This is a genomic window from Streptomyces similanensis, from assembly GCF_039543625.1.
GTDB classification, from domain to species: Bacteria; Actinomycetota; Actinomycetes; order Streptomycetales; family Streptomycetaceae; genus Streptomyces; species Streptomyces similanensis.
On the sequence record NZ_BAABKC010000013.1, the window covers coordinates 108,571 to 149,212 of the forward strand.

39 protein-coding genes and 1 riboswitch (1 of these 40 cut by a window edge) are annotated in these 40,642 nt (G+C 73.8%); of the genes, 22 read left to right on the forward strand and 17 right to left on the reverse strand.

The window, feature by feature from the left end; translation table 11 throughout:
- The 3 genes from ABEB07_RS05625 to ABEB07_RS05635 all read left to right on the forward strand — a co-directional run.
- Positions 1 to 374, forward strand: partial view of a rhomboid-like protein gene (locus ABEB07_RS05625; protein WP_345667273.1) — the 3' portion only. 265 nt of this gene lie to the left of the window's left edge; the window shows 374 of its 639 coding nt (coding positions 266–639); the start codon falls outside the window, past its left edge; the stop codon is at positions 372 to 374.
- Between the two features lie 37 nt (positions 375 to 411).
- Positions 412 to 1,833 carry an NAD(P)/FAD-dependent oxidoreductase gene (locus ABEB07_RS05630; protein ID WP_345667274.1) on the forward strand — a complete coding sequence of 474 codons (1,422 nt, stop codon included), beginning with the start codon at positions 412 to 414 and terminating at the stop codon, positions 1,831 to 1,833.
- A gap of 186 nt (positions 1,834 to 2,019) precedes the next feature.
- Positions 2,020 to 2,724, forward strand: coding sequence for a pentapeptide repeat-containing protein (locus tag ABEB07_RS05635; protein WP_345667275.1), 705 nt, complete (start codon positions 2,020 to 2,022; stop codon positions 2,722 to 2,724).
- 77 nt (positions 2,725 to 2,801) lie between these two features.
- On the opposite strand, the gene ABEB07_RS05640 is transcribed toward ABEB07_RS05635, so the two are convergent.
- Complete coding sequence (locus ABEB07_RS05640) at positions 2,802 to 3,302, reverse strand: hypothetical protein (protein WP_164585460.1); 501 nt, start codon at positions 3,300 to 3,302, stop codon at positions 2,802 to 2,804.
- A gap of 39 nt (positions 3,303 to 3,341) precedes the next feature.
- Between ABEB07_RS05640 and ABEB07_RS05645 the strand changes: the two genes are divergently transcribed.
- Complete coding sequence (locus ABEB07_RS05645) at positions 3,342 to 4,742, forward strand: M1 family metallopeptidase (protein WP_345667276.1); 1,401 nt, start codon at positions 3,342 to 3,344, stop codon at positions 4,740 to 4,742.
- A gap of 126 nt (positions 4,743 to 4,868) precedes the next feature.
- Here ABEB07_RS05645 and ABEB07_RS05650 read toward each other — a convergent pair whose 3' ends face one another.
- Positions 4,869 to 5,444 carry a TerD family protein gene (locus tag ABEB07_RS05650; RefSeq protein ID WP_176149486.1) on the reverse strand — a complete coding sequence of 192 codons (576 nt, stop codon included), beginning with the start codon at positions 5,442 to 5,444 and terminating at the stop codon, positions 4,869 to 4,871.
- A 224-nt stretch (positions 5,445 to 5,668) separates the two neighbouring features.
- On the opposite strand from ABEB07_RS05650, the gene arfB reads away from it, so the two are divergent.
- Positions 5,669 to 6,106 (forward strand): alternative ribosome rescue aminoacyl-tRNA hydrolase ArfB, encoded by a 438-nt coding sequence (gene arfB / locus ABEB07_RS05655; protein WP_164585457.1) that lies wholly within the window; start codon positions 5,669 to 5,671, stop codon positions 6,104 to 6,106.
- Here the strand turns inward: arfB and ABEB07_RS05660 are convergent.
- Positions 6,103 to 6,636, reverse strand: coding sequence for a GNAT family N-acetyltransferase (locus ABEB07_RS05660; protein WP_345667277.1), 534 nt, complete (start codon positions 6,634 to 6,636; stop codon positions 6,103 to 6,105). The two genes, arfB and ABEB07_RS05660, sit on opposite strands and share 4 nt — an antisense overlap.
- 68 nt (positions 6,637 to 6,704) lie before the next feature.
- On the reverse strand, positions 6,705 to 7,292 hold the full coding sequence (locus tag ABEB07_RS05665) for a flavin reductase family protein (protein WP_176149484.1): 588 nt from the start codon (positions 7,290 to 7,292) through the stop codon (positions 6,705 to 6,707).
- 451 nt (positions 7,293 to 7,743) lie between these two features.
- Here ABEB07_RS05665 and cdgB point away from each other — a divergent pair, with 451 nt between their 5' ends.
- Both cdgB and ABEB07_RS05675 read left to right on the forward strand, forming a co-directional pair.
- Entirely contained in the window at positions 7,744 to 9,399 is a 1,656-nt protein-coding gene (gene cdgB, locus ABEB07_RS05670; protein WP_345667278.1) for a diguanylate cyclase CdgB, read from the forward strand.
- 119 nt (positions 9,400 to 9,518) lie between these two features.
- Positions 9,519 to 10,487: a carbohydrate-binding protein gene (locus ABEB07_RS05675; protein ID WP_345667279.1), complete on the forward strand. Its 969-nt coding sequence runs from the start codon at positions 9,519 to 9,521 to the stop codon at positions 10,485 to 10,487.
- Positions 10,488 to 10,490: 3 nt separating this feature from the next.
- Here ABEB07_RS05675 and ABEB07_RS05680 read toward each other — a convergent pair whose 3' ends face one another.
- The 3 genes from ABEB07_RS05680 to ABEB07_RS05690 all read right to left on the reverse strand — a co-directional run bounded on the left by ABEB07_RS05680 (position 10,491) and on the right by ABEB07_RS05690 (position 13,698).
- Positions 10,491 to 11,420 carry a 1-phosphofructokinase family hexose kinase gene (locus ABEB07_RS05680; RefSeq protein WP_345667280.1) on the reverse strand — a complete coding sequence of 310 codons (930 nt, stop codon included), beginning with the start codon at positions 11,418 to 11,420 and terminating at the stop codon, positions 10,491 to 10,493.
- A 165-nt stretch (positions 11,421 to 11,585) separates the two neighbouring features.
- Positions 11,586 to 12,752 (reverse strand): N-acetylglucosamine-6-phosphate deacetylase, encoded by a 1,167-nt coding sequence (nagA, locus tag ABEB07_RS05685; RefSeq protein WP_345667281.1) that lies wholly within the window; start codon positions 12,750 to 12,752, stop codon positions 11,586 to 11,588.
- A gap of 7 nt (positions 12,753 to 12,759) precedes the next feature.
- Positions 12,760 to 13,698 (reverse strand): ROK family protein, encoded by a 939-nt coding sequence (locus ABEB07_RS05690; RefSeq protein WP_345667282.1) that lies wholly within the window; start codon positions 13,696 to 13,698, stop codon positions 12,760 to 12,762.
- Between the two features lie 107 nt (positions 13,699 to 13,805).
- On the opposite strand from ABEB07_RS05690, the gene ABEB07_RS05695 reads away from it, so the two are divergent.
- The 3 genes from ABEB07_RS05695 to otsB all read left to right on the forward strand — a co-directional run bounded on the left by ABEB07_RS05695 (position 13,806) and on the right by otsB (position 16,432).
- A complete protein-coding gene (locus ABEB07_RS05695; RefSeq protein ID WP_176152000.1) occupies positions 13,806 to 15,080 on the forward strand; it encodes an ABC transporter substrate-binding protein in 1,275 nt (424 codons plus the stop codon).
- 209 nt (positions 15,081 to 15,289) lie between these two features.
- Entirely contained in the window at positions 15,290 to 15,487 is a 198-nt protein-coding gene (locus ABEB07_RS39155; protein ID WP_425588957.1) for a DUF3263 domain-containing protein, read from the forward strand.
- A 75-nt stretch (positions 15,488 to 15,562) separates the two neighbouring features.
- On the forward strand, positions 15,563 to 16,432 hold the full coding sequence (gene otsB / locus ABEB07_RS05705; RefSeq protein WP_345667284.1) for a trehalose-phosphatase: 870 nt from the start codon (positions 15,563 to 15,565) through the stop codon (positions 16,430 to 16,432).
- A gap of 55 nt (positions 16,433 to 16,487) precedes the next feature.
- Here the strand turns inward: otsB and ABEB07_RS05710 are convergent, their stop codons facing one another.
- Both ABEB07_RS05710 and ABEB07_RS05715 read right to left on the reverse strand, forming a co-directional pair.
- On the reverse strand, positions 16,488 to 17,921 hold the full coding sequence (locus ABEB07_RS05710) for an alpha,alpha-trehalose-phosphate synthase (UDP-forming) (protein WP_345667285.1): 1,434 nt from the start codon (positions 17,919 to 17,921) through the stop codon (positions 16,488 to 16,490).
- 77 nt (positions 17,922 to 17,998) lie between these two features.
- Positions 17,999 to 18,970, reverse strand: coding sequence for a glucosyl-3-phosphoglycerate synthase (locus tag ABEB07_RS05715; protein WP_164588411.1), 972 nt, complete (start codon positions 18,968 to 18,970; stop codon positions 17,999 to 18,001).
- Between the two features lie 183 nt (positions 18,971 to 19,153).
- Positions 19,154 to 19,312: riboswitch (SAM riboswitch) on the forward strand.
- A 17-nt stretch (positions 19,313 to 19,329) separates the two neighbouring features.
- Between ABEB07_RS05715 and thrC the strand changes: the two genes are divergently transcribed.
- From thrC to ABEB07_RS05745, 6 genes are all read left to right on the forward strand, one after another.
- The gene (thrC, locus tag ABEB07_RS05720; protein ID WP_345667287.1) at positions 19,330 to 20,619 is read left to right on the forward strand and encodes a threonine synthase; all 1,290 of its coding nucleotides are present in this window, start codon (positions 19,330 to 19,332) and stop codon (positions 20,617 to 20,619) included.
- A complete protein-coding gene (locus tag ABEB07_RS05725; protein WP_164588413.1) occupies positions 20,616 to 20,891 on the forward strand; it encodes a MoaD/ThiS family protein in 276 nt (91 codons plus the stop codon). Before thrC ends, ABEB07_RS05725 begins: the two co-directional genes overlap by 4 nt.
- 438 nt (positions 20,892 to 21,329) lie before the next feature.
- Positions 21,330 to 21,533 carry a cold-shock protein gene (locus ABEB07_RS05730; protein ID WP_009189266.1) on the forward strand — a complete coding sequence of 68 codons (204 nt, stop codon included), beginning with the start codon at positions 21,330 to 21,332 and terminating at the stop codon, positions 21,531 to 21,533.
- Positions 21,534 to 21,903: 370 nt separating this feature from the next.
- Positions 21,904 to 23,526 carry a chaperonin GroEL gene (gene groL, locus ABEB07_RS05735; protein ID WP_164588414.1) on the forward strand — a complete coding sequence of 541 codons (1,623 nt, stop codon included), beginning with the start codon at positions 21,904 to 21,906 and terminating at the stop codon, positions 23,524 to 23,526.
- Positions 23,527 to 23,720: 194 nt separating this feature from the next.
- On the forward strand, positions 23,721 to 24,872 hold the full coding sequence (locus ABEB07_RS05740) for an NADH:flavin oxidoreductase (RefSeq protein ID WP_345667289.1): 1,152 nt from the start codon (positions 23,721 to 23,723) through the stop codon (positions 24,870 to 24,872).
- Between the two features lie 611 nt (positions 24,873 to 25,483).
- Positions 25,484 to 26,956, forward strand: a complete 1,473-nt coding sequence (locus tag ABEB07_RS05745) for an MFS transporter (RefSeq protein WP_345667290.1) — start codon at positions 25,484 to 25,486, stop codon at positions 26,954 to 26,956.
- Positions 26,957 to 27,015: 59 nt separating this feature from the next.
- Here the strand turns inward: ABEB07_RS05745 and ABEB07_RS05750 are convergent, their stop codons facing one another.
- The 3 genes from ABEB07_RS05750 to ABEB07_RS05760 form a co-directional block, all read right to left on the reverse strand.
- Entirely contained in the window at positions 27,016 to 27,591 is a 576-nt protein-coding gene (locus tag ABEB07_RS05750) for a hypothetical protein (RefSeq protein ID WP_176149470.1), read from the reverse strand.
- Positions 27,592 to 27,664: 73 nt separating this feature from the next.
- The gene (gene murQ, locus ABEB07_RS05755; RefSeq protein ID WP_164583514.1) at positions 27,665 to 28,600 is read right to left on the reverse strand and encodes an N-acetylmuramic acid 6-phosphate etherase; all 936 of its coding nucleotides are present in this window, start codon (positions 28,598 to 28,600) and stop codon (positions 27,665 to 27,667) included.
- A gap of 298 nt (positions 28,601 to 28,898) precedes the next feature.
- The gene (locus ABEB07_RS05760; protein ID WP_345667291.1) at positions 28,899 to 29,852 is read right to left on the reverse strand and encodes a MurR/RpiR family transcriptional regulator; all 954 of its coding nucleotides are present in this window, start codon (positions 29,850 to 29,852) and stop codon (positions 28,899 to 28,901) included.
- Positions 29,853 to 29,909: 57 nt separating this feature from the next.
- On the opposite strand from ABEB07_RS05760, the gene ABEB07_RS05765 reads away from it, so the two are divergent.
- Both ABEB07_RS05765 and ABEB07_RS05770 read left to right on the forward strand, forming a co-directional pair.
- On the forward strand, positions 29,910 to 30,296 hold the full coding sequence (locus ABEB07_RS05765) for a hypothetical protein (RefSeq protein ID WP_164583512.1): 387 nt from the start codon (positions 29,910 to 29,912) through the stop codon (positions 30,294 to 30,296).
- Entirely contained in the window at positions 30,293 to 30,592 is a 300-nt protein-coding gene (locus ABEB07_RS05770; RefSeq protein ID WP_345667292.1) for a DUF4031 domain-containing protein, read from the forward strand. Before ABEB07_RS05765 ends, ABEB07_RS05770 begins: the two co-directional genes overlap by 4 nt.
- Positions 30,593 to 30,610: 18 nt before the next feature.
- Here ABEB07_RS05770 and ABEB07_RS05775 read toward each other — a convergent pair whose 3' ends face one another.
- On the reverse strand, positions 30,611 to 31,654 hold the full coding sequence (locus ABEB07_RS05775; RefSeq protein WP_345667305.1) for a GNAT family N-acetyltransferase: 1,044 nt from the start codon (positions 31,652 to 31,654) through the stop codon (positions 30,611 to 30,613).
- A gap of 52 nt (positions 31,655 to 31,706) precedes the next feature.
- Complete coding sequence (locus ABEB07_RS05780; protein WP_176149468.1) at positions 31,707 to 32,360, reverse strand: HD domain-containing protein; 654 nt, start codon at positions 32,358 to 32,360, stop codon at positions 31,707 to 31,709.
- Between the two features lie 102 nt (positions 32,361 to 32,462).
- On the opposite strand from ABEB07_RS05780, the gene ABEB07_RS05785 reads away from it, so the two are divergent.
- Positions 32,463 to 33,137 carry a maleylpyruvate isomerase family mycothiol-dependent enzyme gene (locus ABEB07_RS05785; protein WP_345667294.1) on the forward strand — a complete coding sequence of 225 codons (675 nt, stop codon included), beginning with the start codon at positions 32,463 to 32,465 and terminating at the stop codon, positions 33,135 to 33,137.
- Positions 33,138 to 33,225: 88 nt separating this feature from the next.
- Positions 33,226 to 33,948 carry a copper homeostasis protein CutC gene (locus tag ABEB07_RS05790; RefSeq protein ID WP_345667295.1) on the forward strand — a complete coding sequence of 241 codons (723 nt, stop codon included), beginning with the start codon at positions 33,226 to 33,228 and terminating at the stop codon, positions 33,946 to 33,948.
- 68 nt (positions 33,949 to 34,016) lie between these two features.
- Here ABEB07_RS05790 and ABEB07_RS05795 read toward each other — a convergent pair whose 3' ends face one another.
- The gene (locus ABEB07_RS05795; RefSeq protein ID WP_425588956.1) at positions 34,017 to 36,128 is read right to left on the reverse strand and encodes a HelD family protein; all 2,112 of its coding nucleotides are present in this window, start codon (positions 36,126 to 36,128) and stop codon (positions 34,017 to 34,019) included.
- Positions 36,129 to 36,477: 349 nt separating this feature from the next.
- Here ABEB07_RS05795 and ABEB07_RS05800 point away from each other — a divergent pair, with 349 nt between their 5' ends.
- Positions 36,478 to 36,660 (forward strand): hypothetical protein, encoded by a 183-nt coding sequence (locus ABEB07_RS05800; protein ID WP_164588243.1) that lies wholly within the window; start codon positions 36,478 to 36,480, stop codon positions 36,658 to 36,660.
- 17 nt (positions 36,661 to 36,677) lie between these two features.
- Positions 36,678 to 37,859, forward strand: coding sequence for a glycosyltransferase 87 family protein (locus ABEB07_RS05805; RefSeq protein WP_345667296.1), 1,182 nt, complete (start codon positions 36,678 to 36,680; stop codon positions 37,857 to 37,859).
- On the opposite strand, the gene ABEB07_RS05810 is transcribed toward ABEB07_RS05805, so the two are convergent.
- Positions 37,822 to 39,468 (reverse strand): DNA repair helicase XPB, encoded by a 1,647-nt coding sequence (locus ABEB07_RS05810; protein ID WP_164583201.1) that lies wholly within the window; start codon positions 39,466 to 39,468, stop codon positions 37,822 to 37,824. The genes ABEB07_RS05805 and ABEB07_RS05810 overlap by 38 nt on opposite strands.
- Positions 39,469 to 39,535: 67 nt before the next feature.
- Positions 39,536 to 40,642 (reverse strand): helicase-associated domain-containing protein (locus tag ABEB07_RS05815; RefSeq protein ID WP_345667297.1); only part of this gene is annotated, 1,107 nt, incomplete at its 5' end.

The following is a 40,642-nucleotide window of genomic DNA, read 5'->3' on the forward strand; positions in this document are numbered from 1 at the left end:
TCTTCCACGCGCAGGCCGAACGCCGGCTGGGCACACCGCGCTGGCTCGCGGTGTGCGCGGCCGCGCACGTGCTGGCCACGCTGATCAGCGAGGGCGCGCTGCTGTGGGGCATCCGGCGCGGAGTGGTCCCCGAGTCGGCCGTCAACACCCTCGACGTGGGCGTCAGTTACGCCCTGGCCGGCGTGGTCGGCGTGCTGACCTGGTGCCTGCGCGGACCCTGGCGCTACGGCTACGCCGCCGCCGTGCTCGGCTTCTTCGCGGTGCCCCTGGCCGCCGGCCGCACCTTCACCGACCTCGGCCACTTCACCGCCGCCCTGATCGGCCTCGCCTGCCGTCCGCTGGCCGCCGGTGCGGGAAAAACACGGATTCCGTAGGAGACACCGGCGGTACCGAGGCGTTAGCGTCCCGGCCATGAGCAGCTCGGCAGACAGGGCCGTGAACAGCGGCATCGTGAACGGCGGCATCTCCTACTGGTTCGCGGACGACGGACTCCCGCCGGTGCGCGAGCCGCTCACCGGGGACGCGCACGCCGACGTGGTGATCGTCGGCGGCGGCTACACGGGCCTGTGGACGGCGTACTACCTGAAGAAGACCGCGCCCTTCCTGCGGATCACCGTGCTGGAGCAGAAGTTCTGCGGCTACGGCGCCTCCGGCCGCAACGGCGGCTGGCTCTACAACGGCGTCGCCGGCCGCGACCGCTACGCCAAGCTGCACGGCCACGAGGCCGCCGTACGGCTCCAGCAGGCGATGAACGACACCGTGGACGAGGTGATCCGGGCCGCCGCCGAGGAGGGGATCGAGGCGGACGTCCACAAGGGCGGCGTGCTCGAAGTGGCCCGCACCCCCGCCCAGCTGGCCCGGCTGCGCGCCTTCCACGAGCAGGAGCTGGCCTTCGGCGAGAAGGACCGCGAGCTGTACGGGGCGCGGGCGACCGCCGAGCGGGTCCGGGTCGCGGACGCCGTCGGCTCGGCCTGGACCCCGCACGGGGCCCGGCTCAACCCGGCCAAGCTGGTCAAGGGCCTGGCGGCGGCCGTCGAGGCGCTCGGCGTGACGATCCACGAGGCGACCCCGGTCACCGAGATCCGCCCCCAACACGCCGTCACCCCCTACGGCACCGTCCGCGCCCCCTACGTGCTGCGCTGCACCGAGGGCTTCACCGCCTCGCTGAAGGGGCAGAAGCGCACCTGGCTGCCGATGAACTCCTCGATGATCGCGACCGAGCCGCTGACCGACGAGCAGTGGGCGGCGATCGGCTGGAACGGCCGCGAGACCCTGGGCGACATGGCGCACGCCTACATGTACGCCCAGCGCACCGCCGACGGCCGGATCGCGCTCGGCGGGCGCGGTGTGCCGTACCGGTTCGGCTCGCGCACCGACAACGACGGCCGCACCCAGCCCGAGACCGTGGCGGCGCTGCGCGACCTGCTGGTCGCCTTCTTCCCGGCGCTGGCCGGGGTGCGGGTCGAGCACGCCTGGTCGGGGGTGCTCGGCGTGCCGCGCGACTGGTGCGCGACGGTCACCCTGGACCGCTCGACCGGCCTCGGCTGGGCCGGCGGCTACGTCGGCTCGGGCGTCGCCACCGCCAACCTCGCCGCCCGCACCCTCACCGACCTGGTGCAGGTGGACTCCGGCCAGGGCGGTCCGACGCCGCTGACCGCCCTGCCGTGGGCCGGCCACAAGGTGCGCAGGTGGGAGCCGGAGCCGCTGCGCTGGCTCGGCGTGCAGGGCATGTACGCCACCTACCGCACCGCCGACCGGCGCGAGACGCTCACCCACAGCGCCCGCTCCTCCCGGCTGGCGCGGGTCGCCGACCGGGTGGCGGGACGCGGCTGAGGACCGGGCCGCACCGGCGCACGGCGCCCGCCGCACGGGAGGGCCCCGGTGCGCACCGGAGCCCTCCCCGCCCCTCGCGGGACTTCCGGGTTCCTCCGTCCCGGGCGTCTCACACCGCCGACTCCGCACTCCGCCCTCGGCCACGCGGTCGGCCGCGTTGTCAGTGGCGGGGTGCAGCATGGGCGCATGGTGCGGAAAGCGAACGGCCGGGCGGCCGGTGGCGGCGGTGGCGGTCGTGGCGCGGTGAAGCGGGCGCGGCGGCCCGAGGTGCGGCTGCCGGCGCTGGAGCCGTACGAGGGCGCAGGGCTGGCCCCGGACGGGGACTACGACGGGCTGGAGTTCCGGGAGACGGACCTCGCCGGGCAGGACGGGGCGGGCGCCCGCTTCCTGGACTGCGCCCTGCGGGGCTGCGCGCTGGACGACGCCTCGCTGCGCCACGCCCGCTTCCTCGACTCGGCGCTCACCGGGGTGCGCGGGGTCGGCACCGACCTCGCGGAGGCGACGCTGCGCGACGTGGAGCTGACCGACGCCCGGCTCGGCGGCACTCAGCTGCACGGCGCGGTGCTGGAACGGGTGCGGATCGGCGGCGGCAAGCTCGACTACCTGAACCTGCGCAAGGCGCGGCTGCGGGACGTCGTCTTCGAGGGGTGCGTGCTGATCGAGCCGGACTTCGCGGGCGCCCGTCTGGAGCGGGTGGAGTTCGTGGACTGCGCGCTGACCGGCGTGGAGTTCACCGGGGCCGCGCTCACGGACGTGGACCTGCGCGGGGCGGCCCCACTGGAGATCGCGGGCGGGGTGGAGCGGCTGGCGGGCGCGGTGATCAGCACGGGCCAGCTGCTGGACCTGGCCCCGGTACTGGCGGCGCGGCTGGGGATCAGGGTGGAGGACTGAGGCGGGCGGAGGGCCGAGAGCCGCGGGCCGAGGCGGTTCGGGCGCGGTCGTCGGGGGCGCCGTCGCTCCCGTGTCGGTCAGGGCAGGCGGGGGAAGCGGGCCTGGAGGGTCCAGATCGCCGGGTTCTCCGCCAGGTCCTCGTGCAGGTCGCACAGGTCGGCGATCAGATCGTGCAGGAAGTCGCGGGCCTCGCGGCGCAGCGCGGCGTGCGAGAAGCTCAGCGGCGGCTCCTCGGCCGGCATCCAGTCGGCCTCGACGTCCACCCAGCCGAAGCGGCGCTCGAAGAGCATGCGGTCGGTGGACTCGGTGAAGTCCAGCTCGGCCCGCTGCGGCCGGGCGGCGCGGGAGCCGGCCGGGTCCCGGTCCACCCGTTCCACGATGTCGCACAGCGCCCAGGCGAAGTCCAGCACCGGCACCCAGCCCCAGGCCGTGGCCAGCTCGCGGTCCGCCTTCGTGTCGGCGAGGTACACGTCGCCGCAGAACAGGTCGTGGCGCAGCGCGTGGACGTCCGCCCGGCGGTAGTCCGTCTGCGGCGGGTCGGGGAAGCGGTTGGAGAGGGCGTAGCCGATGTCGAGCACGTACGCGATGGTGTCATGGCCGCCGCATAGGATCGCACCGTGTACACACGCGCACGTGCCGCCCGGTCCGCAGCCGCCCTGGCCCTGCTCGCCGTCGCGCTGAGCGGGTGCGACGCGGGGGTGCGGGGCACGCCGGGCGGCGCGGGGCTGCGCGACCCGTACTTCCCGAAGGCCGGCAACGGCGGCTACGACGTCGCCCACTACGACCTCACCCTCGGCTACGAGCCGGCCGGCCGCCGGCTGACCGGCACCGCGGTGATCACCGCGCGCGCCACCCAGGACCTGTCCGCCTTCGACCTCGACCTCCAGGGCCTGGACGTGCGGGAGGTGACCGTCGAGGGGAAGGCCGCCCGCTACCACCGGGCCGGCCAGGAGCTGACCGTGCGGCCGCGCGACGAGCTGAGCGAGGGCGAGACGTTCACCACGACCGTCCGCTACTCGGGCACGCCCCAGGCCGTCACCGATCCCGGCGGTTCGAAGGAGGGCTGGCTGCGCACCGGCGACGGCGCGGTGGCCCTCGGCCAGCCGGTCGGCTCCATGGCCTGGTTCCCGGGCAACGACCACCCCCTGGACAAGGCGACCTACGACGTCTCCGTCACCGTGCCCGAGAAGCTGACGGCGGTCTCCAACGGCGTGCTGAGGAGCGAGACGAGGGCCGGGGGCCGCCGGACGTTCCACTGGCACACCGCCGAGCCGATGGCGACCTACCTGGCCACGGTCGCCGTCGGCGCGTTCGAGGTGCGGCGCTCCCGCCTCAAGGACGGCCTGCCGGTGTACGTCGCCGTCGATCCGGCCCTCGCCGAGGAGAGCGAGCCGGTGCTCGCGAAGCTCCCCGAGATCATGGAGTGGGCGAAGACCAACTTCGGGCCGTACCCCTTCTCCTCCACCGGCGCGATCGTCGCCCGCGTCCCCGGCGTCGACTACGCGCTGGAGACCCAGGACCGGCCGACCTTCCCCGGCGAGCCCGACACCACCACCCTCGTGCACGAGATCGCCCACCAGTGGTACGGCGACTCCGTCACCCCGAAGAGCTGGCGGGACATGTGGCTCAACGAGTCCTTCGCGACGTACGCGGAGTGGCTGTGGGCGGAGGACTACGGCGGCCGGAGCGCCGAGGAGACGTTCAAGAACGTCTACGCGGGCAAGGGCGACAACGGCACGGACGTCTGGGCCTTCCCGCCGGGCCGGCCGACCAGCGCCGCCGTGATCTCGGACGCGCCCGTGTACGACCGGGGCGCGATGGTGCTGCACCGGATCCGCCAGACGGTCGGCGACGACGCCTTCTACGACATCGTCCAGGGCTGGGCCGCCGCGCACCGGCACGGCAACGCCTCCACCGCCGACTTCACGGCCTACGTGGAGAAGAAGGCGCCCGACGAGGACTTCACCGAGATCTGGAAGGACTGGCTGTACGGCGAGGAGAAGCCGCCCCTCCCCTGAGGCCGCCCCTGCCGTGAGGCCACCCCTGCCGTGAGGCCGCCCCTTCCGTGAGCGCGGCCGGGCCCGCCTCCCGCGCGGAGTGCGACCGCGCGCGGGGGACGGGCCCGGTTCGCCGTGCGAGGACCGTCAGACGTTGACGCCGAAGTCCTGGGCGATGCCGACCAGGCCCGAGGCGTAGCCCTGGCCGACGGCGCGGAACTTCCACTCCGCGCCGTTGCGGTACAGCTCGCCGAAGACCATCGCCGTCTCGGTGGCCGCGTCCTCCGACAGGTCGTAGCGGGCGATCTCCGCGCCGCCGGCCTGGTTGACGATGCGGATGTAGGCGTTGCGGACCTGGCCGAAGTTCTGGCCGCGGTTCTCGGCGTCGTAGATGGAGACCGGGAAGACGACCTTGTCGACGTCGGCCGGGAGGCCGGCCAGGTTGACGTTGATCGCCTCGTCGTCGCCGGCGCCCTCGCCCGTGACGTTGTCACCGGTGTGGACGATGGTGTTGTCCGGCGTCTGCTTGTTGTTGAAGAAGACGAAGTGGGCGTCGGAGTACACCTTGCCCTGGGTGTTCACCGCGATCGCGGAGGCGTCCAGGTCGAAGTCCGTGCCAGTGGTGGTGCGGACGTCCCAGCCGAGGCCCACGGTGACGGCGGTCAGGCCCGGAGCTTCCTTGGTGAGCGAGACGTTGCCGCCCTTGGAGAGGCTTACAGCCATTGTTGGGAGTCCCTTCCCTCGTTGCTTGTGCGGACGAAGCTACCGCCACTCCCAAGAACGCCGAGAGGGGTCCCCATGGTTCCGGATCTCTTTACCTTTTTTACCAAGGCGGTCTCGAACACCGTTTTCCCCTGTGCGGCGGCGAACGCCGGGCGAACGGGAGCGGCGGGAGCGGCGGGGGCGGGGAAAAACCCGGGTGACGTGACCCGGACAGGGGCGGGAACATGGACCCCATGTCCGGTCCCCATGTCATCCGCGGCTCCGTCGCGCTCCCCGAGGCCGAGCTGGCCTGGCGCTTCTCGCGGTCCTCGGGGCCCGGCGGCCAGCACGTCAACACCAGCGACTCCAAGGTCGAGCTGAGCTTCGACCTGGCCCGCACCGAGGCCCTGCCCGAGGTGTGGAAGCGGCGCGCGCTGGAGCGGCTCGCCGGCCGCCTCGTGGACGGGGTGCTCACCGTCCGCGCCTCCGAGCACCGTTCCCAGTGGCGCAACCGCGAAGCCGCCGCGGTACGCCTCGCCGCCCTGCTCGCCGAGGCCACCGCACCGCCGCCCAAGCCCCGCCGGCCCACCCGCATCCCGCGCGGCATCAACGAACGGCGGCTGCGCGAGAAGAAGCAGCGCGCCCAGACCAAGCGCGGCCGCTCGGGCCAGGACTGGGGTTAGCGCCTCCGGTCCGGTCCCAGCGAGTGACCCTGGGCCCCGAGGTCGAGCACGCCCACCGTCTGGTCGCCGCTCCGCTCGCCGGTGGGACGGAAACCGAGCCCGAGGTAGAAGCCCTCCGGGCCGTCGGGGCCGGGATGCCAGGTGACGTACAGCCGGGCGCCGCCGCGGCGGCGGATCTCGGCGGCGACGGACTCGACCGCGAACCGGCCGTAGCCGCGGCCCTGCTCGCCGGCGGCGATGTTCAGCCGCCACAGACCGGAGCGCGGCGCGCTGCCGTCGCCGTACCAGTCGATGTCGAGGAACGCCATGAGGAAGCCGACGGGACGCCCGTCGTCGACGATCAGGCGCGGCCAGGCGACGCCCGGGTGGACGTACGCCTCGGCGAGGGACTTCACGACCGGCGCGACCGCCCGTTCCTGGTCCGGCCGGACCCGGATCCCGAGCGCGGCGTCCAGGTTGGCGCCGGTGATCTCCTCCAGGCGGGGCGCGGCGGCCCCGGCGGGGCGGTGGGCGGCGGCGATGGTCGTCATGCGCGCACGATAGACGGCGCCGGGCTCGGCACGCCCGCGGACATCCCGGCCCGTCCCGCGCGGCCGCCTCAGCCCAGGTGCCGGTAGCGCCCCTTGAAGTACGTGAGCGGGCCGCCCTCCGGGCCCGGCAGGCGGGCCGTCAGGACGCGGCCGATGACCAGGGTGTGGTCGCCGGCCGTCACCCGCTGCTCGGTGCGCAGCTCCAGGGTGGCCAGCGCGCCGTCCACCAGCGGGGCGCCGGAGACCTCGCCGCGGACGTGCGGGAGGTCGGCGAAGAGCAGGCGGTCGCTGATCCGGCCCTTCATGGCGAACCGGCCGGCGATGTGCCGCTGGCTCTCGCTCAGGACCGACACCGCCCACAGCGGCTGCTCGGCGAGCAGGTCGTCCATGCGCGAGCCCTCGCGCACGCTGACCAGCGCCAGCGGCGGGTCGAGCGACACCGACAGGAAGGCCGTGGCCGTCATGCCCACGTCCTCGCCGCCGGGCGCCGCGGGGTCGTCCGGGTCGAGCGGCGGCTCCTGCGCGGTCACCAGCACCACGCCCGCGGCCAGCCGGGACATCGCGGCGCGGAACTCGTCGTCAGTCACCCCCTCAGCATGCCCAAGGGCTGCCGCGGCGGCGGGTGAGGAGGACGGTACGGGTGAAGTGTTCAGCACAAACGCAACGCTAATGACCGGCCCGCGGTCCGCGCATCGGCCCCGGGCCCGAACCCGGACCTAGGACCAGCGGACCAGACGGGACCGAGCGGGACCGGGCGGGACCGGCCTGGACCGGGCGGAACCGGGCGGAACCAGACGGAACCGGGCGGGACCGGGCGGCGAACGGTGACGCCGCGGGGCGGAACCTGTGATTCCAGCCCGCCCGGAGGACCCCTCGTGCATCATGGGCACACACCCACAAAGATTGCGTTCAGTTGACGCACGGGGAAAATGCAGAAACTCTACTCAATTGTTCACGTTCAGCTGTGACTTGAGTCACAAGGGACCTGAATTGTTGACCCTGTGTACCGAGTGGGCTTCGCGCTGTGATTCAGTGGCGGAGACCGCACGGAACGATACGCCGAAGAGAACCCTTTGATGCGCTGCGAGTCTCGGGGGGAGGGCGAGCATGGAGACCGAGTCGGAGCCGTACGTCCGTCTTGCGACCCTGCGACAACTGCACCAGGTCATGGCGGACATGAACACCGCGCGCAGTCTGGCGGACACCCTGCAGACCGTCGCCGACGGCGTCGTGACCGGTCTCGGCTACGAGCTGGCCTGCGTCAACCTCGTCCGCGGCGACGGCGACCTCGTGGTCGCGGCCTTCTCCGGGAACCCCGCCGCCGAAGCCCTGATCACCGGCCGGGTCGGCTCCCGCGACTCCTGGGACCGCCGGCTGGCCATGGGCGAGAACTGGGGCGACCTGGTCTTCATACCCCACACCGAGGGCTGGGTCCTGGACGACGACGACGTCCCCCAGTGGTACACCGACGGGCCCGCCCCCCGCTTCGAGGACGAGTGGCACCCCTCCGACCGCCTCTTCGCCCCCATGTACGCGCCCGGCGGCTCCTCGGCCGAACTGCTCGGCGTCCTGTCCGTCGACCGCCCCCGCAACGGCCGCCGCCCCGGCGCCTGGGGCCGCGAAGCCCTCCAGGTCTACGCCTTCCAGGCGGCCATCGCGATCAGCAACGCCCGGCTGCGCGCCAACATGCAGCGCGCCCTGGTCCGCCTGGAGCGCGAGCAGCAGGCCCTGCGCGCCAGCGAGGAGAGCTTCCGCCAGGCCTTCGAGTACGCGCCCTCCGGCATGGCCATCGCCGAGATGGGCGGCGACCAGCACGGCCGCATCCTGCGCACCAACGACGCCCTGTGCCGCCTGCTGGGCCGCCCCGCCTCCGCGATGCGCCGCTACTCCTTCTCCGACCTCGTCCACCCCGAGGACATAGGCACCTTGCTGCGCACCTCCGCCGAGGGCGGCCGGGCCGAACTGCGCCTGGCCCGCCGCGACGGCGGCTACGTCTGGGTCTCGCTGCGCAACTCGGTCGTCGCCGACGCCGCCGACGGGCCCCGGTTCCTGCTCACCCACGTCGAGGACATCGAGGAGCGCAAGCGCCGCGAGCTGCACCTCGCCCACCGCGCCTCCCACGACTCCCTCACCGGCCTGCCGAACTCCGCCGAACTGCGCGCGCGCCTGGCCGCCCGCCTGTGCCGGCGCCCGCAGTCCGCCTATCCCGGCGAGCCGGACTCGCTGGACGCGGCCTACGGCCACCCCGCCTACGACGCCGCCGACGCCGCCCACGGCTTCGACTTCGCCTCCGTCCCGCAGTCCTACGACGCCTACGACCACCATGTGCACACCATCGCCCCCGAGGGCGACCGGGACGACGGCGCCAAGGGACTGGCCGTCCTCTTCTGCGACCTGGACGGCTTCAAGTCGATCAACGACCGGTTCGGGCACAACGCGGGTGACGCCGTCCTCATCGAGGTGGCCCGCCGGCTGAGCGACTGCGTGCGCGACGGCGACACCGTGGCCCGGCTCGGCGGCGACGAGTTCGTGATCCTCGCCGACGGCCTCGGCCGCGCCGACGCCCAGGACCTCGCCGTGCGCCTGCGCAACGAGATCATCCAGCCGATCCGCGCCGAGGGCCGCGCCGTCCGCGTCGGCGCCAGCTTCGGCATCGGCTGGGCGCATTGCGGGATGACGGCGGACGAAGTGCTGAAGTCCGCCGACGAACGGATGTACGTCGAGAAACGATCTCGTCCCAAACAACACCGCCGGGCCGGCTGAGCCGCAGGTCAGCGCGTTGGTGCGGTCCGAGTCACCCGCTCGGGTCCGGGAGAGCGGGTAGGCTCGTCCAATCTGACGACGTACTGCATCCGACCCGCACTGTTGAGGAGCACCAAGGGATGACGCCCGGCAACAACGGCGCGAGCACGCCCGAGGACGACGACCCGTTCGGCTACCTGTACGCCGACGGACAGGCCAACGGCGCCCAGCCGCCGTCCGGCGGCTACGGCTACCCGGGCTCGGTCAACCGGGTCCGCACGGTCGGCCAGCGGCAGTACGGCCAGCAGGGTCAGCAGGCCGCCACCGCGCCGTACGGACAGGTCCCGCAGCAGCCGCAGCAGCAGGGCGGGTACGGCCAGCCGAACGCCCACTACGCCGCCCCCGAGACCCTCCCGGGCGGCGCGCAGCCGCCCCGCCGGCAGCAGGGCCGGGGCAACGGCGGCGGCCAGGGCCGCCGGGGTCCCAACACCAAGGGCCTGTTGATCGGCGCGGTCGCGGTGGTCGCCGCGGTCGTCATCGGCATCGGCGTGACGATGATGGGCGACGACAAGAACGACGACAAGGCCGGCGACAAGGGCGGCGGCACCGCCCCCACCGCCAGCCAGAGCGCCAGCGCCAGTCCTTCGGCGAGCAGCAGCGTCGCCGCGGACGGCGAGCTCCCGAAGATCGACGCGAAGGCGTTGCTCCTGGGCGGCACCGCCGCCACTGCCTCGTCCGTCAAGGGTGCTCAGGCGGGCGGCGGCGTCTACGTCGGCAACTTCAACAGCGTCGGCGCCTCGGTCACCTGGACCGTCAACGGCATTCCGGAGGACGGCAAGTTCACCGTCTTCCTCGGCTACGGCGTCCCGGGCAAGGACGGCACGGCCACTCTCACGATCAACGGCACGCCGTCCAGCACGCCCGTCAAGCTGAAGAACTGGGCGAACGCCCCCGAGGGCGACTACGAGAAGGGCTGGACGAAGACCTACAACTGGGTCCAGCTCACCAAGGGCACGAATACCATCAAGATCTCGTGCGAGCAGGGCAACCAGTGCGACGCCAACCTGGACCAGCTGTGGCTGGCCAAGGGGTGGGTCAAGTCCAGCTGACCCTCACGCCGCGCTGACCTCCCCCGTCACCGCCACCCGGCCGAGGAGTCTCTCGTAGGCCGGGAGGTCGAACTCGCCCGCCGTCGGGGACAGGACCGTGGCCGTGGCGAGGGCGATCGCGCGGGCCAGGCGGTCGGGCCAGGGCAGGTTCTCCACCAGACCGGACAGCAGGCCCGCGACCATCGAGTCGCCGGCGCCGGTCGGATTGCCCTGGACGCGGGCCGGCGGGGCCGCCCGCCACAGGCCCTCCGGGGTGTGCGCCAGCAGACCTTCCGCGCCCAGCGAGGCCACCACCGTGCGCGCGCCGCGCCTGCGGGCGTCCTGGGTGGCGCGCAGCGGGTCGTGGAAACCGGTCAGCTCGGCGAGTTCGTCGGCGTTGGGCTTGACGACGTCGGGGCGGCCCGCGATCCCGCGGCGCAGCGCCTCGCCGCTGGTGTCCAGCAGCACCGGCACGTTCGCGGCGCGCGCGGTGCGCACCAGGCCGGCGTACGCGCCCACCGGCAGGCCGGGCGGCAGGCTGCCGCACAGGGCGACCGCCGACGCCGCGCCGAGCAGGTCCTCGTAGGCGTCCTGGAAGGCGGACCACTCGGCGGCGGTGACGAGCGGGCCGGGCTCGTTGAGCTGGGTGGTGTCGCCGGAGCGCTCGTCGACGATCGCGACGGTGCGGCGGGTCGGGCCGGCCACCGGGACCAGCGCGTCCGTGATCCGGGGCAGGGCGGCGAGCCGGTCGCGCAGCTCGCCTCCGGTGGCGCCGCCGGCGAAGCCGGTGACGGTGACCTCGTGGCCGAGGGCGGCGAGCACCCGGGCGACGTTGACGCCCTTGCCGCCGGGCCGCTCGGTCACCTCCCGCACCCGGTGCGAGGCGTGCGGCCGCAGTGACGGCACCCGATAGGTGATGTCGACGGCGGTGTTCAGCGTGACCGTGAGGATCACGTGGGCCGACCTCCCCCGAGTAATGCGCCCGGCGCGCCTGCTGTCCCGATGCCCCGGACGGGTCCGGGCGCGGCGCCCTGGACCTCTCCGGGCCTCGATCATGCCAAACGCGCGGGCCGCCGCCCACCCCTCGGGCCGGCCCCCGCGGCCGGCCGGCGGGACGGATCAGCCCAGGTGCGGACCGACCACCCATTCGCCGCGCCGCAGGACGCCCTTGAGGGTGAACTCCTCGTCCAGCAGCACCAGGTCGGCGTCCTTGCCCGCTTCCAGGGAGCCGATGCGGTCGTCCAGGCCGAGCAGCCGGGCCGGGTTGGCGGACAGGGCGGCGACCACGTCCTGGACGGGGAGCCCGTCGACGGTGACCGCGCGCTTGAAGGCGCGGTCCAGGGTGAGGGTCGAGCCGGCGATCGAGTCGCCTTCCACCAGTCGGGCGACGCCGTCGGTCACCTCGACCTCCAGCGGGCCGAGCAGGTAGCGGCCGTCGCCGGAGCCGGCGGCGTCCATGGCGTCGGTGATGAACGCGACCCGGGCGGCGCCCGCGTGGTGGAAGGCCAGTTCCAGGGCGGCCTGGTGCAGGTGCACGCCGTCGTTGATCAGCTCGACGGTGACCCGCTCGTCCTCCAGCAGGGCGGCGATCGGGCCGGGGGCGCGGTGGCCGAGGGCGGGCATCGCGTTGAACAGGTGGGTGGCGACGGTGGCGCCGGCGTCGATCGCCTCCACCGTCTGCTCGTAGGTGGCGTCGGTGTGCCCGACCGCCGCGATCACGCCGTGCTCGGCGAGCAGCCGTACCGAGTCGAGGCCGCCGGGCAGTTCGGTGGCGAGCGTGACCATCTTGGCGTGGCCGCGGGCCGCGTCGAGAAGTTTGCGCACCTCGGCCGGGTCCGGGTGGCGCAGCAGCGCCTCGGAGTGCGCGCCCTTGCGGCACGGCGAGATGAACGGGCCCTCGAAGTGGACGCCGGCGATCTCGCCCTGCTCGGCCAGCTCGGACAGCAGACCGGCCTGCCGGGTGAGGACGTCCATGTCGTCGGTGACGGTGGAGGCGACGAGGGTGGTGGTGCCGTGCGCGCGGTGGGTGCGGACGGCGGTCAGGACGTCGTCGGCCGAGCCGGAGAAGGACGCGCCGCCGCCGCCGTGGTTGTGCAGGTCGACGAAGCCGGGGACCAGCCAGTGGCCGGAGACGTCGTACGTCTCGGCGTCCGCCGGAGCCGTGCCGGTACCGGTGCCGGTGCCGGTGTCGGCGATCCGCGTGCCGTCGACGATCACGCGGCCGCCGTCGACGATCCCGGTGGGCAGGACCACCCGGGCTCCGGTGAGAACCTTGCTAGCGGCCATCAGGGGGCTACCTCCGGGCAGTCGTAGAAGTGTTGAGGAGGTCCCAGGCGAGGAGGCCCGCGCCCAGGCAGCCGGCGGTGTCCCCCAGGGCGGCGGGGACGACGGCCGGCAGCTTCTGGAAGGTGACCCGCCGCCGGACGGCCTCCCGAAGCGGTGCGAAGAGGGTTTCCCCCGCCTCGGCGAGTCCGCCGCCGATGATCAGCGTGCGCGGGTCCAGCAGGGTGAGCGCGGTGACCAGTCCGTCGGCGAGCGCGTCCACCGCCTCCTGCCAGACGGTCCGCGCGCGGGCGTCCCCGGACTCCACCGCCTTGGCGCAGTCCGCCGCGTCGGCCTGCGGGTCGCCGCATGCCTCGGCCCAGGCCTGGCTGACCGCCGAGGCGGACGCGAACCGCTCCAGGCAGCCGTTCTGCCCGCACGGGCAGGGGGTGCCGCCGGGCCGTACGACGATGTGGCCGATCTCGCCGGCGAAGCCGTGCGCGCCCGCCTCCACCCGGCCGTCGATGCCGATGGCGCCGGCGATGCCGGTGCCCAGCGGCACGAAGAAGAACCGGTCGGCACCCTTGCCCGCGCCGATGCGGCCCTCGGCGAGGCCGCCGGTGCGCACGTCGTGGCCGAGGGCGACGGGGATGCCGCCCAGCCGCTCGGTCAGCAGGTCGCGCAGCGGCACGTCGCGCCAGCCGAGGTTGGCCGCGTAGGCGGCGACGCCGCGTTCCTCGTCGACGATGCCGGGGACGGCGACGCCCGCGGCGGCGGCCGGCTCGCCGAAGCGTTCGGCGCCCAGCGCCCGCAGTTCGGCGGCGAAGCCGAGGATGTTCTCGACGACGGCATCGGGTCCGTGGTCGCGGCCGGTGGCGCGGCGCGCCTGGTGCAGCAGGGCGCCGTCGGCGGCGACCAGCGCGGCCTTCATCCCGGTGCCGCCCACATCGAGAGCGATGACGTGTCTCACGGGGGACAGTGTGGCCCTTTGACCCGCAAGAGGTCTAGTCCACTCACGTGGTGTAGACCTATCGTGTCCACATGTTGAACGGCGAGACGGTTGGGGCGGAAGAGGCAGTGCAGCGGCGCAGGACAGGAACGATCGCGGTGGTGTCCGCACTGGGCATGACGGCGTTTCTCGGCGGCTGCGGGAGCACCGGCTCCTCCGACGTGACCCTCCGGCTGGTCGCCGCCGACTACGGCGACTCCGCCGCCAACAGCTCGCAGAAGTACTGGGACGACCTGGCCCGCGCCTACGAGTCCGGCCACCCGGGCGTGAAGGTCAAGGTCAGCGTCTACTCCTGGACGGACGTGGACCGCAAGGTCAAGGAGATGGCCGACGCGGGCGACCCGCCGGACATGGCGCAGATCGGCGCCTACGCCGACTACGCCGACAAGGACATGCTCTACAAGGCCGACGACCTGCTCTCCATACCCGTGCAGGCCGACTTCCTCGGCCAGCTCTCCGAGGCCGGCCAGCTGCGGCACGTGCAGTACGGCATCCCGTTCGCCGCCTCCACCCGCGTGCTGTTCTACAACAAGACCCTCTTCGCCCGGGCCGGCATCACCAGCGCGCCCAAGACCTGGGACGACCTCGCCGCCGACGCCGAGGCGCTGAAGGCCAAGGGCGTGAAGTACCCCTACGCCCTGCCGCTCGGCCCCGAGGAGGCGCAGGCCGAGACGCTCCAGTGGCTGCTGAGCGGCGGCGCCGGCTACACCGACGACATCGGCACCTACACGATCAACTCGCCGCAGAACGCGGAAACGTTCACCTGGCTGAAGGACGAGCTGGTCGGCAAGGGACTGACCGGGCCCGTCGCCCCGGGCAAGCTGAACCGGGCGCAGGCCTTCTCGGCGTTCGCGGCCGGCGAGGTCGGCATGCTCAACGGCCACCCGACGCTGATGCAGCAGGCCGCCAAGCAGGGCGTCGACTTCGGCATGGTGCCGGTGCCGGGACGCAACGGCACGCCCAAGGCGACCATGGGCGTCAACGACTGGATGATGGCCTTCAAGGAGCCCGGCCACAAGGACCAGATCGGCGACTTCCTCGACTTCGTCTACAACGAGAAGAACGTGCTGGCCTTCTCCCGCGAGTACGACCTGCTGCCCGTCACCAGCTCCGCCTCCGACGTGATGACCGCGGCGGACGAGGACAAGAAGCTGTGGCCGTTCCTGGAGGAGCTGCCGCTGGCCCAGCTCTACCCGTTCGGCAAGACGTCCTGGGCGCGGGTCAGCGCGGACGTGAAGAAGGACATCGGCCGCGCGGTCGGCCCGACGGGCGACCCGACCGCGGTCCTCAACCAGCTCCAGACGACGGCGTCGGACGCGGAGAGCGCGCAGAGCGGGAGCTGACCCGCCCGCCTGGGGGAGTGCGCCCGGCCGTCCGTCCGGTCGCGCTGTCGGCGGCCGGGGTTACGGTGCGGGGTATGGACGGGCGAGACGTGCGGGACGAAGACGTACGGGACGGCGGCGCGCCGGACGAGGGCGGCGGCGCGGAACCGTCGCGGGAGCAGCGGGAACGGGAGCAGCGGGAGCAGGGGCTCGGGCGGCGGGAGCGGGACATCCTCGCGCTGGAGCGGCGCGGGTTCTCCGGCCCCGGCGCCAAGGAACGCGCGGTCCGCGAGGAACTGGGCCTGTCGCCGGTGCGCTACTACCAGCTGCTCAACGCCCTCCTGGACGACACCCGCGCCCTCGCCCACGACCCGGTCACGGTCAACCGCCTGCGCCGGATCCGCGAGAGCCGCCGATCCGAGCGCTGACGCCCGGCGGGCAGCGCGCCGGACCGCCGCCCGCGTCGAGGAGTGGGCCCGGGCGAGTGTGGATAGGTTCGGCTCATGGGCAGCCACGACGACACCGACTCCACCCACCCCGCCGCCTCCCTGCCGACCCCCGCCACGCAGGCCGGCCGGGACGGCCTCGCCGCCGTGCTCGCGCGGCCGGAGCGGGCGGTGATCGCACTCGACTTCGACGGGACGCTCGCCCCGATCGTGCCCGACCCGGACCAGGCCCGGGCGCACCCCGGGGCGCTGCCGGCGCTGGCCGCGCTGGCCCCGAAGGTGGCCGCCGTCGCGGTGGTCACCGGCCGCCCGGCCGGCGTCGCGGTGCGCAACGGCGGCTTCGCGGGCGTGCCGGGCCTGGAACACCTCGTCGTCCTCGGCCACTACGGCGCCGAACGCTGGGACGCCGCGACGGGCGACGTCACCGCGCCGGCCCCGCACCCCGGCGTCGCCGCCGTCCGCGCCGAACTGCCGGGCTTCCTGGACCGGATCGGCGCCTGGCGGGGCACCTGGATCGAGGAGAAGGGGCGCTCGCTGGCCGTGCACACCCGCCGCGCCGAGGACCCGCAGGCCGCCTTCGACCTGCTGCGCGAACCGCTCGCCGGACTGGCCGCCCGCAACGGCCTGATCGTGGAGCCGGGCCGGATGGTGCTGGAGCTGCGCCCGCCGGGCATGGACAAGGGCGTGGCCCTGGCGGAGTACGTCCGCGATCTGGGCGCCGCCTCGGTCCTCTACGCCGGTGACGACCTCGGCGACCTGCCCGCCTTCGCCGCGGTGGAGAAGCTGCGCGCCGGCGGCGTGCCGGGCGTCCTGGTGTGCAGCGGGAGCAGCGAGGTCACCGAGCTGTCCGAGCGGGCGGACCTGGTGGTCGCGGGCCCGGCGGGCGTGGTCGGGCTGCTGCGGAGCCTGGCGGACGAGCTGCCGTAGCCCGAAGGGCCGCGTCCCCGGCGCCCGCTCGGGGGCCGGGAGCCGCGGGCCGCCCTCAGAGTTCGTTCAGCTGGTCCAGGAACCACTGGGCCGGGGGCAGGGCCGTCGCGGCGGCGGCCAGGCGCTTGCTCCGTTCCGCCCGCTCCGGGCCCGCCATGGTCAGGGCCTCGTGCAGGGCGTCCGCGGTGCCGACCACGTCGTACGGGTTGACGACGATCGCGTCGTCGCCCAGCTCCGCGTACGCGCCCGCCTCCCGGGACAGCACCAGCGCGCAGCCGGCGTCGGAGACGACCGGGACCTCCTTGGCGACCAGGTTCATGCCGTCGCGGATCGGGTTGACCAGGGCCACGTCGGCGATCCGGTACGCCGCGAGCGAGCGCGCGAAGTCGTCCTCGACGTGCAGGACGACCGGGGTCCAGCCGGGCGTGCCGTAGCGCGCGTTGATCTCCTCGGCCAGGCGCCGCACCTCGGCCGTGTACTCCCGGTAGACGGCCAGGTCCTGCCGGGAGGGGTAGGCGAAGGCGACGTGGACCACCCGTTCGCGCCACTCGGGCCGGTCGTCGAGGAGCTGCCGGTAGGCCAGCAGCCCGCGCACGATGTTCTTCGACAGCTCGGTGCGGTCCACCCGGACGATCGTGCGGCGCGCGCCGCCGTCCGGCGCCATGCCGATCTCCTCGCGCAGCGCCGCCATCCGCTCCTTCACGTCGGCCCGGTGCGCGCGCTCGCGCAGGAACTCCGCGTCCGCGCCCAGCCCGTGCACCCCGATCCGGGTGCCGGCGAGCCCGCCGGTCAGCGCCTCGCAGCAGCTGGTGAAGGCGTCCGCCCAGCGCCGGGTGAGGAAGCCCAGCCGGTCCGCGCCCAGCATGCCGCGCAGCACCTGCTCGGCGATGTCGTCGGGCAGCATCCGGAAGTAGTCCACCGGCGCCCACGGGGTGTGCGAGAAGTGCCCGATCCGCACGTCCGGCCGGAAGTCGCGCAGCATGCCCGGCACCAGCGTGAGGTGGTAGTCCTGCACCACCACGGCCGCGCCCTCGGCCGCCTCCTCGGCGAGCGCCTCGGCGAAGGCCCGGTTGTAGGCCTCGTACGACGCCCACCGCCGCCGGAACTCGGCGTCGAACGCGGGTTCGAGCGGGGTCTGGTAGAGCATGTGGTGCACGAACCACAGCACCGAGTTGGCGATGCCGTTGTACGCGTCGGAGAAGACGTCCGGGGCGATGTCGAGCATCCGGACCTGCTGGCCGCCGGTGTCCTCGGCCGGCAGCCGGCGCCCGCCCTCGAAGCGGCGCACCGCCTCCCGGTCCGCGTCGCCCAGCGCGGCGCACACCCATACGGCGCCGGCGTCCGGGCCGATCGCGGAGAGCCCGGAGACCAGGCCGCCGCCCCCGCGTCTCGCGTGCAGCGTGCCCTCCCCGCCGTCCGGGCGCAGTTCGTAGGAGACCGGTCCGCGATTGGAGGCGACCAGCACCTCGGCACCGTGCGTTGAAGCCATGGTCCTCAACCTAGCCCGGCTCCCGAACACTCAAACGTGCCCGGGGACGGGCCGGCGGGGTTTCGTCCCCGGGCCGCTCACGCCACCCGGCGGGCCGCGTACTCCGCGATCTCCGCCATCGGGGGGCGCTCCTCGGTGTCGACCGAGTGGGTGCGCGGCTCGAAGCCGCTCGCGCCGCGTTCGAACTGGGTGAGGGCGGGGCGGATCAGATGGCCGCGGGCCAGGCGCAGCTGGGCGGTGCGGTAGATGGCGGCGGCCATCCGGCCGAGCGCCTGGCCGTCCTGGTGCCGGTGCAGCCGCACCCCGACGTCGACCTGGGCGAGCGCGTCCAGGCCGACCAGGTGCAGCGCGTCCACCAGCATCCCCAGCTCGACGCCGTAGCCGACCGGGAACGGCAGCCGCTCCAGCAGCGAGCGGCGCGCGGCGTACTCGCCGCCGAGTGGCTGCACGAAGCCGGCCAGCTGCGGCCAGTGCATGTTCAGCAGCGGGCGGGCCATCAGCTCGGTGACCCGGCCGCCCTGCCCGGCCGCCGCGGTCCCGGCGGCGCTGCCGTCGGCGACGGTCAGCGGACGGTCGTACATCGCCTTGACCAGCTGCACCTCGGGGTCGGTGAGCAGCGGGCCGACGATGCCGGTGACGAAGTCGGCGGAGAACTCGCGCAGATCGGCGTCCACGAAGCAGACCACGTCCCCGCCGGTGACCAGCAGCGAGCGCCACAGCACCTCGCCCTTGCCGGGCACCGCCGGGACGCGGGGGAGGATCGCGTCGCGGTGCACCACCCGCGCGCCGGCCGCCGCGGCCACCTCGGAGGTGCGGTCGGTGGAGCCGGAGTCGACGACCACGATCTCGTCCACCAGCGGCGCCCGCCGCATCAGCTCCTCGCGGATCACCGCGACGATCTGCCCGACCGTCGCCTCCTCGTTCAGCGCGGGCAGCACCACGCTGACGGTCGAGCCGCTCGCGCGCTTGGCGGCCAGCACCGTCCGCAACGGGCGGTCGGTCACGGACCAAGACCGCGTCCTCAGCCAGCGCTCGACTTCTTCCAGCACGGTCGACGGCTCCTCACTCCTGCTCGGACGACTTCGCCACGTCCTGCGGCACGGATCACATCATCCTGTGATCTGTCTCGCGGTTCGGACGACTCTCTCTCACTGTCCCGGCCTTCGGTTACAGTCTTGAACAACGCGGATGACCATCGCATGCCGGGGTCGCCGCGACTCACAATCGAATACCGCTCATCCAGAGGGGCAGAGGGACACGGCCCGATGAAGCCCCGGCAACCCTCCAGCCGGTCTCGTAGATCGCCCGGCGCGATCGTTTCCGCGAGGCTCCCGGCTAGGGAAGGTGCCAAATCCGTCTCACGGCGAGATGCGTCGTGAGGAAGATGAGGAGAAAGGGCCTCGCCTCCATGGCTGTGCAGACAGTTGCAAGCAGCACCGACTCCACCGTAGACCTCGGCCCCGCCGCGGCGCTGAGCTGCCGGGAGTGCGGTCACCGCGTGCCCCTCGGCCCGGTCTTCGCCTGCGAGGAGTGTTTCGGCCCGCTGGAGATCGCCTACGACTTCTCGGCCTACGACGCCGAGGAACTGCGCAAGAGGATCGAGGCGGGCCCCGCCAACATCTGGCGCTACGCCCCGCTGCTGCCCGTCCCCGCCGACGTGGCCGACAAGCCGAACATCAACCCGGGCTGGACCAAGCTCGTCCAGGCCGACCGCCTGGCCGCCGAACTCGGCGTCGACGCCGGCAAGCTGTTCGTCAAGGACGACTCCGGCAACCCGACCCACTCCTTCAAGGACCGGGTCGTCGCGCAGGCCCTGGAGGCCGCCCGCGCCTTCGGCTTCACCACCCTGTCCTGCTCCTCCACCGGCAACCTGGCCGGCGCCGTCGGCGCCGCCGCCGCCCGCGCCGGCTTCCGCTCCTGCGTGTTCATCCCGCACGACCTGGAACAGGGCAAGGTCGTCATGGCCGCCGTCTACGGCGGCGAACTCGTCGGCATCGAGGGCAACTACGACGACGTCAACCGCTTCTGCTCCGAACTGATCGGCGACCCGGCCGGCGAGGGCTGGGGCTTCGTCAACGTCAACCTGCGGCCGTACTACGCCGAGGGCTCCAAGACGCTGGCGTACGAGATCTGCGAGCAGCTCGGCTGGGAGCTGCCGGACCAGATCGTCGTCCCGATCGCCTCCGGCTCGCAGCTCACCAAGATCGACAAGGGCCTCCAGGAGCTGATCAAGCTCGGTCTGGTCGCGGACAAGCCGTACAAGATCTTCGGCGCCCAGGCCGAGGGCTGCTCGCCGGTGTCCACCGCCTACAAGGCCGGGCACGACGTGGTGCGGCCGCAGAAGCCGAACACCATCGCCAAGTCCCTGGCCATCGGCAACCCGGCCGACGGCCCCTACGTCCTGGACATCGCCCGGCGCACCGGCGGCGCGGTGGAGGACGTGACGGACGCGCAGGTGGTGGACGCGATCAAGCTGCTCGCCCGCACCGAGGGCATCTTCGCCGAGACGGCGGGCGGGGTGACGGTCGGCGTGACGAGGAAGCTGGTCGAGGCCGGCCTCCTCGACCCGGCGAAGACCACCGTCGTCCTCAACACCGGCGACGGCCTGAAGACCCTGGACGCGGTGGCGGGCACCGGCCTGACCGCGACCATCCGCCCGACCCTGGACTCCTTCCGAGAGGCTGGCCTCGCATCATGAGCGTGACCGTTCGCATCCCCACCATCCTGCGCACCTACACCGGCGGTCAGGCCGAGGTGAGCGCCGAGGGCGCGACCCTCGCCGACGTCATCGCCGACCTGGAGAAGCACCACACGGGCATCTCCGCGCGGGTCCTGGACGACCAGGGCAAGCTGCGCCGCTTCGTCAACGTCTACGTCAACGACGACGACGTCCGCTTCGAGCAGGGCCTTGAGACCGCCACCCCGGACGGCGCCGGCGTGTCGATCATCCCGGCGGTCGCCGGCGGCTGATCCGCGCCGGGATCCGCCCGGGCGATCCCGATTACCCGGTGTTCGCCGGACTGCCCCCTCCGTGAGAGAAACGGAGGGGGCAATTCTGTGTGATTGAGCGCGGTAGAGTTGGGGAACGCGCTCCTGATCCGTGGATCAGGAAGCCCCGTTTTCCTGCCGCACGACGATGAGAAGTAGCCAAAGTGTGCTCGCTTTTCGCGGCATTTGTCTTTTTTGTGTAGCCCGAGTTGACCTGAATCGGGCCGAATTCTCACCACATTCCGGACCGCTCCCGTCCAGAATTCTCGTCCGATTGACCTGTTGCGGACGGCAGTTGGACAGATACATTCAGCCGCGGTCGACGCGTTCCGGCGCACGCCCCCGTCCACGGGGAGTGAGGTCTGACCCGGATCCGCGAAGTGCGGATCTGTGCAAGGGCCAGTAATAGGGGAGTTAGGCATGGCTCAGGGCACCGTCAAGTGGTTCAACGCGGAGAAGGGGTACGGCTTCATCGCGGTCGACGGTGGTGCGGACGTCTTCGTCCACTACAGCGCGATCCAGATGGACGGCTACCGCTCGCTGGAAGAGGGTCAGCGGGTCGAGTTCGAGATCTCGCAGGGCCAGAAGGGTCCGCAGGCCGACATGGTCCGCGTGACGGCCTGAATCGCGCGGCCACCGCAAGCGTTCTTCGAGGGGCCCGCACCGCCATCGGCGGTGCGGGCCCCTCGGCGTGTGCGGGCGGGGGTGCGCCGGCGGCCGGGGCCGTGCGCCGGCGGCGTGGACGGCGGTGTGGACGGCGGTGTGTTCGCGGGGGGCGGAGCGGGGTGGCGGCGTCGTCGAAGGCGCTTGCACTCTCGGGGGTCGAGTGCTAATCATTGCGTTAGCACTCTGAAGGTGAGAGTGACAACGAGGACCGGGTCGGTGAGGCCCGCGGACCGGGTGGGGCAAGGAACCACGAGGTGCGCGAGCCGTCCGTCGCGGGCGCGGGCGCGGTCCGAAGGAATCACCCCCAGTCCTGGAGGGACCACTTCACATGGCCAAGATCATCGCGTTCGACGAGGAGGCGCGGCGAGGCCTCGAGCGCGGCATGAACCAGCTCGCGGACGCCGTCAAGGTGACCCTCGGCCCCAAGGGCCGCAACGTCGTCCTCGAGAAGAAGTGGGGCGCTCCCACGATCACCAACGACGGTGTCTCCATCGCCAAGGAGATCGAGCTCGAGGACCCGTACGAGAAGATCGGCGCCGAGCTGGTCAAGGAAGTCGCCAAGAAGACGGACGACGTCGCCGGCGACGGTACGACCACCGCCACCGTCCTCGCCCAGGCGCTGGTCCGCGAGGGCCTGCGCAACGTGGCCGCCGGCGCCAACCCGATGGCCCTCAAGCGCGGTATCGAGAAGGCCGTCGAGGCCGTCTCCGCCGCCCTGCTCGACCAGGCCAAGGAGGTCGAGACCAAGGAGCAGATCGCCTCCACCGCCTCCATCTCCGCCGCCGACACCCAGATCGGCGAGCTGATCGCCGAGGCCATGGACAAGGTCGGCAAGGAAGGCGTCATCACCGTCGAGGAGTCGCAGACCTTCGGTCTGGAGCTCGAGCTCACCGAGGGCATGCGCTTCGACAAGGGCTACATCTCCGCCTACTTCGCGACCGACATGGAGCGCATGGAGGCGGTGCTGGAGGACCCGTACATCCTCATCGCCAACTCCAAGATCTCCTCGGTCAAGGACCTGCTCCCGCTGCTGGAGAAGGTCATGCAGTCGGGCAAGCCGCTGCTGATCATCGCCGAGGACGTCGAGGGCGAGGCCCTGTCGACCCTGGTCGTGAACAAGATCCGCGGCACCTTCAAGTCCGTCGCCGTCAAGGCCCCGGGCTTCGGCGACCGCCGCAAGGCCATGCTCGGCGACATCGCCATCCTCACGGGCGGCGAGGTCATCTCCGAGGAGGTCGGCCTCAAGCTGGAGAACGCCACCGTCGACCTGCTGGGCAAGGCCCGCAAGGTGGTCATCACCAAGGACGAGACCACCATCGTCGACGGCGCCGGCTCCTCGGAGCAGGTGGGCGGCCGGGTGAACCAGATCCGCGCCGAGATCGAGAACAGCGACTCCGACTACGACCGCGAGAAGCTCCAGGAGCGCCTGGCGAAGCTCGCCGGCGGTGTCGCGGTCATCAAGGCCGGCGCCGCCACCGAGGTGGAGCTCAAGGAGCGCAAGCACCGCATCGAGGACGCCGTGCGCAACGCCAAGGCGGCCGTCGAGGAGGGCATCGTCGCCGGTGGCGGCGTGGCCCTGCTCCAGGCCACCCAGGTGTTCGAGAAGCTGGAGCTGGAGGGCGACGAGGCCACCGGTGCCGCCGCCGTCAAGCTGGCGCTCGAGGCCCCGCTGAAGCAGATCGCCGTCAACGCCGGCCTCGAAGGCGGTGTCGTGGTGGAGAAGGTGCGCAACCTGACCCCGGGCCACGGCCTGAACGCCGCGACCGGCGAGTACGTCGACCTGGTCGCCGAGGGCATCATCGACCCGGCCAAGGTGACGCGCTCCGCGCTGCAGAACGCCGCGTCGATCGCCGCGCTGTTCCTCACCACCGAGGCCGTCATCGCCGACAAGCCGGAGAAGGCCGCCGCGCCGGCCGGCGGCGGCATGCCGGGCGGTGACATGGACTTCTGATCCTCACCGAGGATCGGACCCGTCCGTCGCACCCCGAGGGCGGCGTCCCCTGTCGAACACGACAGGGGACGCCGCCCTCGGGCGTGTTCCGGGTCACTTCGCGGCGGGAGCGGAATACCGGGGCGCGCGGCGGTGTCAGACTCCATGCGCATGCACATACCACTGGGTATCACGTCTCGCACAGGAGCCCCCACATGAGCGTCACCACCGAGTCCGCCCCCGGTCCCGCCTCCGAGCCGGCCTCCCGCGCGGCCCGCGTCCTGGCCCGGCCGATCACGCTGAACGGCCTGACCGTCCCGAACCGGATCGCGATGGCGCCGATGACCCGCATGTTCTCCCCGGGCGGCGTCCCCGGCGAGGACGTGCTGTCGTACTACGCCCGCCGGGCCGCCGCCGGCGTGGGCCTGATCATCACCGAGGGCACCTACGTGGGCCACGACTCAGCCGGTGAGAGCAGCCGGGTGCCGCGGTTCCACGGCGACGAGCAGCTGGCCGGGTGGGCGAAGGTCGCCGACGCCGTGCACGCGGCGGGCGGCACGATCGTGCCGCAGCTGTGGCACATCGGCATGGTCCGCAAGCCGGGCCGGCCGCCGTTCGCGGACGCCCCGCCCCTCGGCCCGTCCGGGCTGCGCATCGACGGCGCCGAGGGCGGCGGCCGGGCGATGACGGGGCAGGACATCGACGACGTCATCGCCGCGTTCGCCGAGTCGGCCGCCGCGGCGGAGCGCATCGGCTTCGACGGCGTGGAGATCCACGGCGCCCACGGGTACCTGCTCGACCAGTTCCTGTGGGCCGGCACCAACCGCCGCACCGACGCCTACGGCGGCGACCCGGTGGCGCGCACCAAGTTCGTCGCGGAACTCGTGGCGGCGGTCCGCGCGGCCGTCTCGCCCGGCTTCCCGGTCATCTTCCGCTACTCGCAGTGGAAGCAGGACGCCTACGACGCGCGGCTCGCCGAGACGCCCGCGGAGCTGGAGGCCGTTCTGACGCCGATCGCGGAGGCCGGGGTGGACGTCTTCCACGCCTCCACCCGCCGCTACTGGCTGCCCGAGTTCAAGGGCTCCGACCTCAACCTCGCGGGCTGGACGAAGAAGATCACCGGCAAGCAGGTCATCACGGTCGGCTCGGTCGGTCTGGACGGCGACTTCGTCAAGGCGTTCCAGGGCGAGGGCGCCGCCGTCGGCAGCCTGGACAACCTGCTGGACCGCCTGGAGCGCGACGAGTTCGACATGGTCGCGGTGGGCCGCGCCCTGCTCCAGGACCCGGAGTGGGCGGCGAAGGTCCTCGCGGACCGCGTCGACGCCCTGACACCCTACGACGCGTCCTCGCTCACGACCCTGAGCTGAGCGACCACGGGGGCCGGGCGACAACGACGGCGACGGCGGCCGCCCCGGCCCGGCTCGGCCTCCGGCCCGGCTCGGCCTCCGGCCCGGCTCGGCCTCCGGCCCGGCTCGGCCTCCGGCCCCGCCCGACCCCCGGCCCGCCCGCCTGCCCGGCCTGCTCGCCCGGCCCGTTCGGGCCGCCTCGCTCGGCTGCCTGGCCTGCCTGGCCTGCCTGGCCTGCCCGGCTCGCGCGGCCCGGCCTGCCCGCTCGGCCCGGCTTGCCTGTCCGCCCCGGCCCGAACGGCCCGCCCCGGCCCGTCCGGCCCCGCCCGCCTGCCCGCCCCCCGGCCCGCTTATCCGGCCCGCTCGGCCCGCTCGGCCCGGCCCCCGGCCCGGGCAGCTCGGCCCCGTCCGCACGGCCCGTTCGAGCCGCCCCTCCCGGCTGCCCGGCCGGACCGCCCCTCCCGGCTGCCCGGCCGGACCGCCCCTCCCGGCTGCCCGGCCGGGCCGCCCCGGGGGCCTTCCCGGCGTACGTCCTGCGCCGGTTCGGCCGGAGCATTTCGCTTGCTTAAGTCAATCAACGCCAATTATGGTTGCTTGAGTCAAGTACCCCTGCGCTCGACGGAGACGTCCCCATGTCCGACGCCCCTGCCCGGCCCACCGCGGTCGAGGCCCCGCCCAGACCCCAGGCGATCGTGGCCGTGCTGGCCTTCGGCGGCATCGTGGTCTCGCTGATGCAGACCCTGGTCATCCCGATCGTCGCGGAGCTGCCCGCGCTCCTTCACGCCTCGGCGTCGGACACCGCCTGGGTCGTCACCGCCACGCTGCTCGCCGCCGCCGTCGCCACCCCGGTCATGGGCCGCCTCGGCGACATGTACGGCAAGCGCCGCATGCTCCTGGTCAGCCTCGCCATGCTGGTGATCGGCTCGGTCACCGCCGCGCTCAGCGACACCGTCGTGCCGATGATCGTCGGCCGCGCCCTCCAGGGCCTCGCCTCCGGCGTCATCCCCCTCGGCATCAGCATCATGCGCGACGAACTGCCCGCCGAGCGCCTGGGCTCGGCGACCGCGATGATGAGCGCCTCGCTCGGCGTCGGCGGCGCGCTCGGTCTGCCCGCCGCCGCGGTCATCGCCGAGAACTTCGACTGGCACGTGCTGTTCTGGGCCTCCGGCGCCCTGGGCGTCGTCGCGGCGGTGCTGGTGCTGCTCCTGGTGCCGGAGTCGCGGGTGCGCTCGGGCGGCCGGTTCGACGCGGTGGGCGCGATCGGCATGGCGGCGGGCCTGATGTGCCTGCTGCTGGCCATCTCCAAGGGCGCCGACTGGGGCTGGAGCAGCGCCACCACCCTCGGCCTGTTCGCCGCCGCGGTCCTCGTCCTGCTCGCCTGGGGCGTCTTCGAGCTGCGCGTCCGGGAACCCCTCGTGGACCTGCGCACCACCGCCCGCCGCCAGGTGCTGGTGACCAACCTCGCCTCGGTCGCGATCGGCTTCGCGATGTTCTCGATGTCCCTGGCCATCCCGCAGCTGCTCCAGCTGCCCGTCGCGAGCGGCTACGGCCTCGGCCGGTCCCTGCTCGTCTCCGGCCTGGTCATGGCGCCCTCCGGACTGGTGATGATGGCCGTGGCGCCGATCTCCGCGGCCGTCTCGCGCACCCGCGGCCCCAAGGTGACGCTGATGATCGGCGCGCTGATCGTCGCCGCCGGCTACGGCCTCAACATCGCCCTCATGGACCAGGTCTGGCACTTCGTGCTGGCGTCCTCGGTCATCGGCGCCGGCATCGGCTTCACCTACGGCGCGATGCCCACCCTGATCATGGGCGCGGTGCCCGCCTCCGAGACCGGCGCCGCCAACAGCCTCAACACGCTGATGCGCTCCATCGGCACCTCCAGCGCCAGCGCCGTGGCCGGCGTGGTCCTCGCCCACATGACCACCCGGCTCGGCCCCGCCGTGCTGCCCTCGGAGAACGGCTTCCGCACCGTCCTCGCCCTCGGCGCGGGCGCCGCGCTGCTCGGTTTCGTCGTCGCCTCGTTCATCCCGGGCCGGCGCACCGCCGCCCCCACCGCGCCGCCCGCCGCCGCGGACGACCGGGAGACGCCCGCGGTGCAGGCGTGACGCGCGGGGCGCGGGCGTAGCGCCCGGGGCGCGGGCGTCATAACGCCCCGCTCCGGCGGTTACATGTTCCCGAGCGGCTCGATGTCGACGCGCACCGGGTTGCCCCAGACCCGGACGACCTCGTAGTCGGTGAACTCGTGCACCAGCCGGTAGGCGATCGCGGCGCGCGGCGCCCGGCGCTGGGCGGCGATGAACAGCTCGGCCTCGCGCCGGTCCCGGCGCGGGGTCCCGCACAGCTGCCACTCCCGCCCGTTCCACAGCTCCGGCAGCCAGCGCTGCTGGGGCTGCGGCCGGTCCTCGCGCACCCCGTAGCGGGACGGCACGGCGGCGGGGCCGGCGCCCGGCCGGCCGGAGGACGAGCCGTCCACCTCCAGCCGGCGGGCGGCGCGCCGCCGCGTCTCGCACAGCAGGCACAGATCCGGGGCGGCGGTGTCCACCGGCCCGTTCGGGTGCTCGGGGCAGCGGGTGGCCGCGGCGGCCGTGGTGACGCTCTCCTCCAGCAGGTCCAGGGCGCGCCGCAGATCGCCCTTCACCTCGTGCAGTCTGGCGTCGGGCGTGTCGGCGGACAGCGCCTCGCCGTGCTCGCCGAGGAGCCGGAGGGCACGTCCGAGAGCGGTGAGCTGGGCGTGGTTCATGGTCCCCCCAGCGTAGGCCCGCCGAAGCGCCGGGCGCCCCGGCACGGGGCCGCCCGGGCGCCGGGCGCCCGCGTCACTCCCGCGCCCGGCCGAGGGCGGTGCGCAGCCGGCCGGCGGAGTCGGCCAGCAGCCGGCCGGCGGTCGGCGCGTCGACGCCGGCCAGCAGGATCAGGATCGCGTTCTTCACCTCGCCGTTCGCGGCGGTGAGCGCGCGCTCGATCTCCTCGTCCGGAGCGCCGGTCGCCAGGGCGACGATCCGGCGGGAGCGGGCGCGCAGCTTCTCGTTCGAGGCGCGCACGTCGACCATCAGGTTCCCGTACGTCTTGCCCAGACGGATCATCGTCAGCGTCGAGATCATGTTGAGGACCAGCTTCTGCGCGGTGCCGGCCTTCAGCCGGGTCGAGCCGGTCAGCAGCTCGGGGCCGACCACCACCTCGATGCCGTGCTCGGCGGCGGCGGCCAGCGCGCTGCCCGCGTTGCAGGACAGGCCCACGGTCAGCGCGCCCACCCGGCGGGCGTGCTCGACCGCGCCGACGGCGTAGGGGGTGCGGCCCGAGGCGGAGACGCCGACCACCGTGTCGTCGGGGGTGAGCTTCAGCGCGTCCAGCGCCTCCACGGCCAGCGCGCGGGAGTCCTCCGCCCCCTCCACCGAGGTCACCATCGCCTGCGGGCCGCCCGCGATCAGGCCGACGACCTGCGCGGGGTCGGTGTTGAAGGTCGGCGGGCACTCGGAGGCGTCCAGCACGCCGAGCCGTCCGGCGGTGCCCGCGCCCGCGTAGATCAGCCGGCCGCCGCGCGCCATCCGCTCGGTCACCGCGTCGATCGCGGCGGCGATCTGCGGCAGCCGCTCGGCCACGGCGCGCGGCACGGTGGTGTCCTCGGCGTTCATCAGCCGGGCGATCTCCAGGGTGGGCAGCCGGTCGATCTCGGCCAGCTCGGGCCGGAACGCCTCGGTCGTCAGCGTCTCCAGCTCGGTGCGCAGCTCACGGAAGTGGGGCGTGGAGGTCATGAGGGACGGCTCTCTTCGTACGGTGGCGATGCGGTACGGATCGCGGGTGCGGGTGCGGGTGCGAGGGTGAAAGGCGGGTGCGGGGCGAGGGCGGGTGCGGGGTGTTCAGGTGGGGGCGGGGGCGTGCGGGTGCTGGTGCCCGTACCAGCACCGGTATAGGGAGGGGGACAGCGCTTTCCCTCCGGACGGCGCTCGCCCGGAGAGCCGGAGAGCCGGAGACACGGAGGACCGGAGCCCCGCAGGGCGGTGCGCCCCGGACCGTCCGGGGCGCCGGGGCGCACCGCCCCGGCGGCGGGCGCTACGCGCGCCGGTCCCCGCCCCGTGGGCTGTGCCGGTGGGCCAGTGCCTCGTACGACGCCGCTAGGGCCGGCGCCGCCGTCTCGTAGGTGCGTTGCGCCACGCCCACGAACAGACAGTCCACGACCAGGAGTTGGCCGGTGCGGGAAGACATCGCGGCCGGGCGCAGCTCGCTCTCGCGGGCGGTGGAGGTGGTCAGGACGTGGTCGGCGTACTGGGTGACGGGCGCGTCGGGGCGGCCGGTGATCGCGACGGTGGTCGCGCCCCGGTCGAAGGCGACCCGCAGCGGCTCGATCACGTCACCGGTCGAACCCGAATGGGTGATCGCGATCGCCACGTCGCCCGCGTGCAGCTGCACCGCGTTGGTGACGGCGAGGTGCGGGTCGCTGTGCGCGTGCGCTATCAGCCCTATCCGCAGCAGCTTCTGGGTGAGGTCCTGGGCGACCAGGCCGGAGGCGCCGATGCCGTACACGTCGGTGCGCCGGGCGCCGGCCAGCGCGGCGACGGCCGCGCCGAGCTGGACGGTGTCGAGGCCGGCGGCGGTGTCGGCGAGGGTCTGCTGCTCGTCGTAGGCGAGTTTGGCGACGACGTCGGCGATGGGGTCGTCCACCGCGATGTCCGTCGTGATGGCGGGCGCGCGCCCGGACTGCTGCTGGGCGGCCAGTCCCGCCAGGGCGAGGCGCAGGTCGCGGTAGCCCGGATAGCCGAGCAGGCGGGCGGTGCGCACGACGGTCGCCTCGCTGGTGCCGGTCAGCTCGGCGAGGCCGGTGACGGTGAGGGCGGCGCAGCCGGCCGGGTCGTTCGCCACGGCCTCGGCGACGCGCTGCATGGACCGGGTCATGGAGGGCGCGAGCGTGCGCACCTTGGCCGCGAGGGCGGCGGGCGCGGGCGGTGCGGCGCCCGGAGCGCCCCTGGTGCCCGAGCCTGCGAAACTTTCCTTCACGTCGTGGGTCACACCCTGAAAGATATTTTCCGTGCGGAGGTGTGGTCAAGAGGTGCGCACAATGGAGGCATGGCAGACCCCATCAGCCCGCTGGAGCAGGCTCTGCACGCCGCGCGTGCCCTGGTGCTCGCCGACCTGGTCGCGGGCGAGGTCGCGAAGGCGGACGTCGTCTCGCTCGTGGAGGACTCCGTCGCCCAGCGCCGCTGGTGGGTGGAGCAGTGGCCGGACGGCGCGCGGTACGTGGCCGGACTGGTCGCGCAGGACGTGCAGGACGCGCTCCTGGAGCGGTACGGCCGCTGGCCGCTGTGCCCGGTGTGCGGCTACGGCGACCCGCACGCGCTGGACGTGGAGCCGGAACTCGGCCCCGACCCGCACTGGGTGTGCGCCCAGGCGGGTGTGAAGGTCGCCCCGGTGGGCGCCCTGGCCCGGGCGCTGGGCGGAACGGCCTCCTCGTGACGCTCTACGTCGACCCGGCGAGCTGGCCGGGCCACGGCCGCCTGTGGTCGCACCTCGTCAGCGACGTCTCCTACGCCGAACTGCACGTGTTCGCCGCCGACTTGGGCCTGCCCCGGCGCGCCTTCGACCGCGACCACTACGACCTGCCCGCGCACCGCTACCCGGACGCGGTGGCGGCGGGCGCGGTCGAGGTCAGCAGCCGCGAGGTGGTGCGGCTGCTGCACGCGGCCGGCCTGCGCCGCCGCAAACGGCGCGTCCGGGACATCCCCCGGGACATCCTCGGCGAGAGGCCCTAGGGTCTCTCGCGTGCGTCCCTAGGGCCGCAGCTCGTAGGCGAACAGCTCGTCCACGTCGGCCACCTGGACGAAGCCGGCCCGGGCGACCACCCGCTGGGAGGGGATGTTGGCCCGCTCGACCGTCGCGAACAGGGCGCGTACGTCGTCGCGGGCCAGCGCCCACGCCGACAGGGCGCGCACCGCCTCGGTGGCGTAGCCCAGGCCGCGGGCCGACTCGGCGAGGTCGTAGCCGATCTCGGCGCGGCCGTCCTCGTCGGGTGCGCCGTGGAAGCCGATCGCGCCGACCGCGCGCCCGTCCTCGCGCCGTACCAGCGCGAACATGCCCCACTCGGGCCGGTGCACTCCGCTCTCGTACGCCTTCACGGTCATCCCGGCTGCCTCGCGCGTGCCGGTGAAGGGGCCGCCGGCCGCCCACCGGAAGCCGCCGTCGCCGCCGACGGCCAGGTCCCGGGCGGCGGCCGGGGTGACGCCCTCCAGGGTGAGGCGTTCGGCGGGCAGGGCGAGGGTGTTGCTCCAGCGCCACTCGGCGACCGGCGCGCGGCCGGGCAGCTCACCGCGGCCGGTGGCCCACAGCAGCGTCGGCCAGGGGCTCTCACCCGGTTGGACGTGCGGGAAGATACGGGTCAGGACGCCCTCGCACAGGTCGGCGGAGGGTGCGTGGGCCAGGCCGAGGCCGGTGGCGATGTCGTGGGTGTGCAGCAGCACCTCGGCGACGCCCATGGCGGCGAAGCCCTCGCGGTCGGCGCTGCGGAAGGGGAAGGGGTGGAAGGCCCGGACGCCGGGCGGGGTGGTGCGGACGGCGGCGGCGAGCAGCGCGCCGGTCGTCCCGATCACGTCGAGGACGTCGGCGTTGCCGGTGCACTCGTCGAGACTGATGCGGAAGGGGGCGTAGGCGTTCTGGGCGCGGCCGGCCAACTGCCCGGCGTAGGCGATGAGATCGCTCGCGATGTGCTCGGCGGTGCGCCGGCAGTCCCACTCCAGCCGCCCGGCCCGGGTGCCCGCCCAGTCCCGGTCCACGGCCGTCCGCAGCACCGCCACGGCGTCCGCGACGGCCCGCTCCACCTGTTCCCCGCCCCATGTCTCCATGGGGCGCAGGGTAGGCGGTGCGCGGGTGCTACCGCGAAAGCATTTCCAGTTCGGCGGTGAGGTTGTAGCGGGCCGTCGCCTCCCAGTGGCGTTCGCCGTAGGGGGTGCGGAACAGGCGGGGCAGGGCGAGGAGTTGGCGCAGCACGTCGGACCGGCCCGTGCGGAAGAGGTCGCTGGGGACGAAGTGGTACTCCTCGCGTACGCCCGCGGTGTAGGCGGCGTACGCGGACGGCGGCGCGGCGAGGATCGCGAGGTCGGCGTCGCTGAGGACCCGGCCGTCGCGGTCGTCGCCGGAAGGGTCGTGGGTGACGGTGAGCCGGACCAGCCGGGCCACCTCGGCGGTCGTGCCGGCCGGCACCCCGGCCTCGGGCAGCGCGCGTTCGGCGAGCCGGGCGGAGCGCTCCTCGTTCTCCGAGCGGTCGGGCAGGTAGACGGCGTCGTGGAACCAGGCGGCCAGCCGCACCGTGTCCGGGTCGGCGGCGTACTCCGCCAGCACGTCGACGTGGTCGAGCACGGCGGTGAGGTGGGTGAGCGTGTGGTAGTGCCGCTGCGGTTCCTGCCAGCGGCGCAGCAGGTCGTCGGCGTAGGGCGCCGGGTCGGGGCCGCCGCCGGGGCCGCGGGCGTTGTCGAGGGCGCGGGCGAACCGGGCCCGGAGGGTGTCGAGATCCGCGTGATCGGCCATGCCCCCATTCTCCCGTCGCCCCCGCCCGCAGGGGCGGCGAGGCCCGGGGGTCTTTCGTTCGGATCGGCCGCGATCGGGACGGGAGGCCCTAGCGTGGACGCCATGACTTCTCTCGACGTGCAGGAGACGACGGACCCCGAACTGCCCGGGCGGCTGCTGGTCGTGGAGCGGGACGCGCTGCTCCCGTTGCTGCGGTCGCGGCCGGCGGCGGACTTCGCGCGGCCGGCCGCCGCGTGTCCGGGGTGGACGGTGCGGGACGTGCTCGCGCACTGTTCCTCGGCGCTGACGCGGGTGGTGGAGAACCGGTTCGAGAAGGGCGTGTTCTCGCCCGAGTCCAACGACCGGGACATCGCCGAGCGGGCCGACTGGCCGAACGGGCGGGTGCTGGACGAGCTGGAGCGCGGGATGACCGAGGCGGGCGAGGTGATCGCGAGGAGCGGCGGGGCGCTGGACGTGCTCGCGCTGGGCGAGTGGGTGCACGCGGGCGACGTGCGCGACGCGCTCGGGGAGCCGGGGGCGTACGCCGGCGCCGGGCTGGTGTACGCGCTGCCGCTGCTCGCCCGGTTCAGCCGGGAGCGGGGCCGGCGGCCGGTGCACGCCGATCTGGACGACGTGGACGAGCCGCTGCGGCTCGGCGACGTGAGCGGCGAGCGGCCCCCGGCCCGGTACATCGGCGACGCCGCCACCCTCGTACGGCTGTGCGCGGGCCGTCCGCTGCCCGCGGCCGGGTACGAGCTGGCGGGCGCCGAGGCGGGGGAGCTGAACATCTTCGGCTGACCTGCGTCCCCACGCGGGAGCCTCCTCGGCGTACCCTGATATTGGACTAGACCTGTCAGCCCCAGGGGAAACCGAGGAAAGGGGTCCCATGAGCATGCGTGCAGTCCTGGAGGTGATCGCCCTCGACACCGAGGACGCCGTCGCCGCCCAGGCCGGAGGCGCGGACCGCCTTGAGCTGGTCACCGACATGGCGGCCGACGGGCTCACCCCGTCGGCCTCGACCGTGGCCGCGATCCGCGCCGCCGTCGACATCCCGCTGCGCGTGATGGTGCGGCTCGCGGACGGGTTCGCCGCGGGCGGCGCCGGGGGCGTGGACAGGCTGGCCGGGGCCGTGGGCGAACTGCGGGCGGCGGGGGCCGAGGAGTTCGTCCTCGGGTTCCTCGACGCGGACGGCGCGGCGGACCTGGTGGCCGTGGAACGGGTGGTGGACGCGCTCGACGGCTGCCGGTGGACCTTCCACCGGGCCATCGACCGGGCCGCCGACCGGGACGCCCTGCGCAAGCAGCTGGACGGGCTGCCGGGCCTGGACACCTATCTGACGGCGGGCGCGGCCGGCGGCGTCGACGACGGACTGCCCACCCTCCTGGCCGAGGCGGCCCGCGGCGGAGAGCCCGGCTACGCGCCGCGGATCATGGTCGGCGGCGGGCTGCGCCTCGACCACGTGCCGGCGCTGCGCTCGGCCGGCATCGACGCCTTCCACATCGGCGGCGCGGCCCGCCCGGTCGGCTGGGCCGGCCCGGTCTCCACCGACGCGGTCGCCCAGTGGCGCGCGGTCCTGAACGGCGAACCGGCCCACACCTTGGCCGTCTGACCGCCCCGACCACCCCGACCCCGGGGGCCGCCTCCGTCCCCAGCAGGCGGCCCTCGGGGGGCGTCGGATCAGGTCAGCTGGGCCGGGAGGGGGGTCGTGTGGGTGACGATCAGGCCGGAGACGGCTCGGGTCAGGGAGACGTAGAGGCGGCGCAGGCCGGTGCGTTCGTCGGGCTCGCCGTCGACCACGGCCCGCGGTTCGTCCAGGACGACGTAGTCGTACTCCAGGCCCTTGGCGAGCGAGGCCGGGACCAGGGTGAGCCGGGTCTCGGCCGTCGTCTCCTGACCGGGCGACAGATACGTCAGCCCCGCCGCCGTCAGCGCCCCGGCCAGGGCGGGCACCCGGGCGTCGGCGGCGATCAGACCGGTCGAGCCCTCGTGCCGCAGCAGCTCGGCGCAGGCCGCCACCACGTCCGCGTCGCTCTCACTCGTCCGTACCTCGAAGAAGCCGGGGTTCTCCCGGACCGAGGCGACCGGGGTCAGGTCCGGGGCGATGTGCGGCAGCAGCCGGGAGGCGTAGGCGATCACGTCCGTCGGGACGCGGAAACCGGCGGTCAGCTCCTCGATGACGCCCTCGCCCTTGCCCAGGTGCGCCAGCGCCTCCTGCCACGTCCGGGTCGCCCACGGCGTGGTGCCCTGCGCGAGGTCGCCCAGCACGGTCGCCGAACCGGTGGTGCAGCGCCGCCCGACCGCCCGGTACTGCATGGGGGAGAGGTCCTGCGCCTCGTCCAGCACCACGTGCCCGAGCGAGTGCGTGCGCTCGACCAGGTCGGTGGCCTCGTCGATCAGCACCGCGTCCGCCGCCGACCACCTGGCCGCCTTCACCGACCGCACCGGCCGGTCCCACAGGATCGTCGCCCGCTCCTCCTCGGTGAGGACGCCCTCGGCGTGCGCGGCCAGGAACTCCGCGTCGGTCAGCAGCCGCAGCACCAGCTTCGCCGGGTCGACCGGCGGCCAGATCGCCTTGACGGCCGCCTTCACCGCAGCGTTGCGGGCGACCGCGTCCTGCACCCGGTCGTCCGGCGCCTCGCCGGCCCGCTCCATCTGCACCAGCACGGCGTGCGCGATGCGCTGCGGCAGCGCCTCGCGGGCCGCGCCGTAGCGGATGCCCCGGTCCAGCAACTCCCGGACGATCTCCTCCAGTTCGTACGCCGGCACCCGCCAGCGGCGTGAGCCGCGCACCACCACGACCGGCTCGGCGGGCATCGTCACGTGCGCGTACACCGCCCGCCGCAGCACCTGGGCCATCCGCGCGTCGCCCTTGACGACCGCCGCGGCCGCCTCGTCCGCCCCGCGCACCTCCACGTGCGCCACCAGGTCGTCCACCGTCGCCTGCCGCACGGTCAGCTCGCCCAGCGCCGGGAGCACCTGCTCGATGTAGTGCAGGAAGGACTTGTTCGGCCCGATGACCAGGGTGCCCGTGCGGGCCAGCCGCTCGCGGTGCGCGTACAGCAGGTAGGCGACCCGGTGCAGGCCGACGGCGGTCTTCCCGGTGCCGGGGCCGCCCTGCACGCAGACGGTGCCGGTGAGGCCGGAGCGCACGATCTCGTCCTGTTCGGGCTGGATGGTCGCCACGATGTCGCGCATCGGGCCCACGCGCGGGCGCTCGATCTCCTGCTGGAGCAGCTTGCTGGTGGCGGCCGCCTCGGCCGGGTCGGACAGGTGCTCGTCCTCGTACGCGCTCAGGTCGCCGCCGGTGTAGCCGAAGCGGCGGCGCAGCCCGACGTCCATCGGGTCCTTCTTGGAGGCGCGGTAGAACGGCTGCGAGACCGGTGCGCGCCAGTCGATGACCATGGGGTCGCCGTCGGCGTCATGCACGTGCCGCCGCCCGATGTGCAGTGTCTGGTAAGCGGCCTCCGGCCGCGGGCGCTCCCCGCCCGCGCCCTCCGCCCGGTCCGCGCCCGGTGCGTGCAGGTAGTCGAGGCGGCCGAAGAACAGCGGGGTGCCGCTGAGGTCGGCCAGCGCCTTGATCCGGTCCTCGATCTGGCGGGCGAGCACCTCGGCGTTGACCCAGTTGGCGGTGACGTCGCGGATGTCGAGGGACTCGACGTCCTCGCGCATGGCCCGCAGCGCGGAGCGGGAGGCGGCGAGGTGCGACCGCTCGCGCGCCAGCGGGTCGTCGGCGGTCGGGTCGTCGGAGGCCGGGGCGTGGGCGGTCGGGGCGTCGGCGGGCGTGGACAAGGAAGTGCCTCCGGGGGCCTACGGGACGGGCGGCGGGGCCGGGTGCGGCGGCGCCGTGCGGCTGCGGGGTCTGCCGTCCGGTTTCCGTCCGGACGACGGCGCTCCGTGGAGGGAGGCGGGCAAGAGCGGAGATTCTAGATGGTCGCGGGGAGCGGAGGCCAACCGTTTTACGCCCGCCCCCGCGCGCCGACCGGCAGGCCACCCCGTCCGGCCCCTAGGGGCTGTCACCCGCCCGGCCTAAGGGGTGCGGTCCCTCCAGAGGGGTACGCGGCACAGGTCGAGGTCGGCGCCGCGGGGGACGCCCGCCTCACCTGCCCGGATCCATCCTTGAGTCATGAGCGCAGCAACCATGAGCGCAGCAACCCTCCACCCGGCACCCCCTGCCCGCCCCTCCGGCGCCACGGCCGTCCGGGGCAGCCACCACCACCGCCTCGGCGACCTCCTGCACGCCGTGAAGGTGTACGCGGGCGCCGCGTTCGACGTGGTCATCCTCGGCGAGTACGGCGAGGAAGCGGGCGTACGGCACAAATGACCGACTAGGGTCACCCCGTGACGAAACGGACGGTGGCCCTCCGCTCGCACCCCGCGACCCCCTTCGCCCTGCTCGCCGTCTCCCTCCTCGCCCTCGGGACCCTGTTCGCGCTGCTGCGCGTGCCGATGCCCGACGCGGTGGTCTACCGCGCCGAGGGCGCCTCCGTCCTGCACGGCCGCGACCTGTACGGCTTCACCGTCACCGAGGGCCGGCTGCCCGCGACGTACCCGCCGTTCGCCGCGCTGCTGTTCGTACCGGCCGCGCTGCTGCCCGTCCCCGCGGCGAAGCTGGCGTTCTGCGCGGTCAACGTGCTGCTGCTGGCCTGGCTGGTGCGGCTCTCCGCCCGCCTAGCGGGCCGCCGGGCCGGTCCGCCCCTGGTGTGCGCGGCGACGGCGCTCGCGCTCTGGCTCGAACCGGTCTTCCAGACCTTCGGCTACGGCCAGATCAACCTCGCCCTGGCCTGCCTGGTCCTGTGGGACCTCACCCGGCCGCCCGGCGCGCGCGGCCGGGGCGCGGCGATCGGCGTGGCGACCGGCATCAAGCTCACGCCGGGCCTCTTCGTCGTCCTCCTGCTGCTGCGCGGGCGCGGCCGCGAGGCGGCGACGGCCACGGCCGCGTTCGCCGCCACCGTCGCCCTGGGCGGCCTCGTGCTCCCGGCGGCGAGCGTGGAGTACTGGACCCAGCTCTTCTTCCGCACCGACCGGGTGGGCAAGACCTGGATCATCGACAACCAGTCGCTCCAGGGCCTGGTCGCCCGCGTCCTGCACGACCCGGCGCCGGGCGCGGCCTGGCTGCTGCCGGCGCTCGCCGCGGCGGCCGTGGGGCTGTGGGCGGCGCGCCGGGCGCCGGACGAGCGGTGGGGCGTCCTGCTGACCGCCCTGACCGCCCTCCTCGTCTCGCCGATCAGCTGGTCGCACCACTGGGTGTGGTGCGTGCCGCTGATCGCCGTGCTGCTGGCCGAGGGCCGCCGCGTCTGGGCCGCCGTCGCCCTGGTCTGCTTCGCCGCCCGCACCATGTGGCTGGTGCCCCGCGGCGGCGACGGCGACCTCCACCTGACCTGGTGGCAACAGCCCCTGGCCTCCCCCTACCCGCTCCTCGCGCTGGCCCTGCTGGCGGCCGCGGCCGTCGCGCCGGGCGGGCGGCGGACGGCGGCGGAGCCGGTCAGGCTTCCCCGGCCAGCAGCTCGTCAGCGTCCATGATCCGGTAGGCGTAGCCCTGTTCGGCCAGGAAGCGCTGGCGGTGGGCGGCGAAGTCCTGGTCGATGGTGTCGCGGGCGACCACCGAGTAGAAGTGCGCCTGGTGGCCGTCGGCCTTGGGGCGCAGCACCCGGCCGAGCCGCTGGGCCTCCTCCTGGCGGGAGCCGAAGGTGCCCGAGACCTGGACGGCGACGGTGGCCTCCGGCAGGTCGATGGAGAAGTTGGCGACCTTGGAGACCACCAGCACGTTGATCTCGCCCTCGCGGAAGGCGTCGAACAGCTTCTCGCGCTGGGCGTTGGACGTCTCGCCCTTGATGACGGGGGCGTCCAGGTGCTCGCCGAGTTCGTCGAGCTGGTCGATGTACTGGCCGATGACGAGGATCTGCTGCCCGGCGAAGCGGCGCACGATCGCCTCGGTGACCTTCCGCTTGGTCGCGGTGGTCGCGCAGAAGCGGTACTTCTCCTCGGTCTCGGCGGTGGCGTAGGCCAGGCGCTCGGCGTCGGTGAGGTTGACCCGGACCTCCACGCAGTCGGCGGGCGCGATGTAGCCCTGCGCCTCGATCTCCTTCCACGGCGCGTCGAACCGCTTCGGCCCGATCAGCGAGAACACGTCGGACTCGCGGCCGTCCTCGCGCACCAGGGTCGCGGTCAGGCCGAGCCGGCGGCGGGCCTGGAGGTCGGCGGTGAACTTGAAGACCGGCGCGGGCAGCAGGTGCACCTCGTCGTAGACGATCAGGCCCCAGTCGCGGGAGTCGAACAGCTCCAGGTGCGGGTAGACGCCCTTGCGGCGGGTGGTGAGCACCTGGTAGGTGGCGATGGTGACGGGCCGGATCTCCTTCTTCGTCCCGCTGTACTCGCCGATCTCGTCCTCGGTCAGCGAGGTCCGCTTCACCAGCTCGTGCTTCCACTGCCGGGCGGAGACGGTGTTCGTCACCAGGATCAGGGTGGTGGACTTGGCCTGCGCCATCGAACCGGCGCCGACCAGCGTCTTGCCCGCGCCGCAGGGCAGCACGACGACGCCGCTGCCGCCGTGCCAGAAGTTCTCCACGGCCTGCTTCTGGTAGGGGCGCAGCGTCCAGCCGTCCTCGCGCAGGTCGATCGGGTGCGCCTCGCCGTCCACGTACCCGGCCAGGTCCTCGGCCGGCCAGCCGAGCTTGAGCAGCGTCTGCTTGATCTGCCCGCGCTCGGAGGGGTGCACGGCGACGGTGTCCGGGTCGATCCGCTCGCCGACCAGCGGGGCGACCCGCTTGGACTTCAGCACCTCCTCCAGCACCGGCCGGTCGGTGGTGGTGAGCACCAGACCGTGCGCGGGGTGCTTGGAGAGGGTGAGGCGCCCGTAGCGGTCCATCGTCTCGGCGATGTCGACGAGCAGCGCGTGCGGCACCGGATAGCGGCTGTACAGCACCAGCGCGTCCACGACCTGCTCGGCGTCGTGCCCGGCGGCGCGCGCGTTCCACAGGCCGAGCGGGGTCACCCGGTAGGTGTGGATGTGCTCGGGCGCCCGCTCCAGCTCGGCGAAGGGCGCGATGGCGCGACGGCAGTCGTCGGCCTGCTCGTGGTCGACTTCGAGAAGGAGGGTTTTGTCTGACTGGACGATGAGCGGACCATTCACGCGCGGCACCCTTTCCGTTCGGCCGCACCACACGGCCAATCGTCCAGTGTGCCCTACCGGCGCATGGTCACGACGGGTCCGCGGCGGCTTCCTCCGCGAGCTCGGCCACACCCGTGATCCGGTGCAGCGGATAGGTGCGGACCTCGTCGGCGGTGTGGTCGTACGCCGTCACGAAGCCGCCCTCGACGCGGACCGGGGCGATGACGCGCTGGCTGGCGGCGCCGTCGGCGTTGACGTAGCCGATCCACACGGCCTCGCCGGTCAGGACGGCGGCCTGCACGGTGGCCAGGGTCTCGGCCGCGCTGGTGCGGGGCAGGGCGCCGTCGTCCGCCGGGGGCGCGTCGGCCAGCGGTCTGCGCGGGGCGGTGGCGGCCAGGTCGCCCGCCCGGATCGCCCGGATCGCCGCCGACAGCAGCGTGCCGTCCGGGGCGGGCGGCCCGTCCGGGACCGGTTCGGGCGCGGTGCGCGGCGGGGTGCGGTGGGAGTCGGCGCGGGCGATCAGGACGTCGCCCGCGGCGGACTCGGCGGCCGGCGCGTACCCCAGCGCGCGCAGCCCCTCCAGCAGCGCGCCCGGGTCGCTCTGCGCGGCCAGCACGGTCGGCGCCAGCCGGCGCAGGCCGAGGCCGGCGGAGCGCTTGTCGGCGAGGATCTCGTTCAGCACCGAGTCGTCGTCGCAGCGCACGTACGCCGAGGCCGCGCCCACCCGCAGGTGCCCGTGCCTGCGGGCCACGTCGTCGATCAGATAGGCCAGCGGCTGCGGCACCGGCGTACGGGAGTGCTCGGCCAGGAAGGCGTGCAGGTCGGCGGCGCCGCGCCCGGCGTCCAGGGCGCGCCGTACGGAGGCCGGGGTGAAGCGGTAGACGGTCGCGCCGCCCTTGGACTCGACATCGGCGAGCACGCCCAGCACGTCGGCCAGCGGCCGGCGCAGCGGGCCGGGCGCCACCGCCGTCAGATCAGCCTGGAGCAGCACGTGGTCCAGCGGTTCGGGCAGCAGCGGGGCGAGCAGGCGGGCGGCGGCGGCCGTGGCGTCGGCCTGCTCGGCGGGCGTGAGGGGCGCGGGGCCGTGCGGGTCCCCGGCGGGGTGCGGGGGGCGGTGCCGGTGCACGGGCAGCTTGTCGCCGGGCCCGGCCGGCACGTCCGCCGCGCCCGCGTGGCCGGCGGCGGGCGCCGGGGG

Coding starts and splice junctions, on each gene's coding strand:
- nagA (WP_345667281.1), bottom strand. CDS start 12,752: ATGGCCGCTAGCAAGGTTCTCACCGGAGCCCGGGTGGTCCTGCCCACC.
- ABEB07_RS05800 (WP_164588243.1), top strand. CDS start 36,478: ATGAGCGCAGCAACCCTCCACCCGGCACCCCCTGCCCGCCCCTCCGGC.
- ABEB07_RS05740 (WP_345667289.1), top strand. CDS start 23,721: ATGAGCGTCACCACCGAGTCCGCCCCCGGTCCCGCCTCCGAGCCGGCC.
- ABEB07_RS05725 (WP_164588413.1), top strand. CDS start 20,616: ATGAGCGTGACCGTTCGCATCCCCACCATCCTGCGCACCTACACCGGC.
- ABEB07_RS05675 (WP_345667279.1), top strand. CDS start 9,519: ATGACGCCCGGCAACAACGGCGCGAGCACGCCCGAGGACGACGACCCG.
- ABEB07_RS05635 (WP_345667275.1), top strand. CDS start 2,020: ATGGTGCGGAAAGCGAACGGCCGGGCGGCCGGTGGCGGCGGTGGCGGT.
- otsB (WP_345667284.1), top strand. CDS start 15,563: ATGGGCAGCCACGACGACACCGACTCCACCCACCCCGCCGCCTCCCTG.
- ABEB07_RS05750 (WP_176149470.1), bottom strand. CDS start 27,591: ATGAACCACGCCCAGCTCACCGCTCTCGGACGTGCCCTCCGGCTCCTC.
- murQ (WP_164583514.1), bottom strand. CDS start 28,600: ATGACCTCCACGCCCCACTTCCGTGAGCTGCGCACCGAGCTGGAGACG.
- ABEB07_RS05780 (WP_176149468.1), bottom strand. CDS start 32,360: ATGGCCGATCACGCGGATCTCGACACCCTCCGGGCCCGGTTCGCCCGC.
- ABEB07_RS05745 (WP_345667290.1), top strand. CDS start 25,484: ATGTCCGACGCCCCTGCCCGGCCCACCGCGGTCGAGGCCCCGCCCAGA.
- ABEB07_RS05630 (WP_345667274.1), top strand. CDS start 412: ATGAGCAGCTCGGCAGACAGGGCCGTGAACAGCGGCATCGTGAACGGC.
- ABEB07_RS05710 (WP_345667285.1), bottom strand. CDS start 17,921: ATGGCTTCAACGCACGGTGCCGAGGTGCTGGTCGCCTCCAATCGCGGA.
- ABEB07_RS05650 (WP_176149486.1), bottom strand. CDS start 5,444: ATGGCTGTAAGCCTCTCCAAGGGCGGCAACGTCTCGCTCACCAAGGAA.
- arfB (WP_164585457.1), top strand. CDS start 5,669: ATGGACCCCATGTCCGGTCCCCATGTCATCCGCGGCTCCGTCGCGCTC.
- groL (WP_164588414.1), top strand. CDS start 21,904: ATGGCCAAGATCATCGCGTTCGACGAGGAGGCGCGGCGAGGCCTCGAG.
- ABEB07_RS05660 (WP_345667277.1), bottom strand. CDS start 6,636: ATGACGACCATCGCCGCCGCCCACCGCCCCGCCGGGGCCGCCGCGCCC.
- cdgB (WP_345667278.1), top strand. CDS start 7,744: ATGGAGACCGAGTCGGAGCCGTACGTCCGTCTTGCGACCCTGCGACAA.
- ABEB07_RS05790 (WP_345667295.1), top strand. CDS start 33,226: ATGAGCATGCGTGCAGTCCTGGAGGTGATCGCCCTCGACACCGAGGAC.
- ABEB07_RS05730 (WP_009189266.1), top strand. CDS start 21,330: ATGGCTCAGGGCACCGTCAAGTGGTTCAACGCGGAGAAGGGGTACGGC.
- ABEB07_RS05765 (WP_164583512.1), top strand. CDS start 29,910: ATGGCAGACCCCATCAGCCCGCTGGAGCAGGCTCTGCACGCCGCGCGT.
- ABEB07_RS05785 (WP_345667294.1), top strand. CDS start 32,463: ATGACTTCTCTCGACGTGCAGGAGACGACGGACCCCGAACTGCCCGGG.
- thrC (WP_345667287.1), top strand. CDS start 19,330: ATGGCTGTGCAGACAGTTGCAAGCAGCACCGACTCCACCGTAGACCTC.